At 68.9% G+C, this 57110-nt stretch carries 50 protein-coding genes (2 of these 50 only partly in view); 24 read left to right on the top strand and 26 right to left on the bottom strand.

Annotated features, from left to right (window positions below; all coding sequences use genetic code 11):
• The 8 genes from BYZ73_RS07105 to BYZ73_RS07070 form a co-directional block, all read right to left on the bottom strand.
• Positions 1–479, bottom strand: the 5' portion of a protein-coding gene (locus BYZ73_RS07105) for an urease accessory protein UreE (protein ID WP_112315415.1). Its footprint begins 280 nt before the window's first position; 479 of the gene's 759 nt are visible here — the first part of the coding sequence; it begins with the start codon at positions 477–479; the stop codon falls past the left edge of the window.
• Positions 480–504: 25 nt separating this feature from the next.
• Positions 505–714 carry a DUF1127 domain-containing protein gene (locus BYZ73_RS07100; RefSeq protein WP_075785547.1) on the bottom strand — a complete coding sequence of 70 codons (210 nt, stop codon included), beginning with the start codon at positions 712–714 and terminating at the stop codon, positions 505–507.
• Between the two features lie 164 nt (positions 715–878).
• Positions 879–2621, bottom strand: coding sequence for an urease subunit alpha (gene ureC, locus BYZ73_RS07095; protein ID WP_112315414.1), 1743 nt, complete (start codon positions 2619–2621; stop codon positions 879–881).
• Positions 2622–2746: 125 nt separating this feature from the next.
• Positions 2747–3109 (bottom strand): lysozyme inhibitor LprI family protein, encoded by a 363-nt coding sequence (locus tag BYZ73_RS07090; RefSeq protein ID WP_220086801.1) that lies wholly within the window; start codon positions 3107–3109, stop codon positions 2747–2749.
• The gene (locus BYZ73_RS07085) at positions 3106–3675 is read right to left on the bottom strand and encodes a hypothetical protein (RefSeq protein WP_146746263.1); all 570 of its coding nucleotides are present in this window, start codon (positions 3673–3675) and stop codon (positions 3106–3108) included. The genes BYZ73_RS07090 and BYZ73_RS07085 overlap by 4 nt, the downstream gene beginning before the upstream one ends.
• 99 nt (positions 3676–3774) lie before the next feature.
• Complete coding sequence (locus tag BYZ73_RS07080; RefSeq protein WP_108024870.1) at positions 3775–4080, bottom strand: urease subunit beta; 306 nt, start codon at positions 4078–4080, stop codon at positions 3775–3777.
• A 9-nt stretch (positions 4081–4089) separates the two neighbouring features.
• Positions 4090–4392 (bottom strand): urease subunit gamma, encoded by a 303-nt coding sequence (locus tag BYZ73_RS07075; protein ID WP_108024868.1) that lies wholly within the window; start codon positions 4390–4392, stop codon positions 4090–4092.
• Position 4393: 1 nt separating this feature from the next.
• Entirely contained in the window at positions 4394–5287 is an 894-nt protein-coding gene (locus BYZ73_RS07070) for an urease accessory protein UreD (RefSeq protein ID WP_112315412.1), read from the bottom strand.
• A 377-nt stretch (positions 5288–5664) separates the two neighbouring features.
• Here BYZ73_RS07070 and urtA point away from each other — a divergent pair, with 377 nt between their 5' ends.
• The 8 genes from urtA to BYZ73_RS07030 all read left to right on the top strand — a co-directional run bounded on the left by urtA (position 5665) and on the right by BYZ73_RS07030 (position 16595).
• A complete protein-coding gene (gene urtA / locus BYZ73_RS07065) occupies positions 5665–6942 on the top strand; it encodes an urea ABC transporter substrate-binding protein (RefSeq protein ID WP_112315411.1) in 1278 nt (425 codons plus the stop codon).
• A 54-nt stretch (positions 6943–6996) separates the two neighbouring features.
• Positions 6997–9006 carry an urea ABC transporter permease subunit UrtB gene (gene urtB / locus BYZ73_RS07060; protein ID WP_112315410.1) on the top strand — a complete coding sequence of 670 codons (2010 nt, stop codon included), beginning with the start codon at positions 6997–6999 and terminating at the stop codon, positions 9004–9006.
• Between the two features lie 4 nt (positions 9007–9010).
• Positions 9011–9493, top strand: a complete 483-nt coding sequence (locus BYZ73_RS07055; protein ID WP_112315409.1) for a GNAT family N-acetyltransferase — start codon at positions 9011–9013, stop codon at positions 9491–9493.
• Positions 9490–10722 (top strand): urea ABC transporter permease subunit UrtC, encoded by a 1233-nt coding sequence (gene urtC, locus BYZ73_RS07050; RefSeq protein WP_112315461.1) that lies wholly within the window; start codon positions 9490–9492, stop codon positions 10720–10722. Before BYZ73_RS07055 ends, urtC begins: the two co-directional genes overlap by 4 nt.
• A complete protein-coding gene (gene urtD, locus BYZ73_RS07045) occupies positions 10719–11459 on the top strand; it encodes an urea ABC transporter ATP-binding protein UrtD (RefSeq protein ID WP_112315408.1) in 741 nt (246 codons plus the stop codon). Before urtC ends, urtD begins: the two co-directional genes overlap by 4 nt.
• 3 nt (positions 11460–11462) lie before the next feature.
• The gene (gene urtE, locus BYZ73_RS07040; protein ID WP_108024856.1) at positions 11463–12158 is read left to right on the top strand and encodes an urea ABC transporter ATP-binding subunit UrtE; all 696 of its coding nucleotides are present in this window, start codon (positions 11463–11465) and stop codon (positions 12156–12158) included.
• 100 nt (positions 12159–12258) lie between these two features.
• Complete coding sequence (locus BYZ73_RS07035; protein ID WP_112315407.1) at positions 12259–12441, top strand: hypothetical protein; 183 nt, start codon at positions 12259–12261, stop codon at positions 12439–12441.
• 395 nt (positions 12442–12836) lie between these two features.
• The gene (locus tag BYZ73_RS07030) at positions 12837–16595 is read left to right on the top strand and encodes a sensor domain-containing protein (protein ID WP_181497984.1); all 3759 of its coding nucleotides are present in this window, start codon (positions 12837–12839) and stop codon (positions 16593–16595) included.
• Between the two features lie 193 nt (positions 16596–16788).
• Here BYZ73_RS07030 and BYZ73_RS07025 read toward each other — a convergent pair whose 3' ends face one another.
• The 3 genes from BYZ73_RS07025 to BYZ73_RS07015 all read right to left on the bottom strand — a co-directional run bounded on the left by BYZ73_RS07025 (position 16789) and on the right by BYZ73_RS07015 (position 20100).
• Positions 16789–17916, bottom strand: a complete 1128-nt coding sequence (locus tag BYZ73_RS07025; RefSeq protein WP_112315405.1) for an iron-containing alcohol dehydrogenase — start codon at positions 17914–17916, stop codon at positions 16789–16791.
• 2 nt (positions 17917–17918) lie between these two features.
• The gene (gene glpK / locus BYZ73_RS07020) at positions 17919–19403 is read right to left on the bottom strand and encodes a glycerol kinase GlpK (protein ID WP_112315404.1); all 1485 of its coding nucleotides are present in this window, start codon (positions 19401–19403) and stop codon (positions 17919–17921) included.
• A gap of 94 nt (positions 19404–19497) precedes the next feature.
• Positions 19498–20100 (bottom strand): TetR family transcriptional regulator, encoded by a 603-nt coding sequence (locus BYZ73_RS07015; RefSeq protein WP_108024847.1) that lies wholly within the window; start codon positions 20098–20100, stop codon positions 19498–19500.
• Positions 20101–20286: 186 nt separating this feature from the next.
• Here BYZ73_RS07015 and BYZ73_RS07010 point away from each other — a divergent pair, with 186 nt between their 5' ends.
• A complete protein-coding gene (locus tag BYZ73_RS07010; RefSeq protein WP_112315403.1) occupies positions 20287–21513 on the top strand; it encodes an efflux RND transporter periplasmic adaptor subunit in 1227 nt (408 codons plus the stop codon).
• Between the two features lie 19 nt (positions 21514–21532).
• Positions 21533–24637 (top strand): efflux RND transporter permease subunit, encoded by a 3105-nt coding sequence (locus BYZ73_RS07005; RefSeq protein WP_108024843.1) that lies wholly within the window; start codon positions 21533–21535, stop codon positions 24635–24637.
• A gap of 86 nt (positions 24638–24723) precedes the next feature.
• On the opposite strand, the gene BYZ73_RS07000 is transcribed toward BYZ73_RS07005, so the two are convergent.
• The 5 genes from BYZ73_RS07000 to BYZ73_RS06980 all read right to left on the bottom strand — a co-directional run bounded on the left by BYZ73_RS07000 (position 24724) and on the right by BYZ73_RS06980 (position 29374).
• A complete protein-coding gene (locus BYZ73_RS07000) occupies positions 24724–25761 on the bottom strand; it encodes a GGDEF domain-containing protein (protein ID WP_112315402.1) in 1038 nt (345 codons plus the stop codon).
• A complete protein-coding gene (locus BYZ73_RS06995; protein ID WP_075785528.1) occupies positions 25758–26345 on the bottom strand; it encodes a heme NO-binding domain-containing protein in 588 nt (195 codons plus the stop codon). Before BYZ73_RS06995 ends, BYZ73_RS07000 begins: the two co-directional genes overlap by 4 nt.
• Before the next feature lie 99 nt (positions 26346–26444).
• A complete protein-coding gene (locus tag BYZ73_RS06990) occupies positions 26445–28214 on the bottom strand; it encodes a DUF4153 domain-containing protein (protein ID WP_112315401.1) in 1770 nt (589 codons plus the stop codon).
• 82 nt (positions 28215–28296) lie between these two features.
• Positions 28297–29007, bottom strand: a complete 711-nt coding sequence (locus BYZ73_RS06985) for an HAD family hydrolase (RefSeq protein ID WP_112315400.1) — start codon at positions 29005–29007, stop codon at positions 28297–28299.
• A 91-nt stretch (positions 29008–29098) separates the two neighbouring features.
• On the bottom strand, positions 29099–29374 hold the full coding sequence (locus BYZ73_RS06980) for a DUF3572 domain-containing protein (protein ID WP_112315399.1): 276 nt from the start codon (positions 29372–29374) through the stop codon (positions 29099–29101).
• Between the two features lie 145 nt (positions 29375–29519).
• On the opposite strand from BYZ73_RS06980, the gene BYZ73_RS06975 reads away from it, so the two are divergent.
• Positions 29520–30902, top strand: coding sequence for a diguanylate cyclase (locus tag BYZ73_RS06975; RefSeq protein ID WP_245943072.1), 1383 nt, complete (start codon positions 29520–29522; stop codon positions 30900–30902).
• A gap of 203 nt (positions 30903–31105) precedes the next feature.
• On the opposite strand, the gene BYZ73_RS06970 is transcribed toward BYZ73_RS06975, so the two are convergent.
• The 6 genes from BYZ73_RS06970 to BYZ73_RS06935 form a co-directional block, all read right to left on the bottom strand.
• Entirely contained in the window at positions 31106–31630 is a 525-nt protein-coding gene (locus BYZ73_RS06970; protein ID WP_158272307.1) for a periplasmic heavy metal sensor, read from the bottom strand.
• 2 nt (positions 31631–31632) lie between these two features.
• Positions 31633–32001 (bottom strand): dihydroorotate dehydrogenase, encoded by a 369-nt coding sequence (locus BYZ73_RS06965; protein WP_146746262.1) that lies wholly within the window; start codon positions 31999–32001, stop codon positions 31633–31635.
• Positions 31994–32578 (bottom strand): RNA polymerase sigma factor, encoded by a 585-nt coding sequence (locus tag BYZ73_RS06960; protein WP_108024827.1) that lies wholly within the window; start codon positions 32576–32578, stop codon positions 31994–31996. The genes BYZ73_RS06965 and BYZ73_RS06960 overlap by 8 nt, the downstream gene beginning before the upstream one ends.
• A 75-nt stretch (positions 32579–32653) precedes the next feature.
• On the bottom strand, positions 32654–33547 hold the full coding sequence (locus BYZ73_RS22360) for an EF-hand domain-containing protein (protein WP_181497983.1): 894 nt from the start codon (positions 33545–33547) through the stop codon (positions 32654–32656).
• A gap of 951 nt (positions 33548–34498) precedes the next feature.
• A complete protein-coding gene (locus tag BYZ73_RS06940; RefSeq protein WP_112315396.1) occupies positions 34499–35896 on the bottom strand; it encodes an NAD-dependent succinate-semialdehyde dehydrogenase in 1398 nt (465 codons plus the stop codon).
• Positions 35897–36186: 290 nt separating this feature from the next.
• On the bottom strand, positions 36187–36519 hold the full coding sequence (locus BYZ73_RS06935) for a hypothetical protein (RefSeq protein ID WP_342768196.1): 333 nt from the start codon (positions 36517–36519) through the stop codon (positions 36187–36189).
• Between the two features lie 945 nt (positions 36520–37464).
• Between BYZ73_RS06935 and BYZ73_RS06925 the strand changes: the two genes are divergently transcribed.
• The gene (locus tag BYZ73_RS06925) at positions 37465–37842 is read left to right on the top strand and encodes a DUF983 domain-containing protein (protein WP_245943071.1); all 378 of its coding nucleotides are present in this window, start codon (positions 37465–37467) and stop codon (positions 37840–37842) included.
• Positions 37800–38510: an NUDIX hydrolase gene (locus BYZ73_RS06920; protein ID WP_112315393.1), complete on the top strand. Its 711-nt coding sequence runs from the start codon at positions 37800–37802 to the stop codon at positions 38508–38510. The genes BYZ73_RS06925 and BYZ73_RS06920 overlap by 43 nt, the downstream gene beginning before the upstream one ends.
• A gap of 13 nt (positions 38511–38523) precedes the next feature.
• On the opposite strand, the gene BYZ73_RS06915 is transcribed toward BYZ73_RS06920, so the two are convergent.
• A complete protein-coding gene (locus BYZ73_RS06915; protein ID WP_245943070.1) occupies positions 38524–40038 on the bottom strand; it encodes a carnitine 3-dehydrogenase in 1515 nt (504 codons plus the stop codon).
• 123 nt (positions 40039–40161) lie between these two features.
• Complete coding sequence (locus BYZ73_RS06910) at positions 40162–41205, bottom strand: aldo/keto reductase (RefSeq protein WP_112315391.1); 1044 nt, start codon at positions 41203–41205, stop codon at positions 40162–40164.
• Between the two features lie 315 nt (positions 41206–41520).
• On the opposite strand from BYZ73_RS06910, the gene BYZ73_RS06905 reads away from it, so the two are divergent.
• The 10 genes from BYZ73_RS06905 (at position 41521) to BYZ73_RS06855 (ending at position 53673) form a co-directional block, all read left to right on the top strand.
• Positions 41521–42162, top strand: a complete 642-nt coding sequence (locus tag BYZ73_RS06905) for an ImuA family protein (RefSeq protein WP_245943069.1) — start codon at positions 41521–41523, stop codon at positions 42160–42162.
• Between the two features lie 163 nt (positions 42163–42325).
• Positions 42326–43081, top strand: a complete 756-nt coding sequence (locus tag BYZ73_RS06895; RefSeq protein WP_112315390.1) for an SDR family NAD(P)-dependent oxidoreductase — start codon at positions 42326–42328, stop codon at positions 43079–43081.
• Between the two features lie 96 nt (positions 43082–43177).
• Positions 43178–44896 (top strand): methionine--tRNA ligase, encoded by a 1719-nt coding sequence (gene metG, locus BYZ73_RS06890; protein ID WP_112315389.1) that lies wholly within the window; start codon positions 43178–43180, stop codon positions 44894–44896.
• Positions 44897–45079: 183 nt separating this feature from the next.
• On the top strand, positions 45080–46399 hold the full coding sequence (locus tag BYZ73_RS06885; RefSeq protein ID WP_112315388.1) for an aspartate aminotransferase family protein: 1320 nt from the start codon (positions 45080–45082) through the stop codon (positions 46397–46399).
• A gap of 145 nt (positions 46400–46544) precedes the next feature.
• Positions 46545–47909: a glutamine synthetase family protein gene (locus BYZ73_RS06880; protein WP_112315387.1), complete on the top strand. Its 1365-nt coding sequence runs from the start codon at positions 46545–46547 to the stop codon at positions 47907–47909.
• Positions 47910–47997: 88 nt separating this feature from the next.
• The gene (locus BYZ73_RS06875; RefSeq protein ID WP_112315386.1) at positions 47998–49374 is read left to right on the top strand and encodes an aldehyde dehydrogenase family protein; all 1377 of its coding nucleotides are present in this window, start codon (positions 47998–48000) and stop codon (positions 49372–49374) included.
• Positions 49375–50520: an iron-containing alcohol dehydrogenase gene (locus BYZ73_RS06870; RefSeq protein WP_112315385.1), complete on the top strand. Its 1146-nt coding sequence runs from the start codon at positions 49375–49377 to the stop codon at positions 50518–50520.
• 178 nt (positions 50521–50698) lie between these two features.
• On the top strand, positions 50699–51205 hold the full coding sequence (locus BYZ73_RS06865; RefSeq protein WP_075785508.1) for a TRAP transporter small permease subunit: 507 nt from the start codon (positions 50699–50701) through the stop codon (positions 51203–51205).
• A 3-nt stretch (positions 51206–51208) separates the two neighbouring features.
• Positions 51209–52534 carry a TRAP transporter large permease gene (locus tag BYZ73_RS06860; protein ID WP_112315384.1) on the top strand — a complete coding sequence of 442 codons (1326 nt, stop codon included), beginning with the start codon at positions 51209–51211 and terminating at the stop codon, positions 52532–52534.
• A gap of 98 nt (positions 52535–52632) precedes the next feature.
• Positions 52633–53673, top strand: coding sequence for a TRAP transporter substrate-binding protein (locus BYZ73_RS06855; protein ID WP_112315383.1), 1041 nt, complete (start codon positions 52633–52635; stop codon positions 53671–53673).
• 710 nt (positions 53674–54383) lie between these two features.
• Here the strand turns inward: BYZ73_RS06855 and BYZ73_RS06850 are convergent.
• Positions 54384–55979, bottom strand: a complete 1596-nt coding sequence (locus BYZ73_RS06850; RefSeq protein ID WP_112315382.1) for a peroxidase family protein — start codon at positions 55977–55979, stop codon at positions 54384–54386.
• Positions 55980–56257: 278 nt separating this feature from the next.
• On the opposite strand from BYZ73_RS06850, the gene BYZ73_RS06845 reads away from it, so the two are divergent.
• Complete coding sequence (locus tag BYZ73_RS06845; RefSeq protein WP_112315381.1) at positions 56258–56887, top strand: LysE family translocator; 630 nt, start codon at positions 56258–56260, stop codon at positions 56885–56887.
• A 49-nt stretch (positions 56888–56936) separates the two neighbouring features.
• On the opposite strand, the gene BYZ73_RS06840 is transcribed toward BYZ73_RS06845, so the two are convergent.
• Positions 56937–57110, bottom strand: the final stretch of a protein-coding gene (locus tag BYZ73_RS06840) for a phasin family protein (protein WP_108024797.1). The gene runs 174 nt beyond the window's last position; the window shows 174 of its 348 coding nt (coding positions 175–348); its start codon lies off the right edge, out of view; the stop codon is at positions 56937–56939.

Here is a 57110-nt window from a genome sequence, read left to right as displayed (position 1 = left end):
TGGGCATGGTCATGCGTGTGGCCATGGGCGTCGCCATGGGAATGGCCATGGGTGCGGCCATGACCATAAGCGCCGCCTTCGGGGGTGAAGGGCTCGACCACCTCGCGCACGGTCGCGCCGATCCGGTCGAGCATGTCCAGAAGCACGTGATCGCGCTGGATCAACAGCCGACTCTCCTCGACCTGGCAGGGCGTATGGCGGTTGCCGATATGCCAGGCAAGCCGGGCCAGATCGGTGCCCGTGACCTCCAGCAAGGGTTCGGCCGCTGCCCTGACGACAATGCCGCGCCCGTCTTCCAGCACGATCAGATCGCCCTCGGCCAGCGAGGTCGTATGGGCCAGATCCAGAAGGAAGGCGAGCCCGCCATCGCTGACCAGCCGCTTGCGCCGCAGGAACCGCGCATCGTAGTCAAGCGTCACACTGTCCGCCCCCGCGCCTGCGCCGGGCCGGATCTCAAGCGCCACCGGAAGCCCGCTCATGCCGCCGCCTCCGGTGCGCAAACCCCTAGTTGAAGAGATCGCGGAAGACATAGCGCGGGATCTCGTCCCGGGTGATGCCAAGTTTGGCCAGCTGCGCGTCGGAACAGGCGTTCAGGTTCTGGATCTCCCGCATCCGCGCGCGCCGGAGCCCATAGGGGTTCACCCCCAGACCGAGGCCCGCAAAGAACAGGTCCAGCCGTTCCGCCATGCCGCCGGGCACGGACTTGACCGTCATGAATGGAGTCGCCATCGGAAACCTCCGTCTGTGTCCACAGGCATGGTTTCCCCCCTTTTCCCTTAAAATAGGGCTTACATACGGCCCGCCCCAGAGCATTCAATGCCCGGGCGCCGTTATTTTGCTGCATTGCAGCGCAAACCGGCAACGTGATCATTCTCGCCTCAGAACATGAAATAGCGTTGTGCCATCGGCAGCACCTCGGCGGGCGCGCAGGTCAGCAGCTCGCCATCGGCGCGGACCTCGTAGGTCTCGGGGTTCACCTCGACCTTGGGCATCGCGTCGTTGAGCTTGAGGTCGCGCTTGCCGATGCCGCGGGTGTTGCGGACCGCGACGGTCTGCTTGGCCAGGCCCAGCTTGCCGCGGATGCCGTCGGCAAGGGCCGCCTCCGACACGAAGGTCACGGCCGAATTCTCGACCGAGCGGCCATAGGCGCCCCACATCGGCCGCGTATAGACCGGCTGCGGCGTCGGGATCGAGGCGTTCGGGTCGCCCATCTGCGCGCAGACGATGGTGCCGCCCATCAGCACCATTTCCGGCTTCACCCCGAAGAAGGCGGGGGTCCACAGCACCAGATCGGCGCGCTTGCCCTCTTCGATCGACCCGATCTCGTGGCTGATCCCATGGGCGATCGCGGGGTTGATGGTGTATTTCGCGACATAGCGGCGGACGCGCAGGTTGTCGTTGTCGCCCTGTTCGTCGGCCAGGCGGCCGCGCTGGACCTTCATCTTGTGGGCGGTCTGCCAGGTGCGGATGATCACCTCGCCGACCCGGCCCATGGCCTGGCTGTCCGAGGCGATGATCGAGAAGGCCCCCATGTCATGCAGGATGTCCTCGGCGGCGATGGTCTCGCGCCGGATCCGGCTTTCGGCGAAGGCCACATCCTCGGGGATCGACTTGTCGAGATGGTGGCAGACCATCAGCATGTCGAGATGTTCTTCCAGCGTGTTCACCGTGAAGGGCCGCGTCGGGTTGGTGGACGAGGGCAGCACGAATTCCTCGCCGCAGACCTTGATGATGTCGGGCGCATGGCCGCCCCCCGCGCCCTCGGTATGGAAGGCGTGGATCGTGCGGCCCTTCATGGCGGCGACGGTATGTTCGACGAAGCCCGATTCGTTCAGCGTGTCGGTATGGATCATCACCTGCACGTCCATCGCATCGGCGACCGACAGGCAGCAGTCGATGGCGGCGGGCGTGGTGCCCCAGTCCTCATGCAGCTTCAGCGCGCAGGCGCCCGCCCTGACCTGTTCCTCCAGCGCGCCGGGCAGCGAGGCGTTGCCCTTGCCCGCGAAGGCGAGGTTCATCGGGAAGGCGTCGGCCGCCTGCAGCATCCGGCCCAGATGCCAGGCCCCCGGCGTGCAGGTGGTGGCGAGCGTGCCATGCGCAGGCCCGGTGCCGCCGCCCAGCATGGTCGTCAGGCCCGAATGCAGCGCATCCTCGATCTGCTGCGGGCAGATGTAATGGATATGGCTGTCGAAGCCGCCCGCGGTCAGGATCTTGCCCTCGCCGGCGATGACCTCGGTGCCGGGGCCGACGATGATGTCGACGCCGGGCTGGGTGTCGGGGTTCCCGGCCTTGCCGATCTTGAAGATGCGCCCGTCCCTCAGGCCCACATCGGCCTTGTAGATGCCGGTCCAGTCGAGGATCAGCGCATTGGTGATGACGGTATCGACCGCGCCCTCGGCGCGGGTCGCCTGGGACTGGCCCATGCCGTCGCGAATGACCTTGCCGCCGCCGAACTTGACCTCCTCGCCATAGACCGGCCCGTTGCCGCCCGCGCCCGCCCGCTCGGCGATCAGATCGCGTTCGACCTCGATGATCAGGTCAGTATCGGCCAGACGCAGCTTGTCGCCGGTGGTCGGACCGAACATCGCGGCATAGTCCGCGCGGGAAATCGTGGCAGGCATCTAGAACCTCTTGCGGATGGAAAGGGGGGCGGCGCCGGGGGTGCCGCCGGGAACTGGGAAAGACACAGAGACCCGATCCCCGGCGCGGGCGCCGCATCGCGTCGCGCGCCGGAGAGGGGCTTCGGTCATAGCGGCAACAACCCGCGCAGGTCGGCCGTCCGCTGTTCGGTCAGGCGACGAAGACACTCGGCATGAACCAGCGGCTGGATGCTGCCGCCCTGATACTGCCCCGCTTCAACAGCGCAGGCGGCATCGCGAAAGGCGATCCACTTGCGTTGCGCATCAAGCAGCATCCCGTCGCCGCCCCAGTTGGCGGCCGCCGCCCGGGCCGCAGGCCAAATCGCGTTCAGCTGGGCGTCCGCGTTGCGATAGGCCGAGGCAGCACAGTCGTTCATCTCGATCTGGGTATTGCCCGGACAGGCGGCGCGCGCCAGACCGGGCAGCGCCGCGGCGATCAGCAGGACCGCCGCCGCAGCACGGGCCGTCACGCCCCGCCCTCGGGCGCCTTGCCACCCGACGGTGGCGCGGGCGGCGCCGACGGCTTGCGGCGGGCCCGCCCGGAGGCCGCCGGACGCGCGGATCGCGCCGACGGGGCCTTGCGGGCCGCGGCCGATGCGGGCTTCGGGTCAGGCTGGCCGGCCGGTGCCGCGGCTTTCGGCGCGGATGCGGCGGCAGCCGGGGCGGGCGCGGACGGCTCCGGCACGGCCTCGGGCTGGACGCGGGCGAAGGCCGTCACGGTGGCGCGTTCGGCAGGCTGCGGCGCCGGTTCGGGTGCAGGCTTGGCCGCAGCCGCCTCTGCCGGTGCGACCTCTGCCGATGCGGCCTTTGCCGGTGCGGCCTTTGCCGGTGCCGTCGCGGCCGACACGGCCGCGGGGGCGGTTTCGGAGGCCACCCCGGCATCGAGCGGCATTTCCTCGAGGCTGTCGGCCTCGCTCAGGCCCGAATCCGCGGTCAGCGGGTCGAACCCGCCCGCCCGCATCATCAACACCCACGGATTGGCCCGCAGCATCATGTCGGTGGCGGCCTGAACAAGGCGCATCTGCTGATCGAACATCACAGTCGCCGCCAGGAACGGATTGGCGGCGGAAAAGGCCGGGGATGTGAACGTCATCGCGTCTCTTCCTTCTGATGGGGCGGTCGATGCGGGCGCGTCTCAGAGGGCGCCCATCACCTTCTGATTGAAGCCGAAGATGCGCCGCTGTCCCGAGATCGGGATCAGCCGCACCTCCCGGCGCTGGCCGGGCTCGAACCGGACCGCGGTGCCCGCGGCGATGTCGAGCCGCATGCCCCGCGCGGCGTCCCGGTCGAAGTCGAGCGCGGGGTTCGTTTCGGCGAAATGATAGTGACTGCCGACCTGAACCGGCCGGTCGCCGGTATTCGCCACCATCAGGGTGAGCGACTCGCGCCCGTCATTCAAGGTCAGGCTGCCTTCGGCGGGAAAAAGCTCTCCGGGGATCATGGGCGCACCTCAGCGGATCGGGTTGTGGACGGTGACAAGCTTGGTGCCATCGGGGAAGGTCGCCTCGACCTGCACCTCGTGGATCATCTCGGCCACGCCCTCCATGCATTGATCCCGGGTCACGACCTGGGCCCCCGCCTCCATCATGTCGGCGACCGACCGGCCGTCGCGCGCACCTTCGACCACGGCATCGGTGATCAGGGCGATCGCCTCGGGATGGTTCAGCCTGACGCCGCGCGCCAGGCGCTTGCGCGCGACCTCGGCGGCCATGGCGATCAGAAGCTTGTCTTTTTCGCGGGGGGTCAGTTGCATGTCAGGTCATCCATGATCTTGGCAGGGCTTCGGTCAGGCGCGTCAGCACCGGGATCAGCACCTTGCGCAAGTGGTAACTGTCGGGCGCCAGCAGACGCAATGCCAATACGTCCCCGGCCAGCAGGCTGGCGCCGCCGGTTGCGGGCAGAAGGGTGCGGATCGGCGCCAGATGCGCCGCCGCCTCGGGCGCGACCAGAACGAGGCTGGCCAGCGCCCCGGCCCCGGCCGCAACCGCCGGGCGGGCCAGCTGCGCGGCCACGTCGCCCTCGAAACGCAGCGCGTCGAGATAAAGCGGCACGCCCCCTCGCCGGATCTCGATCCGGTCGCGGAAGCGCGCGGCCCGCAGGGTCTCGCCCATCGCGGCGCGGCCGAAGACCAGCGGCTCGACCAGCAGAAGCCGGGCTCCGGGGGCAAGATCGACGACAAGGCTCCGGTCCAGACGGCAGCCCTCGAACAGGATCGTTTCCTGCGGCAGCCAGTCGAGCCGCGCGCCCGGCGCCACCCTCAGCCGGTTCGCGACCTGCCCGGTCTCGCCCGGCTGGGCGCGATAGGCGCGCTCGGCCGCCTGGGTGGTGACGCGCAGATGGCTGCCCGCCCCGGCCTCGAGCGTGCAGCAAAACCGGTCGCCGCCGGTGATCCCGCCCGCCGTGTTGACCAGCACCGCGTCAAGCGGCGTGCCGCCCGGCAAGGGCGCCGCGCGGGGAAACACCGCCTTGAAGGCGCCGCTTTGCCGGAGCCCGGCCAGGACCGATCCGCGCGGGCCGGGCTTGGACGACAGCCGCACCTCGCCCTGGGCGCGCGGCTGGGACGGCGCGCAAGGCGACGAGGCCGGCGCGAAGCCCGCGGCCGATGAGGCGTGAAAAGCGATGTCCCTGCCCCTTCCCGAAGCCTGCATCCTGTCCGCCCTGTTTTTCCTGCATCCCCGCCCGCTCTGCACGGATTTTCGGCGCGGTCCAGGGAGTCGGACATTGTTAAGCCTATAATTTAACCGCCTTCCCCCATAGAGCCCGTTTCTTGGGCTGTTCCCCGCGTCCGCCGGGGAATTCTCCGCCCGGTCACGGGCTCGCGATTGCGAGTCTGCCTGCCCACGGAAAACCTTCGCTCGCCCACACCGGCGACCGGGGTCGATCGAGGCGGGTGTGCGGCGGCCTGGGGGACGGACAGACCGAAGGCGCCGCGCGGGACGCAACAACAGAGGTGGCGATCAGGCCAGAGCCGCCCGCGCGTCAGGCGCAGGGCCGGGCGCGGGCCGGGTACGCCCGGAGGTAGACCATGACATCCATGAAGAAAATCCTGCTTGGCGCGGTCGCGGCCAGCGCGATCTCGCTGCCCGCCTGGGCCCAGGACACGATCAAGGTGGGCGTGCTGCATTCGCTGTCGGGGACGATGGCGATCTCGGAAACGACGCTGAAGGACACCGTCCTGATGATGATCGACGAACAGAACGCCAAGGGCGGGCTGCTCGGCAAACAGCTTGAGGCGGTCGTGGTCGACCCGGCCTCGGACTGGCCGCTTTTCGCCGAAAAGGCGCGCGAGCTGCTGACCGTGCAGGATGTCGACGTGATCTTCGGCTGCTGGACCTCGGTCAGCCGCAAATCGGTGCTGCCGGTGATCGAAGAACTGAACGGGCTGCTGTTCTATCCGGTGCAGTACGAGGGCGAGGAAAGCTCGAAGAACGTCTTCTATACCGGCGCCGCGCCGAACCAGCAGGCGATCCCGGCGACCGACTATTTCCTCGACGAGTTGGGGGTCGAGAAATTCGCGCTTCTGGGCACCGACTATGTCTATCCGCGCACCACGAACAACATCCTGCAGGCCTATCTGAAATCGAAGGGCATCGCGGAAAGCGACATCTTCATCAACTACACCCCCTTCGGCCATTCCGACTGGTCGAAGATCGTGTCGGACGTCAAGGCGCTGGGCGCGGACGGCAAGAAGGTGGGCGTGATCTCGACCATCAATGGCGACGCCAATATCGGCTTCTACAAGGAACTGGCGGCCCAGGGCATCTCGGCCGAGGACATTCCGGTGGTGGCCTTCTCGGTCGGCGAGGAGGAACTGTCGGGCCTCGACACCTCGAACCTGGTCGGCCACCTCGCCGCCTGGAACTATTTCGAATCCGCCGAGTCGCCTGAAAACGAGGCCTTCGTGGCCAAGTGGAAGGAACGCATGGGTCAGGACCGGGTGACCAACGACCCGATGGAAGCGACCTATATCGGCTTCAACATGTGGGCCGACGCCGTCGAGGCGGCCGGCACCACCGATGTCGACGCGGTGTCGGACGCGATGATCGGGCAGACCTATCCCAACCTCACCGGCTCGACCGCCGAGATGCTGCCGAACCACCACCTGACCAAACCGGTGCTGATCGGCGAGATCCGCGCCGACGGCCAGTTCGACATCATCAGCGAAACCGATCCGGTGCCGGGCGACGCCTGGACCGATTACCTGCCGGAATCCGCCGTCCTGACCTCGGACTGGAAGGACCTCGACTGCGGCATGTACAACACCGAAACCAAGACCTGCGTGCAGATCAAGTCGAACTACTGATCCGCACCGGGGGCGGGCCTCTCCGCCCCCCTTCCTTTCCGAGCAGGGTCCCCCATGCGCCTATTCTCCGTCCTTTACGCCTGCCTTGTGGTGGTCACGGTGGTTTTCGCGGGTCTGGCCGCGGGGCCCGCGCTGGCGCAGTCGGGCCCGGTCGATGCCGCCCAGGACCAGACCAGCCAGATCCAGAGCATTCTTCAGGAAAACCGAGAGCTTATCGAGAAAAGCTCGCGCAAGACCATAGGACCCGCCATCGCGGCGCTGCGCGACAGCGGCCTGCCCGCCGCCCAGAGCGTGCTGGAGAAATGGCAGGACAAGGCGCTTTACCAGCGCAAGTCCGACGGGCTGTTCTTTTTCGCCGACCCTGCGGGCGGCGGCACTCTTCGACTGATCGACATCGCGACCGGCGAGGCGGCGGGCGAGGTAGCGCGGGACGAGGTCGACCAGCTCAAGCCCAATAGCGGCGTCCGCGGGCTGATCGGCGCGGCGCTGGTGCAGTTCCAGCTGTCCGACCCCGACCCGGCCCGGCGCGCGGCGGCGCTCGATGCCATCGCGCGCGATGCCGAACCCGACCATCTGGAGGCGCTGCGCGGCGCCATCGCGACCGAGACCGACCCGGGGCTCAAGGCCCGCAAACAGCGGCTCGAACGGCTGCTGACCATCGCCTACGCCCCCGACGCGGCCGACCGGATCGCCGCCATCGACAGCTTCGCGGGCGATCTGGGCGTCGACGTGCGCGCCGCGCTGAACCCGCTGGTCGCCACCACCCGCGCGGTCGCCCCCGGCGCGCCGCCCGAGGGCGGGAACATCGCCCGCCGCCTGACCCCCGGCAGCGACGCCCTGCCCGAGGCCGAGGCCTACCGCCTGCTGGTCGAGGCCGGTCTGGCCCGCCCCCGCATCAGCCCCGCCGACAAGCGCAACGCACTGGCGGCCCATATCGAGGCCGGCACCGTCGCGGGCACGCCCCTGGCCGAGTTGAACAGCGACGAGGCCCGCGATAGCGCCTATGCGGCCCTTGCCGCGCAGGGCCTCGTGCCGCCCACCGCCACCGCCGAAGAGGTGCAGGCGGCCCTTGACGCCCACAGCTTCTACGACCGCTATGCCGAGCCCGACCCGTCTGTCACCGCGGCCGCCGAGGACGCGCTGGACGCCATCGCCTTCAAGGTGGGGCTGAACCAGGCGGCGGATCTGTCGCTCGACGCGCTGTCGCTGGCCTCGATCTACTTCCTTGCCGCCATCGGGCTGGCCATCACCTTCGGGGTGATGGGGGTCATCAACATGGCCCATGGCGAGTTCATCATGATGGGCGCCTATACCGGCTATGTGGTCCAGCAGATCGTGCCGAACTACACGGTCTCGATCCTGATCGCGCTGCCGCTGGCCTTCGCCGTCACCTTCGCGGCCGGGGTCGCGATGGAACGGCTGGTGATCCGCTGGCTTTACAACCGGCCGCTGGAAACCCTGCTGGCGACCTTCGGCATCTCGATCGCGCTGCAGCAGCTGGCCAAGAACATCTTCGGCACCCAGGCCCGGCCGCTGACCTCGCCCTCCTGGCTCGACGGCGCGCTGCAACTCAACGACGTGGTCTCGATCAGCTATATCCGGATCGCGATCTTCGTGCTGGCGCTTCTGTTCCTCGCGCTCTTCGTCTTCATCATGCGCAGGACCCGGCTGGGGCTCGAGGTCCGCGCGGTGACCCAGAACCCGCGCATGGCGGCCTCGATGGGGATCAATCCCGACCGCATCAACATGCTGACCTTCGGGCTTGGCTCCGGCATCGCGGGCGTCGCGGGCGTGGCGATCGGCCTTTATGCCAAGGTCACCTCGGAACTGGGGCAGGACTACATCGTGCAAAGCTTCATGACCGTCGTGGTGGGCGGCGTCGGTAATATCTGGGGCACCCTGCTGGGCGCCACGCTGATCGGCTTCCTGCAAAAGGGCATCGAGTGGCTGAACCCCAGCAACACGCTCGCGGCCCAGACCTACATGATCCTCTTCATCATCCTCTTCATCCAGGTCCGGCCGCGGGGCATCATCGCGCTGCGGGGCCGCGCCGCGGGGGATTGAGACCATGGCATTGTGCATCACCCTCGCCGACCTGTCCGACCCCGCAATCCGCAACCTTCTGGCCACCCATGCCGCGTTCTGCGAAGCGACGACCCCGCCTGAAAGCTGTCATTTCCTGCCCCTCGAGGGGCTCGACGTCCCCGAGGTCACGGTCTGGGCCGCCTGGGACGGCCCCGAGCTCGCGGGCATCGGCGCGCTGAAGGCGCTGTCGCCCGAGGCGGGCGAGATCAAGTCGATGCACACCGCCGCCGCCCACCGTGGGCAAGGGGTCGGCGCGGCGCTGCTGGCCGCGATCCAGACCGAGGCCAGCCGCCGGGGCTATCGCGCGCTCTGGCTGGAAACCGGCGCGACCGAGCCCTTCGCGGCGGCCCGCGCGCTTTACGAACGGCAGGGTTTCGAGCCCTGCGAGCCGTTCGGCGCCTACCGGATCGACCCGCACAGCGCCTATTACACCAAGATCCTCGCGCCGCAGGAGGCATGCCCGTGAAAGACAGCCTGTTTGCCCGAAACCCTTCGGTGCTGATCTTCCTCGGTGTGCTTGCGCTTTTCGTGGCCGCCGTCACGGTCCTTGGCGAGGGTGTCGGCCTGGGCCTGATCTCGACCAGCTTCGTCAAGACGCTGGGCAAGACGCTGTGCCTGTGCCTCATCGCCATCGCGATGGATCTGGTCTGGGGCTATACCGGCATCCTGTCGCTGGGCCATTTCGCCTTCTTCGGGCTTGGCGGCTACATGATCGGCATGTGGCTGATGTATGCCCGGACCGAGACCATCGTCGCGGCCTCGCTGGCCCAGGCCGAGATCCCGCCGACGCCGCAGGAAATCCGCGACGCCATCGGCACCCAGATCTTCGGCGTCGTCGGCGCGTCCGACTTCCCGGCGATCTGGGCTTTCGCCCATTCGCTGCCGCTGCAACTGGCCCTTGTGGTGCTGGTGCCGGGCCTTCTGGCGCTGGTCTTCGGCTGGCTCGCCTTCCGAAGCCGCGTGACCGGCGTCTATCTGTCGATCCTGACCCAGGCGATGACACTGGCCCTGTCGCTGTATCTGTTACAGAACGACAGCGGGCTGCGGGGCAATAACGGCCTCTCGGGGCTGCAGAACATCCCCGGCGCCGCGGACGTGCCGCAATCGCTGCTGTCGATCTGGTTCTTCTGGGGCTCGGCCGCAGCACTCGCGCTGGGCTACGTGATCGCGGCCTTCGTGGTGTCGGGCAAGTTCGGCTCGGTGATCCGGGGCATCCGCGACGACGAGGCCCGGGTCCGCTTCCTCGGCTATTCGGTCGAGGCCTACAAGCTCTTCGTCTTCACCCTGACGGCGGTGATCGCGGGCATCGCGGGCGCGCTTTACTATCCGCAGGCGGGCATCATCAACCCCGCCGAAATGGCGCCCATCGCCTCGATCTATCTGGCGGTCTGGGTCGCCATCGGCGGGCGCGGGCGGCTTTATGGCGCCGTGATCGGCGCGGGCGTCGTGTCGCTTCTGTCGACCTGGTTCACCGGCGGACAGGTGCCCGACCTGCCGCTGGGGATCTACACGATCAAATGGGTCGACTGGTGGCAGGTGCTGCTGGGGCTCGGCTTCGTGCTGGTCACGCTGTTCGCGCCCAAGGGCATAGGTGGGCTTTTCGACCTGATCTCGGGCCGCCGCGCGCCCCCGCGCCATGGCGCCGATCTCGGCCCCGATACCGGGTCGTTCCGCGAGAAGGAGGCCGAGCAATGACAGCCCTTCTCGAGGTCTCGGGCGTCTCGGTCACCTTCGACGGGTTCCGCGCCATCAACAACCTCTCGTTCGAGATCGGGTCGGCCGAGCTGCGCGCCATCATCGGGCCGAACGGTGCCGGCAAGACCACCTTCATGGACATCGTCACCGGCAAGACCCGCCCCGACAGCGGCCGGGTGCTCTGGGGCGAACGCTCGGTCTCGCTTTTGAAGATGAGCGAAAGCCAGATCGCGCGCGAGGGCGTGGGCCGCAAGTTCCAGCGCCCGACCGTGTTCGAGGACCAGTCGGTTTTCGACAACCTGCTGATGGCGCTGAAGAAGGACCGCGCGCCCTGGAAGGTGCTGGCCTATCGCCAGAGCGCCGAGGACCGCGCCCGGGTGGCCGAACTGGCCGACGAGATCGGCCTTGGCGACCAGCTTTACCGCAAGTCGGGCGAGCTGAGCCACGGCCAGAAGCAATGGCTGGAAATCGGCATGCTGCTGGCGCAGGAGCCGCGCCTGCTGCTGGTCGACGAACCCGCCGCCGGCATGACCCTGGCCGAGCGCGAGCATACCACCGACCTTCTGAAAGAGGCCGCGAAGACCCGTGCCGTGGTGGTCGTCGAACATGACATGGAATTCGTGCGGCGGCTCGACTGCAAGGTGACGGTGCTGCACGAGGGATCGGTGCTAGCCGAGGGCAGTCTCGACCATGTCACGAAGAACCGGCAGGTGATCGATGTCTATCTGGGGCGCTGAGCGATGCTGAAAACAACCGGCCTGACCCTGCATTACGGCGGCTCGCAGATCCTGCACGGCGTCGATATCGAGGCCCGCGCGGGCGAGGTGACCTGCGTCATGGGCACCAATGGCGTGGGCAAGACCAGCCTCCTGAAGGCCATTTCGGGGACCCACCCCCGCTCGGGCGGCGAGATCGAGCTGGACGGCGCCGCCGTCGGCCGGGTTCCGGCCCAGGGCATGGCCCATCGCGGCGTGGGCTACGTGCCGCAGGGGCGGATGATCTTTCCGCTGCTGACCGTGCGCGAGAATCTGGAAACCGGGTTCGCCTGCCTGCCCCGCCCCGACCGCGTCGTGCCGGACGAGATCTATGAACTCTTCCCCGTGCTCAGGGACATGGCGCACCGGCGCGGCGGCGATCTGTCGGGCGGCCAGCAACAGCAACTGGCCATCGCCCGGGCGATGATCACCAAGCCCAAGCTTCTGTTGCTGGACGAACCGACCGAGGGCATCCAGCCCAACATCATCCAGCAGATCGGCCGGGTGATCGACTATTTGCGCGACCAGGGCCGGATGGCCATCGTGCTGGTCGAACAGTATTTCGAATTCGCCTATGCCCTCGCCGACCGGTTCTACGTGATGGAACGCGGCGCGGTCACGCTGTCGGGCTCCAAGGCCGAGCTGGCAAAGGACCGCCTGATCCGCGCCGTCTCGGTCTGATCGGGCCAGGACCGCACCGAAAACGCCGCGCCCCTGCCCTAATTTCGCCCCGAGTCCCGCCTTCCCTGAGCCCATTGCGGCAGGTGAAAGGGAAACGGGAATGCTGGGTCTGGTCTTGGTCGGAATCGCCGTCGGGTATTTCTGCGCGGGTCTGGCCCTTGTGCTGACGCAGTCCTGGCTGATGGCGCTGGCAACCCTCTCGCTGACCGGAACGATCGCGGTGCTGACCGTGGCAGCCCGTCTGTGGATCTCTGCCGAGAGCCCGGCCGCGATCGCAGGCTGACGTTTTTTCTGGCGCGGGCCGACCGGATCGGGACCACACGGGCGTCCTGTCGCCGCCGTGCCGATATCGACGGTCCCGGACCTGTTCAGGGCCGCAACGGCTGGCTTTCCGCCCCTCCAGCGCCCTGGATATCCCCCATATCGAGGACGCCCCGGGTTGCGGAGCGCCCCCCCCCGAAGCCGACCGAAAAACGTTTCGAATGCGACCGAAGCGGGACCGTTAAGGGTCTTGTTAGGGGTTCGCTTCGTAGACCGTATCCGAGGCCACCCGAGGCCCGGATTCCGGAACGGCGTATGGATTCGACCAGTAACTCGTTTCACCGGTTGTTTGGAAATGCCGCAACCCCTGCGCTCCTGCTCGTTCCGGACGGGCGTGTTCTGGCGGGGAACCCGGCGATGGCGCGGGCGCTTGGCCTGCCGCACCGGCCGCTCGACGCGGTCCCGGATGACGGGCTGCTGGACGGGCTGCTCAGCGCGAAGGATGCGGCACGCTTCTCCGAAGCCTGCAGGGCGCTGCAGCGGCCCGGCACCGAACGGCTGCGGGCGCGCTTCGGGTTCCGGACAACCGACGGCACCGAACGGGTCTTCGACTGTTGCCTGCGCCCGGTGCCGAACGCCACCGGCGGGATCGAGGCCATCCTGCTTGAGACCGACGGCCCGGCCCTGCCCACGCTGACGGACGCGCGGCCGCCGCGCCCGGCGACCGGCGAGGGCATCTCCTCCGAGCGGCACGCCCGCATCCTTCAGATCGCCGCCGAAACCGCCGGGGTCGGCCAGTTCTATTTCGATCTCGAACGGCGGCAGATGTGGGCCAGCGACCCCTATTACCGGATGCTCGGCTTCGAGCCCGGGGCCTTCGCGCTCGACTCGGCCTGGGTGCGCGCCCGCATCCACCCCGCCGATCTCGATGCGGCAATCGCCGCCTTCGACGACCTCGTCAGCGGGACCGTACCTCAGATCCGCCTGCGCTACCGGCTGCGCTGCCGCGACACGTCGTGGAAATGGGTCGAGGTGACCGCCAAGACCTACCGGGCCGAGGATCCGGGCGTGCCCGCCATGGTCTGCGGCAGCCTGATCGACATCACCGCGCACAAGGCCGCGGCGGCCGATCTGGCCGAGGCGCTGGCCGAAACCGAATCCGCGCGCGGGATGCTGCAGCGCACCGTGGCGCTGCACCGGGCCGCGACCGAAAGCGGCGGCATCGGCCCCTGGATGCTGGACCCCGAGACCCGGCTGGAAACCCGCAGCGACCACTTCTACCGCATCCTCGGTCTCGAGCGCAGCGACCTCGCCGACGCGCAGGACAGCTTTCTGAGCCTCGTGCATCCCGAGGACCGCGCCGCCGCCACCGCCGGGATCGACGACCTGATCGCCGGGCGACGCCAGAGCTATCAGGCCGATTTCCGGGTCCGCCACCGCGACGGCTCGTGGATCTGGTGCGAATCGAGCGCGCGCCCGGTGCGCACCGCGGGTCCGGGCCGCCCGCCGGTGATCTGCGGCAGCCTCAAGGACATCACCGCGCGCAAACGCAACGAACAGCGTCTGGCCGAGGCGCTGGCCGAGGCCGAGGCCTCGCGCAATGCCGCCTGGGAACGTGAGGAAATGCTGCGCACCTCGGCCCGGTCGGGCGGGATCGGCCATTGGGCGGTCTGCCCGGCCGAACAGACCGGCTGGGCCCCGGCCGAAACCTACCGGCTTCTGAACTACGCGCCCTGGGCCTTTGCCTCGACCGTCGAGAACTGGCATGCGCTGGTCCATCCCGAGGACCGCCCGGGCGCCGTGGCGGCGTTCGACGACATGCTGGCGGGGCGGACCGACACGCTGGTTCACGATCACCGCAAGCGCCATGGCGACGGCAGCTATCACTGGTACCGGTCGGTGGCGCGCAAGATCGACCGCTCGGCCCGCGGGCTGGCCGATCTGATCGCGGGCGCGATGATCCTGATCGACGAGACCAAGGAGCGCGAGCGCATGCTGGCCGAGGCCGCCGCCAGCGCGCGTCAGGCCGGAGCGCTGCTGCAGACATTGGCCGACAACCTGCCGGGCGCGCTTTACGAACGGCGGCAGGGGCCGGACGGGCAGATCTGGTTTCCCTATTTCAGCGCCCGCCTGCCCGATCTGATGGGCGTGACCCGGGCCGAAATCTCCGCCGATGGCGAATGCATCTATGCCCGCATCCATCCCGAGGACCGCGACCGCATCCGAAACCGGCGCCGCTCGCAGGATGCCGACAGGGACGAAAGCCGGTTCGAAGACCGGTTCCGGCTGCTCCATCCCCAGCGCGGCATGCGCTGGATCCTGGTTTCGGCGGTGCGCTTCCGGGCACCCGAGGGCACCGAAAGCTGGTTCGGCAACCTGATGGACGTCACCGACAACATGGAGGCCGAAAACCGCGCTGCCGATGCCGCCCGCGCGGTGCGCGACGCCCATGAGCGGCTGCGTTCCATCGCCGACAACACCCCCGGCGGGATCTTCGAATACCGCTTGCTGCCCGACGGGCGCAGCGAGTTCCTGTATACCAGCGGCCAGTTCGACGAGCTGGTCGATACGCCGGTGACCCGGGCCGGCCACGCCAGGACGATGGCCTTCGAGCAGATCGACCCCGAGGACCGCCCCGCCTTCATCGCCAGCATCCATGAAAGCGCCCGGCGGCTGACCGCCTGGCGCCGCCGGTTCCGGATCCGGACGGCCCGGAACGGCCAGCGCTGGCTGTCGGGCTCGGCCACGCCGCGGCGCGAACCCGACGGGTCGGTCTGCTTCACCGGCCTTCTGCTCGACGTGACCCGCGACGTGCAGCGCGAGAACGAACTGAAATCGGCGCATCTGCTGGCCGACAGGATGCGCCGCGAGAACGAGCATCAGGCGATGCATGACGGGCTGACCGGCCTGCCCAACCGCCGCGCCTACGACCAGCGGCTCGCCGCCCGCCTGCGCGCCGCCGCCGAAGGCCGGGGCCCGTGCGACGGGGTGCTGATCCGCATGGATCTGGACCATTTCAAGTATGTCAACGACACCCTGGGCCACGAGGCGGGCGACGAGGTGCTGATCCGGGTGGCCGAGGTACTGCACTCGGCGCTGCGACCCATGGATTTCGCCGCGCGGATCGGCGGCGACGAATTCTCGATCCTACTCGGGGCCGGGGTCACGCCCGCCCAGGCGCGCAACGCCGTCGAACGCATCCAGGCGCGGCTGGCCGCACCCCTGATGTATGGCGGGCGGCATTGCCGCTTCGGCGCGAGCTTCGGCATCGCCCATACCGAGGATCTGCGCGAGACCGGGGCCGAGCTGTCGCTGTTCGCCGATGCCGCGCTGTACCGCGCCAAGGAGGCGGGCCGGAACCGGATGGAATTCTTCACCTCCGACCTGCACCAGTCGATCCTGAACGACCGGCGCCTTGCGGCCGAGATCCAGGAGGGGCTCGAGCACGACGAGTTCGTGCCCTTCTTCCAGCCCCAGGTGTCGGCCGAGGACGGGCGGCTGGTGGGCGTCGAGACGCTGCTGCGCTGGCGCCATCCGGAAAAGGGACTGCTGGCCCCCGACGACTTCATGCATGTGGCCGAACAGCTCAGGATCGTGCCCGAGATCGACCGCATCATGATGCAGAAGGCGCGCGGCGCGCTCGATCGCTGGCAGGCGCAGGGGCTCCGGGTGCCCAAGATCAGCTTCAACGTCAGTTCCGGGCGGATGCATGACCCCGATCTGGTCTCGGGCGCGCTCGACATCGCCGCCACCGACACGCGGGTGACCTTCGAGCTGCTGGAATCGATCCTCGTCGAAGAGGAAAGCGATGCCTTCCGCTTCCATCTCGACAAGATCCGCGAGGCCGGGATCGACATCGAGATCGACGATTTCGGCTCGGGCCATGCCTCGATCATCGGGGTGATGCAGATCCGCCCCTCGGCGCTGAAGATCGACCGGCGGATCGTCTCGCCCGCCGCGCGCGACCCGCAGGCCCGCAACCTGGTGCGCGCCATCGTCGAGATCGCCGAGACGCTGGGCATCGGCACCGTCGCCGAAGGGGTAGAGACCCAGGCCCATGCCGACATCCTGCGCGGCATCGGCTGCAACGTGCTGCAGGGCTACCTGTTCGCCCGCCCGCTGAGCGAGGCCGATCTGGTGGCCTACGCGCTCGATCAGACGCGCCAGACCGCCTGATCAGTCGACCGCCTGATCACCGGACGTGTCGTTCGCCGGACGTCCTGTTCGCAAGACTGCCCGGGTGACAGATTGGCGGACCGGCCAGACCCGACCGCCCCGCACCAGTCGCCCCGGACCAATCGGCCAGACGCAACCGGACCGAACAGACCGGACCGAACAGACCGGCTTGCCCCGGCCGCCCCGGACCCGCTCAGGCCTCGGCCAGCACCGCGGCCAGCGTCGCCGCCGAAAGTGGCACCGGATTGCCCTTCATCGAGGACGAGCCCAGCGCCTCGGCCGCCACCGCCGCGCGGTCCATCTCTGGCAAGGGCGGCAGGCCCGAGGCCGCGATCCAGTCCGCGAACCGGTCCAGCGCCTCCGCGCCCTGCCCGCCGAAGGCCGCGCCGATCCAGTCCAGAACCCGCTCGATCCGGGCGGGATCGCCCCCGGCCCCGTCCAGCGCGGCACGGTTGGCGCGCAGGACCGGCACCAGCAAGCGGCCGCAGATCGCGCCATGGGCCGCCCCGGTCCGCCCGCCGATCACGCCCGCAAGCCCGTGCACCGCACCGAGCCCGGCATTGGCCAGCGCCAGCCCACCGGTGAGGCTGACCCGCGCCATCGCCTCCCGCGCCGCCGGGTCCTCGGCCGCCATCAGCCGCGGCAGCGCCGCCAGCCCCTCGGGGATCGCCGCGGCGCACAGCGCATCGGTCAGGGGCGTCGCGCGGCAGGAAAGATAGGGCTCGATCACCTGCACGATGGCATCGAGCCCCGAGGCCAGCGTCACCTCAGGCGGGCAGCCGTCGGTCAGGGCCGGGTCGACCAGCGCCAGACGGGGCAGCATGCGGATGTCGCGCAGGCTGACCTTGCGGCCCGCCCCGGGCACCCCGATGACCGCGTTGCGCGTGGCCTCGGCCCCGGTTCCGGCGGTGCTGGGCAAAGCGGCAAAGGGCAAGGGCGCGCGCGGCAGCGGCAGACCGGCGCCCACCACCTCTAGATGGTCGAGCACCGGCCGGTCCGAGGGCACCAGTGCCGCCAGCGCCTTGCCCAGATCGATGACCGCACCGCCGCCGATGGCCACCACCGCCTCGGGCGCGAAGGCCCGCGCCTCGGCCAGCGCCGCCTCGAGCCCTGGCAGATCGGGCTCACCCCGGCCGCGGATCTGGCAGACCCTGGCGCCCGCCCCGGCCAGATCGGCCGCGAGCCGGTCGGCAAAGGCCACCGACCCGCCCCGCACCAGCAGGATGCGCCGGCCCCAGCCCAGAAGCGCGGGCACCGCCTCGGCCGCCCGGTCCCGGCCGAAGACGATGCGACCCGGCCCGGCGAAGTCGAAGGCTGTCACGCTCAGACTGCCTGAACCGCCGCGACCGCGCGTTTCCAGCGGCCATAGCGCGCCTCGCGCTCATCTGACTCCATCGCGGGAGTGAAGCTCCGGTCCAGCGCCCAGGTCTCGCCGAACTCGGCCATCGCCGGGTAAAGCCCCGCGCGCTGGCCCGCGAGCCAGGCCGCGCCCATCGCCGTCGTCTCCAGCACCTTCGGCCGGTCGACCGGGGCGCCCAGAATGTCGGCCAGGAACTGCATCGCCCAGTCCGACGCGCTCATGCCGCCATCGACACGCAGCGCGGTATCGCCCTCGGCCGACCAGTCGGCCCGCATCGCCTCCAGCAGGTCGCGGGTCTGGTAGCCGACCGATTCCAGCGCGGCCCGGGCGAATTCGGCAGGCCCCGAATTGCGGGTCAGCCCGAAGACCCCGCCCCGGCAGTCGGCGTTCCAGTAGGGCGCGCCAAGCCCCGTGAAGGCGGGCACCAGCACCAGATCCTGACCGGGATCGGCCCGTTCCGCGAGCCCCTGCGTCTCGGCCGCAGAGCGGATCACCTGCAGCCCGTCGCGCAGCCATTGCACGACCGCGCCCGCGATGAAGATCGAGCCCTCCAGCGCATAGGTGCGCTTGCCGTCCATCTGATAGGCGATGGTGGTCAGCAGGCGGTTCTTCGAGGCGACCGGGGCGTCGCCTGTGTTCAGCAGCGCGAAACAGCCCGTGCCATAGGTCGATTTCAGCATGCCGGGCCGGAAGCAGGCCTGACCGATGGTCGCCGCCTGCTGGTCGCCCGCGATCCCCAGGATCGGGATCTCGCGGCCGAAAAGATCGGGCCGGGTCATGCCGAAATCGCTGGCGCAGTCCCGCACCTCGGGCAGCATCGCCATCGGGATGTCGAGCATCCGGCACATGTCCTCGGACCAGACGCCCTTGCGGATGTCGAACAGCATCGTCCGCGCGGCATTGGTGGCGTCGGTGACATGCACCTTGCCCCCGGTCAGCCGCCACACCAGCCAGCTGTCGACGGTGCCGAAGGCCAGTTCGCCCGCCTCGGCCCGCGCCCGCGCGCCCTCGACAGTGTCGAGGATCCACTTGAGCTTTGTGGCCGAAAAGTAAGGGTCGAGCAGCAGCCCGGTGATCTCGGTCACCTGCGCTTCGCAGCCCTGCTCACGCAGGTCCCGGCACAGATCGGCGGTGCGCCGGTCCTGCCAGACGATGGCATTGTGCACCGGGCGGCCGGTCGCCCGGTCCCACACCAGCGTCGTCTCGCGCTGGTTGGTGATGCCGATGGCGGCGATATCCTCCGGACCCAGTCCGGCACGCTCGATCACCTCGCGGCTGGTCCCCGCGGTCGAGGTCCAGAGGTCGTCGGCATCGTGCTCGACCCAGCCGCTGGCCGGGTAATGCTGCTCGAATTCCTCCTGAGCGGTGGCGGTGACCGAAAGATCCGTGTCGAACAGGATCGCGCGGCTCGAGGTCGTGCCCTGATCGATGGCCAGGATATGCTTCATCGCGTTTGCCTCCTTGGGTCCTGCAATCGTTAACCAATTGCTATCGCCAAACCGGCAGGACAGGAAGAGACAGGAGAACCCCGGCGCCGCGCGCTCAGACGCGACCGTCCGCGCCCGAGAGGAAGACATCGACCGCAAGATCGATCCGCCCGCGAATGCTGTCGACATCGTCGGTCACGCCGCAGCCCTTGCACAGCAGGTCTTCCAGCGTGCAGGGCAGCGCCATGTCCAGCAGCAGTTCGGCCGCCTTCCCGGTATCGCTCAGCCGGATCTCGCCGCGCTCGACGGCGCGGTCGAGTTCCTTGCGGATCTCGCGGCGGAAGGTGCGCGGCCCTTCCTCCAGCAGCAATTCGACCAGATCGGAGTCACTGGTTGCCTCGGCAAGGGTCGCGCGCAAAAGCTCCAGCGGTGCCGCACAGATGCCGGGCGCCAGATCCGGTCCCAGCAGCCGACGCAGGCGATCCGGCAGCGGCAGCGCCAGATCCGGCGGATCGAGCGGCCGGACCACCCGGACCCGGAGCCGCCGCAGCACCCCCGCGAACAGCGCGGTCCGCCCGTCGAAGACCGCATAAAGCGTGCGCTTCGACATGCCGGCGGCGCCCGCCACCGCGGCCATCGTGGTGCCGGTCAGCCCCTGCTCCAGCAGCACCCGCTCGGCCGCATCCAGAATCACCGTCTCGCGTTCGAGAGCGGTCATCTGCAGCGGGCGGCCTCGCTTTGGTGCATCTTCGCATCGGTTCAAGACCACTGTCCCCGGATTAAGGTTCCTGTCATATCCGCATTGCAGTTTGATGTTGCAGAAATGCGCGGAAGCAAATACCGAAACTCGAAGGTTTTGTAAATCCGTCCGACCGAATTCCCCAGCCCCGAGAGGAGCTCCGCCATGCCGCGATCCTGTCCGCGACCCGTCCGGGCCGTCTTTCCCCTTCTTGCCGTGGTCCTGGCGCTCGGCGCCGCCGCGGCACAGGCGCAGGCACCCGGAGGCGGCGGCGACCGCCCGCCGCCGGCCGTGACCGTGGTGACGCTGCATTCGGGCGACGTCACGCTCCGGACCCGGCTTCCCGGACGCGTGGTGGCCTCGGGCGTGGCAGAGGTTCGCCCGCAGGTGGCGGGCATCATCATCGACCGATTGTTCGAGGAAGGCGCCGAGGTCGAGCTGGGCGACGCGCTTTATTCCATCGACCCGGCTTCCTACGAGGCGCAGGTCGCTGCGGCCAAGGCCTCGGTGGCCCAGGCCCAGGCCAATCTGAAGGCCGCCGAGAAGGACGCCAAGCGGGTCGAGGCGCTGCTCAATCGCAGTGTCGCCAGCGAACAGACCGTGGACGACGCGGTCGCCCAGCGCGACTCGGCGGCGGCCGCGCTGCAGGTGGCCGAGGCCCAGCTTCTGACCGCGCAGATCGATCTGGAACGGACCACGATCAAGGCGCCGCTGTCGGGCACGGTCGGCCGGTCGCTGACCACCCGGGGCTCGCTTGTGACCGCCGGTCAGTCCACCCCGCTGGCGGTGATCCGCACGCTCGACCCGGTCTATGTAGACGTGACGATGTCTGCGGCCGAACTGGTGCGCTGGCGCCGCGGCCATACCGAGGAGGCACTGGCCGATGCCGATGTCTCGGTCCAGCTCAGCCTGCCCGATGGCAGCACCTATGAACATGAGGGCACGCTGACCGCGGCCGAACCCCATGTCGACGAACAGACCGGCGTGATCCTGCTCAGGATGAACTTCTCGAACCCCGAGGGGCTGCTGCTGCCCGGCATGTACGTGCAGGCCGAAATGCCCCAGGGCGTCGTGCCGAACGCGATCCTGGTGCCGCAGGAAGCCGTCGGCCGCGACACGCGCGGCCGTCCGACCGCGATGGTCGTCACCGCCGACAACGTGGTCGAATCCCGTGTGCTGACCGTGCTGCGCGACAGCGGCACCGACTGGATCGTCACCGACGGCGTGGCCGATGGCGACCGGGTGATCGTCGCGGGGCTGCAGAAGGTCCAGCCCGGCGCGGCCGTGACCCCGCAGGAGCGCGGCGCCCAGACGAACGGCGATGACGGCACCGGCGGCGGCGACAGCACCGGCGGCAACGGCCAGGGTGGCCAGCCGGCCCAAGGCAACTGATCGGCAGGGAACCCAAGTCATGGCCCGTTTCTTCATCGACCGCCCGGTCTTCGCCTGGGTCATCGCAATCCTGATCATGGGGATCGGCCTGCTGTCGATCTCGTCGCTGCCGATCGCGCAATATCCGCAGATCGCGCCGCCGAACGTGACGGTGTCGGCCACCTATCCCGGCGCCTCGGCCGAGACGGTGGCCAACACCGTGACCCAGGTGATCGAACAGCAGATGACCGGCCTCGACGGGCTGCGCTACATCTCGTCCTCCTCGACCTCGGCCGGGACCTCCTCGATCGAGCTGACCTTCGAGACCGGAACCGACCCCGACATCGCCCAGGTGCAGGTCCAGAACAAGCTGTCCCAGGCGACCGCGCTGCTGCCCGATACGGTGCAGCGCCAGGGCGTGACCGTGCGCAAGTCCTCGGCCAGCTTCCTGATGGTGGTCGCGCTGATCTCGAAGGACAGCTCGCTCGAACAGGTCGACCTGTCGGACTACATGGAATCGAACCTCGTCGACGAATTCGCCCGGATCCAGGGCGTGGGCGAGGTCCAGGTCTTCGGCGCGCAATACGCGATGCGGATCTGGCTCGACCCGTCCAAGCTGGCCGCCTATGACATGACGCCCGCGGACGTGGTCTCGGCGGTCTCGGCGGAAAACGCGCAGATCTCGGCCGGGGCCTTCGGCGAACTGCCCGCGCCCGAGGGCCAGCAGCTGAACGCCACGATCACCGCGCAGTCGCTCCTGTCGACGCCCGAGGATTTCGAGCAGATCGTGCTGCGCGCCGAAACCGACGGGGGACTTGTTTTACTGAAGGATGTCGCCCGGGTCGAGATCGGCGCCGAGGACTACTCGACCATCGCCAACCGCAACGGCCAACCGGCGGCGGGCATGGCGATCCGGCTGGCCTCGGGCGCCAACGCGCTCGACACCGCCGAACGGGTCAAGGCGAAGATCGAGGAATTCTCCGAGTTCTTTCCCGAAAACGTCGAATATGTGATCCCCTTCGACACCACCCCCTTCGTGAAGATCTCGATCGAAGAGGTGGTCAAGACGCTGTTCGAGGCGATCATCCTCGTGTTCCTGGTGATGCTGCTGTTCCTGCAGAACATCCGGGCCACGCTGATCCCCACGCTTGCGGTGCCGGTGGTGCTGCTGGGCACGTTCGGCATCCTGTCGATCTTCGGCTATTCGATCAACACGCTGACCATGCTGGCCATGGTGCTGGCCATCGGGCTTCTGGTCGATGACGCCATCGTCGTGGTCGAGAACGTGGAACGGATCATCGAGGAAGAGGGCCTGACGCCGCGCGAGGCCACGCGCAAGTCGATGGGCCAGATCACCGGGGCGCTGGTCGGGATCGCGCTGGTGCTGTCGGCGGTGTTCATTCCGATGGCTTTCTTCGGCGGCTCGACCGGGGTCATCTACCAGCAGTTCTCGGTGACCATCGTCTCGGCGATGGGTCTGTCGGTGCTGGTCGCGCTGACCCTGACGCCCGCGCTTTGCGCCTCGATCCTGCGCTCGAAGGATGCGGTCCACACCCATCGCGGGCCCTTCGGCTGGTTCAACATCTTCTTCGAGAAGCTCGCCGGAGGCTACGGGTCCACCGTGGGCTGGATCGTGCGGCGGCCGCTGCGGGTGGGGGTGGTCTATCTCGCGCTGGCCGCGGTGATGGCGCTGCTCTTCCTCCGGACGCCGACCGGCTTTCTGCCCGACGAGGATCAGGGCATCCTCTTCACGCTGGTTCAGGGGCCGACCGGCGCCAGCGCCCAGCGCACCGAGGAGGTTGCCAAGCAGATCCAGAACTACTTCCTGACCGCCGAAACCGACAACGTCGACTCGGTCTTCACGGTGGTGGGCTTCTCCTTCGCCGGGCGGGGGCAGAACATGGGGATCGGCTTCGTCCAGCTCAAGGACTGGGACGACCGGCAGGACCCGTCGCAAAGCGTGCAGGCCATCGCCGGGCGTGCCTTCGGCGCCTTCAGCCAGATCCAGGACGCGATGGTGTTCCCGATCGTGCCGCCCTCGGTGATCGAGCTTGGCAACGTCTCGGGCTTCGACTTCTACCTGCAGGCCCGCAGCGGCCAGAGCCACGAGGAATTGCTGGCCGCGCGCAACCAGCTTCTGGGCATGGCCTCGCAAAGCCCGCTGATCGGATCGATCCGGCCCAACGGGCTGGAGGATGCGGCCCAGTTCAATCTGGATATAGATTGGCGCGCAGCCGGTGCGATGGGGCTGTCGGCGACCGATGTGGGCAATCTGCTCTCGGTCGCCTGGGCGGGGCAATACGTCAACGATTTCGTCGACCGCGGGCGGATCAAGCGGGTCTATGTGCAGGGCGAGCCCGATGCCCGGGCAACCCCCGAGGACATCGAGCTCTGGCGGGTGCGCAACGACTCGGGCGGGCTCGTGCCCTTCTCGAACATCTCGACCGCCAGCTGGGACTTCGGCCCCCAGGGCCTGAACCGCTATAACGGCATGCCCTCGATGCAGCTGCAGGGCTCGCCCGCCGCGGGCGTGACCACCGGCGAGGCCATGGCCGAGATGGAGCGGCTGGCCAGCCAGTTGCCGCCGGGCTTCGCCATCGCCTGGACCGGGCTCTCGCTCGAGGAACGCGAATCCGGCAGTCAGGCGCCCTTGCTCTACACGCTGTCGCTGGCGGCGGTGTTCCTGTGCCTCGCCGCGCTTTACGAAAGCTGGGCGATCCCCTTCGCGGTGATGCTGGCCATGCCGATCGGGGTTCTGGGGGCGCTGCTGGGGGCCTGGCTCGGGCATTTCGAGAACGGGGTGTTCTTCCAGGTGGCGCTGCTGACGGTGATCGGCCTGACCGGCAAGAACGCCATCCTGATCGTGGAATTCGCGCGCGACCGGCAGGAGGCGGGCGACAGCCTGTTCGAGGCCATCGTTCAGGCCGCGCAACAGCGGTTCCGCCCGATCATCATGACCTCGATGGCCTTCAGCCTCGGCGTGCTGCCGCTGGTGCTGAGTTCGGGCGCGGGCTCGGGCGGGCGCAACGCCATCGGCTCGGGGGTTCTGGGCGGGACGCTCAGCGCGACGATCCTCGGGGTGCTCTTCGTGCCGCTCTTCTATACCGCGATCCGCAAGATCGCCGGGGGCAAGATGGCCAAGTAGCGGCTCGCCCGCCCCCAGGACAACGAAACGCCCGGCCGCAGGACCGGGCGTTTTTCATGCGCCGCGAACCGGTCCGCCCGGTCCGGTCAGCCGGTGTCGCCGTTGGCCGACCGGCGCCGTTCCAGCCAGTCGTCGTAGAAGGTCACCCGGCCCCGGCCCCGGCGCTTGGATTCGTAAAGCGCGATATCGGCTTCCTGCAGCAGCACCTCGGGCGAGGGATGGCGTTGCCGGGTCGCCAGCGCGATTCCGATGCTGGCCGAGATCCGGCATTCGGTCTCCTGCACCTGCATCGGCTGTTCGAGCCGCGCGATCAGCCGCGCGGCATTGTCCGACAGCTTCGCCCTGTCGGTGAAATCGACCATCAGGATCACGAATTCGTCGCCGCCGACCCGCGCCACCACATCGCGGCCGCGGCAATGGCCGCGCAGCACCGCGGCCACCGCCCGCAGCACGGCATCGCCCGCGGCATGGCCATGGCTGTCATTGACCGCCTTGAACAGATCGAGGTCCAGCTGCAGCAGCGCAAAGGGCAGCCCGCTGGCCGAAAGCCGCATCAGCGCCTCGTCGAAGGCGCGCCGGTTGGCCAGCCCGGTCAGCGTGTCGGTCGCGGCCTCCACCTCGGCGGTGACGCGGGCCCCGTTCAGCCGCAGCGCCAGCCGCCGCAATTCGCCCGCGACGGCGGTCTTGGCCTCGTTCAGATACAAGAGCTCGACCGCCAGGTCGGTCGGTGCGAAATCGGACAGGGTCAGGTCGAACCGCCCGACCGCCTCGATCAGCGAGATCCCGAGCGACAGGTTCAACAGCGCCGCCCCGCCGGGCAAGGGCACCACCAGCCCCTTCAGCGCGATCTCGGGCGCCGCGTTCAAGGTGAATTTCAGCGCCACCCCCTGCATCCGCAACAGCTCTTCCAGCCGCATCGTCGGGCGCGGCCGGCGCAGGGTCACGACCTCGGTCCAGGGCCGCAGGGTCACCGGCCCTCCGGCCAGCCGCGGCAGGGTCGGTCCGGTGCGGACCACATCGCCGGTGGCACTGATCCAGACATGCATCGGCATCAGCCGGTCGAGCGAGGCCCCGGGCAAGCCCAGCACACGGTCGCGCGGCCGGGGATCGAGCGGCAGGTTCATGCCATCGGCCCTTTCAGCGAGAAACTGCGCCCGGCCGAGAAGGAGGTATCCAGCAGGCGCACCCCGAGAAGCCCGCCATCGGGCCGCTCTTCCAGCGGGTCGAGCAGGACCAGCGCGCCGTAATCGTCCGCCATCGCCCGCAACAGGCCCTGCAGGATATAGAACGCCTCGGGCCAGCCGCCGCGACAGTCGAGCTTGAACCCGTCCGAGACGTCTTCGGCCAGGCGCAGCTCGGGCAGGTCGAGATCGGGCACCGCCAGCCGGGCGCGGTCGGGAAGATCCTCGAGCGAGAACAGGAACTCGAGAAATGTCTCGCCGCCGAAGCGCAGCAGGCGGCGGACCGGTTCCAGCGCGCGATGCGACACGAGATAGGTGCCCAGGTCTTCCAGCAGCATGGCGCGCGGCAGGCAAAGCCGGGCGCTGGCCGCGATCAGAAGCGCATCGGTGGTCTTGTCGTCATAGCTCAGCATCGACTCGAAGGCATGGCGTTCCAGCCCGGCATCGCGCACAATCTCGCCCCACACCTGACGGCCGTAGGTGTCGGCAAGAAAGAAATGAATAGCGCGATTGATCAGCCCGTGCATACGAACTGGCCCACTCCTGGATGATTGGCCTGGGCGATCCTCAGCGCGCCGCCTTAAGAAATGGCAAACGGACCCGAAGTGCCGCTGCGGCACCGGGACTTAACGACCGAAAAACAGGGTCCGGCCCTCGACCTCGACCGCGTTCAGCCGCATCGGCCGCAGGTCGTAGCGCCCCGCCAGCAGGGCGTCGATGGCAGCGGCCGCGTCGCGGTAAAGATCGTCGCCGCCGACGTAATCGGGACTGCGCATCGAGAAGCTGTCGCCATCGGCGAAATAGGCGCGCAGCAAGGGCCCCTCGCCCGGGCTTTGCGCCAGAATGAGGATCTCGTCGCCGGGCCGGTCCTGGGAAAGATCGGCCAGCAGCGCGACGCAGGCCGGATTGCCCTGGGGCGTGCGCGCCTTGCAGGCCTCGGCGATCTGCTGCAGCTCCCAGGGCCGCAGGCTCGACAGGAACCCTTGGGGCAGCGCCGCCCCGGCCGGGCGCACCGGCAGAGTCCGGGCCAGACCGGCCCGGACGGCCGCAATGTCCGAGCCGCTCCGCGCCACCTCGAAATCGGCGCGGGTCTCGGCGGTGTCCAGCGCCGCAAGCTGTTCGGCCAGCTTCGGGTCCCCCCCGGCCCGCTCTGCCAGCCGGTCGAGCGCCGCACGCCCGGCCCGGCCCCAGTCATGGCCCAGCGTCCACAGATCCAGCCGGTCGGCGGCCACCCGGCCGCTGTCATAGCGCGCGAGCTGATTGGCGGCCGAAATCCGCTGCGGATCGAACACGGGCGTCAGAAGTGCCGCCGCCAGCGCCGCCGCCGCCAGTGCCATGGCCACGTTGACCCGCCGCACCCGTGCGGCCCAGCCCCGCGCCCCGAGCACGGCCCCTGCATAGCCAAGCCCATAGCCCATCGCCAGCACCGCCAGCGCGGCCGCCAGCAGCCGGTCCGGCGTCGCGCCGTACTGGCGCAGCCGCAGCGCGACCGCAACGCCCGCAAGCCCCGCAAGAAACGGCAGCAGCAGCGCCAGAAGCCGCGCGCTCCAGCCGGTCACCGCGCCAAGGCGCAGCCGTCCGTCCTCGGCATCGGCGGCCGACGAGATCAGCGTGACCGCGCCGAACACCATCGCCATCAGGATCGAGGCCGCCGAAAGCCCTCCGAAAAGCTGCCCGATCCCCCGCGCCGGAAGTGCTGCCAGAAACACCGCGACCACCGCCAGAACCACCGGCAGCAGCAGCCGGAAGAGCCCGAGCACCAGATCGGGCGAGACGTAATCGGACCGCTCGCCCACCACCGCCAGCGCAACCCCCAGCGTCAGTCCGGTCACCAGATAGGGCACCGCCTCGACATCGAGCAGCCAGTCGATGACCCCGATGCCGACCAGTCCGAACAGCGCGTTCGACAGAAACAGGATGCCCCAGACCAGCCCGACGAAAAGCCAGGCCGCGGCCATCCGCACCACGATCTGCCAGGCCCGGGTGAACAGCGCCGCATAGTCGAACCAGCGCGCCCCGGGCGACAGCCCCGTGATCGCGAAGGGCGTCGCCAGCACCAGCAGCGCCGCGAAAGCGGGCACCGCGACATCGTCGCCCAAAAGGGCCGCGACCGTATCGAAGCGGAGGCTCGCCCAGGTCAGCAGCCCCGCCAGCGGCAACCCCAGACCGGCGGCCGCGCCCAGCGCCCGCCCCGGCCGCAGCACTCCGGCCATGGCCAGCCCCGCCCCGAAAAAGGCCGTCGCGAAGGCCGCCAGAAACAGATGCAGCCGCGCGAGGCCCATCGCCGCCATGGGCTGAGGCAGGACGCCGAAAAGGACCCAGGCCGCCAGCCCGGCCAGGGCGCCCAGACCGCCCAGCATCCACCGCCCCGGCCGGACCTCTGCCGCTTCTGCCATCGCTGCCTCCGTTCAGACTGTCGGGCGACCATAGCGCCGCCCCCTGCCCCCGGCCAGACCGCCGGACACCCTTCCCGCCGGCTCAGGCGGCTCCGGCCCCAAGCCGGTCCAGATAGGCGGGCAAGGCGCCGATATCGGGCAGCACGACGCCCGCGAGATCGCAAAGCTCCTCGGCGCAGGCGGTGCCGGTCAGCACCGCGGCGGTCGACGCGCCCGCGGCGCGCCCGGCGGCCAGATCGAAGCGGCTGTCGCCCACCATCAGCACCTCGGCCGGGCGGCGGCCCGTCGCCTCGGCGAAGGCCAGCACCTGCCCCGGCCCGGGCTTGGCGCCGTGCCCGCTGTCGAAGCCCGCGACGAAATCGAAGGCCCGGCGCACGCCCGCCGCCTCGAGCTGGACCAGCGCCGGGGCCTCGGCATCGTTGGTCGCGACCCCAAGCGCCAGGCCGCGCGCCGCCAGTCCCGCCAGCAGCGGCCCCAGATCGACCGCGGGCACCATCGGCGCCTGGGCCGAAGCCTCGGTCAGATAGGCGCCCAGCGCCGGCCCCGTCCAGCCCGGCAGATAGGGCAGCATCAGCCGCACCACATCGTCCGTCGTGCCCGCGACCACGGGGCTTTCGGGCCGGAACCGCGCCGCACAGAGATCGAAGCCCAGCGCATCGGCCAGCGCCGCGCGGCGCGCCGGACTGCCGTCCGAAAGCTCGGTCAGAAGATCCAGAGCCCAGCCCGCCCAGCTGCGCTGGAAATCGAAAAGCGTCCCGTCCTTGTCGAAAAGGACTGCCGAAATCTTGCCCATGCCGGTTCCTGTCTGCCCCGGCCCGTTCTGCGGGCCCAAAAGCCCGGCCGCAAGCATTTCCGGACGCAAAAGCAATGAAAAAACCCTGCCGTCAGGTCCAGTGCGGATCGGCCCCGCCCGGGAGCCCGGCGCGCGCCCTCAGCACCGCCTCGCCCGGCAGGCCGGCCGACTCGCAGAATCGCATCACCCAGGCATCGTCCAGCAAGATAAAGTCCAGAACCGACGCCAGAAAGTCGGTTTCCGACGCCCGGCTGCGCAGATCCTCCGCGCTGGCGCCGGTTGCCCCAAGGAAAACCGGCAGCAGATCGTCGTCGCCGACCAGCCAGGCCAGCGCCTCAAGCGCCACAGTCTCGGCAAAATCTTGCATGGGATCACACTCTGCAGAAGGTTAAAGGGTTTGTTAACGAATACGTCTCAAAGATGAACCCCGAAAACAGAGTAAATGGTTCCCAAACGCGAGTCCTGCGGAGAGCCTTTGCTGTGGAGAGCCAATGTCTCGCCGAATACTGATCGTGGATGACGTTGCGACCAACCGGATCGTGATGAAGGTTCGTCTTCGCAACGCTCATTACCAGGTCCTTCAGGCCAGCGACGGCCGGACGGCCCTCGAGGTGGCGCGCGCCGAACGTCCGGACCTGATCCTTCTGGACATGGGGCTGCCCGACATCGACGGAACCGATCTCTGCCGGATGCTGAAATCCGGCCGGGAGACCGCCTCGATCCCGCTGATCGTGGTGACCGCGGGCCGGGCGCCCGAAACCAAGATGCGCGCGCTGGAGGCCGGGGCCGACGAGTTCCTGTCGAAACCGCTGGACGAGATGATCCTGCTGGCCCGGGTGCGCAGCCTGTTGCGGGCCCGGGAGACCGCCGAGGAACTGGCGCTCCGGAACGGGACCGATCAGGTTCTGGGCTTCGGCGAGGCCGCGCCGGGGTTCATCCCGCCCGGGCTGGTGGCGCTGATCGCCAGCGACCCGCGCCGGGCGCGGGCCTGGCGCGCGGCGCTGGTGCCGCAGATCTCGGACAGCCTGACGGTGCTCAGCCGGGCCGAGGCGCTGAACCCGGTGCCCGGGGCGCCCAGACCCGATGTCTACGTGGTCGATGCCGATCTGTCGCCCGAGGGCGCCGGGCTGCGGCTGGTCAGCGAATTGCGCGCCCATCCCGGATCGCGCGATGCCGCGATCCTGATCGTGGTGCCGGAATCGGCGCGCGAAACCGCGGCGATGGCGCTCGATCTGGGCGCCAACGACCTGATCGCCGACCCGATGGACGCGCAGGAACTGGCGCTTCGGATCAAGATGCAGATCCGTCGCAAGACCCAGTCGGACCGGCTGCGGGCGACGCTCGAAGATGGCCTCCGGCTGGCCGTGACCGACCCGCTGACCGGGCTTTTCAACCGCCGCTACGCGCTGCCCCATCTGGCGCGGATCGCCGAACGCGCGGCCGAGACCGGGCGCAGCTTTGCGCTGATGATCCTCGACATCGACCGCTTCAAGCTGGTCAACGACCGCTATGGCCACGGCTCGGGCGACGCGGTGCTGGTCGAGGTGGCGCGGCGGCTGAAAGAGAACCTGCGCGCGATCGATCTGGTGGCCCGGATCGGCGGCGAGGAATTCCTGGTGGCCTTGCCCGAGACCGATACCGACCGCGCCTGCACCGCCGCCGAGCGGCTGCGCCAGGCGATCGAGTGCCGTCCCGTGGCGCTGCCGGGCGGGGCGGGCGAGATCCGGGTGACGATCAGCGTGGGCGTCGCGCTGGGCGATGGCCGCAGGCTGATGTCCGGCGCGCCCGATATCGACGCGCAGGTGCGCGGGCTGATGGATCAGGCCGACCGGGCGCTTTACGGCGCCAAGGCCGCCGGGCGCAACACGGTCGAGATGTCGCGAAGCGCCGCCTGAGAAAGTCCGCGCAGCACCCTCGAGTGCATCCGGGACAAGGCGATCGGGGCCGGCTGCGCGCGCAGCCGGCCCCGGGACGCATACCGACGACGCATACCGACAGGGCGGGCCCGGCCAATGCCTGGCCCCTAGACTGCGCGATCACGCTTGCTGCCGGAAGATGCCGAAACGCCCAGGCGGGCTCGGGCTTCAGGGCTCGGGGTTCACGGATCGGAGGGCGGACCGCCCCGGTCCCTGTGGTCATGGCGCGGGGGGCCGCGCCGCAGCACGGCTTCCAGCCGGTCGGCGAAGGCCGCGCGCTCGGCCTGGCTCATCGTGGCAAGCCGGTCGATCATCAGTTGCCGCACCAGATCGACATGGGACTGCACCCCCCGCTCCTGCCGGTCGAGCAGGCTCGACACCTGCGCCGCATCGAACGGCTCGGCCCGCAGCGCCGCCAGCAGGTCGCGGAAGCTTTGCCGGACCTCGCGCCGTTCCTGCCGGAAGCGCGGCGCCTCGGTGCGCAGCGCCTCGCGAATCGCCGCGCGGTCGGCCTCGTCCAGAGCCCGCCCGTAGGGACCAAGCGCCATCATCGCCCCGGGATCGTCGGGACCGCCGCCCGGCCGGTGCCCCAGCAGGGCGCCGCAGATCAGCCCCAGAAGCAGCACGTTCAGCGCCAGGCTCAGGCCCAGCGCCGGACGCAACCAGCTCCGGCGCCGCGGCGCTGCGGATGCGGCAGGATCGGACATGCTCATCCCTCCGTCAGATAGGTGTCGAGGCTTGGGACCAGGTCGTTCGGCCCATAGGCCGAGCCGAGGATCGTGGCGGTCAGCGTACCGACATCGCCCGGCCCGGCATAGCCGATCCAGAGCCCGAAGACCCCCGCGGTCGCGACCCCGGCCAGCGCAGGCCAGCCGCCGATCGCCGCGACCAGAACCGCCAGCAGCCCGCGCCGCCCCGTCTGCGCCGCAACCGGCCGCGGGGCGGCAGCCTCCGCCGCCGCGATCATCGCGTCGTCCATGATCCGCGCCATCAGCGCCGCCGAGGGCTCGGCCCGCTCGGCGCGGGCGGCCGCGAACAGCGCCTCGATCTCGTGGTCGTTCATCCTCGGGTCAGTCATCGTCGAACCCCAATTCCTCGCGCCGCCCGGCCAGAGCCTGGGCCAGCGCCCGCTTGCCCCGCGCGGTCAGGCTTTCGACCGCCTCGGTGCCGATCTCGAGAATGGCGGCGATCTCGGGATTCGAAAGCCCCTCGATATGCCTCAGGATCACCGCCTGCCGCTGCCGGTCCGGCAGCCCTGCCAGTGCTGCGTCCAGCGCCGCCACCCGCGCCGCCTGCTGCAGCCGGGTCTCGGCCCCCGGGCTGTCATCGACCGGCTCGGGCACCGCGTCGAGCGCCGCGCCCCGCCGCCGCCGCAGCCGGTCCGTGCACAGGTTGGTGACGACGCGATAGAGCCAGGTCGTCACCTTGGCCTCGCCGCTCCGCCAGTCGGGCGCGATCCGCCAGAGCCGCAGCATCGCCTCCTGCGCCACGTCCTCGGCCTCGGCGGCGTCGCGCAGAAGCCTGCGCGCATAGGCCAGAACCCAGGGCGTCAACCGCAACGTCAGCACGCGCGCGGCCCGGGCGTCGCCCCGGCCATAGGCCAGAAGCAGCGCCTCGTCCGTGTCCTGATCTGCGGCGTCGAAGGGCATGTGCATCCTGCCTCTGGCCTACTCCGTGGCACGGGGCGCGGCAAGCGGGCGGGTTCTCCCCGCCCGCACCGCGTCAGCGCCTTACTGCGCGGGGACCTGACGCTGGTCGCGCATGAAGGCGCGGAACTTTTCGAGAGCGGTCTCGAATTCCTCCTGCGTCAGCACGCCGTCGCCATCGGCGTCGATCCGGTTGAACATCATCGCCGGACCCGGCCGCTGGGCCAGTTCCTCGGGGCTGAGCAGGCCATCGCCATCGGCATCCATCATGTCGACCAGCCGCTGGGCGCGCTCGGCGCGGTCCTCGGGGCTGAGCGTCGGATCGCCGAAGCCGCCATAGCCCATCGGCCCGGTGCCCTCGAGCCCGCCGAACATGCCGTAGCCGCCGCCCATCGGCCCCGGCCCCTGCATCCCGGCACCGCGCCCGCCACAGGCCCCGGGCATGCCCATGCCTTGGCCGCCCATGCCCATGCCCGGCCCCATTCCGTGCCCCATGCCCATGCCTTGACCCATGCCGCAGCCGCCCTGCATCCCGGCGCCGCGATGCATGCCGTGATGACCGCCCTGCATGCCGTGCATGCCCGGACCGCCGCAGCCCGGACCGCCCTTGCCGCCCTGACCGCCACCCTGACCGGCTGCCCGCGCCTGGCGTCCGGCCGGGCCGAGCTTCTGCGCCTCCTCGGCCGAGATCTTGCCGTCGCCATCGGTATCCAGATCGGCAAAGCGGGCCCGTGCGCGGGCGGTGAATTCCTCAAGCGTGATCGCGCCGTCGCCGTCCGCATCCATGCGGTCGAACATCCTGCCCTGACGGCCCGCACCTGCTCCGGCTCCGGCACCAACTCCTGCTCCGGCGCCCATACCGGCGCCCGCTCCGGCCCCGGGCCCCTGTTGCGCCATCACCGGCTCGGCCAGGCCCAGAATCGCCGCCGCCCCGATCGCCAGCGCCGCGGTCGACATCTTCGTCACAGTCCATGCCATCTCGGTCTCCTTCGGTCGTTGCTTCCGGACGACCCCGTGCCGCCCGCCTTCCTCATCTCTTACGGAGCGCGCGCCGGTTTCCGTCTGCCCCGACAGGCAATTATTGTCCAAACGGGGTGAGGTGTTGTCCAGTTGCCGGGCCATTCCTGTCCCCCCCCTGACTAACCGGTTGAAATATATCAAGACGAGGACCGATCCCCTGAGGGACGGCAGCCCTCGTCTCCCGGATGCGCCGTCTGATCGCCGTCTCGTCGCGGACGGCGCCGCACGCCGTCCCTGCCCCCGCAGGCTCCCAGGGGGCAGGTCGTCCCGATCCAGCGTTCCGTCCGGAGCGGCGAGCACGTCCGGAAGAGCCTGCGGACAACTGAACGGCACAAGATGCCCGCTTGACCTTCTTTCCATGCGCCTCCGGGAAAAGAGATCCCTTGGGCACATGGTCCGCATCCCTTGTCGGCGACGGGTCGTGCGGTCGGCACCGTGCCGCCACCAATCAGATATTCGGTGCCGGTGAAGGCCGTCGCGCGGTCGGAGGCGAGGACGGCGATGAGGCTGGCGATCTCCCGGCGCTTCGTGGGCCGCCCCAAGGCTCTGTGCCAGCCTCGGCGGCCAAGCGCCCGGCCAGCCGGATCGCGGCCCTGGTCTCGATCCGGCCGGGGGCGGCCATGCGCAGCACCCGGACGCCCTTGGGCGGGACCTCCCTCCAGAGGCTCTTGCTGCAGACCCGCAGCGCGGCCTTGGCAGCGGCAGCAGGCGCTGGATCGAGAAGACATGGATCACCAAGCCCTCGCCCGGACCACGGTCCGTCCATCAGCCTCGGAGACATCCATCAGGTCTGCATGGTGGCGATACCGGGCCTTCCGGAGATCGCACAGGCCAGTATCGGCGCGGCCTGACCGACGTCGGGCGCGGGCTGCCCCCGCCACGGAGGGACGGAGGCCCCCGTCGTCTCGATCAGCCAGGCAGGGTGATCGCCTTGGCGTTGATGAACTCGGTCATGCCGAAACCGCCATGCTCGCGCCCATAGCCGCTGTCCTTCACGCCCCCGAAGGGCATTTCCGGCGTGGCGAGGTTGAAGTGGTTGATGAACACCATGCCGGTGTCGAAATGTTCTTTCGCCAGCTTCCGCGCGCGCGCCTCGTCTCGGCTGAAGATGCCGCCGCCAAGGCCGAAGCGGCTGTCATTGGCAATGCGCATGGCGTCCTCGTCGTCCCTGGCCCGGATCACCGAGGCCACGGGGCCGAAAAGTTCCTCGTCATAGGCCGGCTGGCCGGGGGCCACGTCCGTCAGGACGGTCGCCGGGTAGAAATAGCCGGTGCGCGCGGGCATCTCGCCGCCCACGGCGATCTTCGCGCCCTTCGCCACGGACTTTTCGACCTGCTCGTGCAAGGTGTCCCGCAGGTCCTTGCGGGCCATGGGGCCGAGGTCGGTCTCCTCCTCGGTGGGATCGCCCAGGGTCACATCGCCCATCGCCTTCACATAGCCCTCGACGAAGGCGTCATAGACCTTGTCAGTGACGATGAAGCGCTTGGCATTCACGCAGGTCTGGCCATTGTTGTAGATCCGGCCCGCGACGCAGGTCTTGACCGCGAGGTCGATGTCGGCGTCTTCCAGCACCAGATAGGCGTCGTTGGACCCCAGTTCCATCACCGTCTTCTTGAGGTGCTCGCCGGCCTTGGCCGCGATCTTGCGGCCGGACGCCGCGCTGCCGGTCATGGTGACGCCGCGCACGAGCCTGTGCCCGATCAGCGCGTCGGACTGGTCGTGGTCGATCAGCATGACGGTAAAGAGGTTCTTCGGCAGGCCCGCATCCTCGAAGATGTCGCGCAGCAGGAGGCCGGAGCCGGTGCAATTGCCGGCATGCTTCAGCAGGACGCCGTTGCCCGCCATCAGGTTCGCGATGGCATAGCGTACCGCCTGATAGGCCGGAAAGTTCCACGGTTGAATGCCGTAGACAACGCCGATCGGCGATTTGGCGATGACGCCCTTGCGCCCATCCTGCAGGCTGCGCTCTTCGTCTGCCAGAACCTCGGGACCGGTCTCGGCGGTCCAGTCGCAGATCGCGGCGCAAAGATCGACCTCGTCGCGGCTGTCCTGAAGCCGTTTGCCCATCTCGCGCGTCATCAGCAGGGCAAGGTCTTCCTTGCGCTCGCGCAGCTCCCGCCCGATGGCCCTGAGAACCTTGCCGCGCTCCGCGTGCGTTTCCAGCCGCCACCGATCGAAGGCGGCATGACAGGCTTCGAGCGCGGCCACCATCTCTGCGTCGGTCATCAGGGGATAGGTTTCCAGCGCCTCCTCCGTGGCCGGGTTCGTGGTGGTCAGGGCGCGGTCGGGACTGAGACCATCCTTCATGTCGTCTCCTTTCATTGTCGCTTCTGTTCCCCAACGTCCGCCTGTCGCCCCCGTTCCTTGGCAGGGGCTGACCTATGGCCCCTGTCAGGCGATCTCTCGCGATGGTGAGGACATGAGAGGCCGCGTTCGCGCTCCACAGGCGCGAGGGCGCCAAGGCGCGCGCTCCCGGACATCGGCAGCAAGCGCGCCCGGCGAGATCGGGGCCAAGCCGGGCAAGGACGAGACGGCCTGCCATGGCGGTGCCAGGCGGCCGCAGGAAACCGACCCGAAATCTGCGCAGACCGAAACGCCTAGCCCCGGCTGTCCTCGGGCGCGTCGGCGGTGTCGGGGTCGTTGTAGGCGTCGGGATTGAACTCTTCCGGATCGAACCCCTCCTGGTCCTCGCCGATTCCGGTCACGTAAGAGGTTCCCGTCTCTTCGTCGAAGACCAGGCCATAGCTCGCCCGGCCCTCCGATCTGAACCGGAGGTATTCGTGGATGCCGGCGTAGAGGAACGCCACCACGAAGGGCGACAGGATCAGGACGGCAAGCAGATGAGCGTCGATGGGAAACTCCTTGGTGGTTGATCGGCAGGATGGGCATTCGAGTCCGCGCGGCGCGGCGTTCGTGACGGCATATAGCATCAACCGGGCACGGATTCGAACACCCTGACGACGCAACGGGACCGGATCTCTGGCCGGTGCGCCCCAGTTGATGGCCGAGGCGGCCTGCCAATGTCACTCGCGCGGGCCGAGAAGATCGGGATGTTGCCCATGGGGTGCCCTGCCCCCCTGACCGAAACGGGTTTCGGCCGTGTCAGGGCGCTGGCGCCGGGGGCATGTGCGGCCCGGTCGTCCAGACCCAGCGCGCGGGCGGCCTCCAGCGCGGCGCGCAGTTCCGCGACCGTCATCGTCTCTTGCAGGGCGCTGACGCCCCGGCTTGTCCGGAGAGCCCGTTGCGCGACCGCGAGGATGAAGACCCGTATCTCCGAACGTTCCGTGACGAACGCCAAGGGCGCACAGACGAGGTTCATCGAGGTTCATCGTGGGGGCAGACATCAACAGGTGTCTGCGTGATCATGTCAGCCTCGCAGACCTTGCGGCGTCCCGGTTCGTCGCGGTCAAGGCGATGAGGGCAGTACTCGATGCCCGGGGCATTGCGCCAATCGCTTCAGATCGCGGGGGAAAACGGCTCTATTGCCGGAAGGCCGATCCCCCCGGGCCCAAGCCGCAAACTCTTGCTCGACCGGTCATCCGGGCCACCCATTCGGGCGGTTTTCTCTTCGCGCCCGGACGTTCGCTGGTCAAATACGGGTGTGTGAGGGGAACAAATCGCTGGCCGAAGATCTTCCGGAAACCCAATAAAACAAGGCCTTTCGGTGATACATCGGACGATAAGCGGGGGTCTCGACACCCGCGCCGCGCCGCGACTCGCGCCGCCCGGCCGGCATCGGACCCCGCCAGGCGCCGTTTTGCGACATCCCGCCGCAAGGACAGACGGCCATCTTTTTAACCGTTCCACGCTTGACTAGGTTCAGACCAGCACGCCCGGGGACGGCGTGCAGTTGGGACAGACGGAAACAGGACATGATGGGATCTCATGCCAGGCCCCTTGGCGCGGCCGTTCTGCGCGGCTGGTGCAAGCGCTGCCCGAATTGCGGCGCAGGCCCGATGCTGTCGGGCTATCTGACGGTGCGCGAACACTGCCCGGTCTGCATGGAGGAATTGCACCACCACCATTCCGATGACGGCCCGGCCTACCTGACGGTGCTGATCGTCGGCCTGCTGAGCGCGCCGCTGGTGGCCGGGGCGGTGACGGCGTTCCGTCCCGACCCGCTGGTGCTGACCTCGGTCTTTTCCGTTGGCTGCGTCGCGCTTGCCCTATACCTTCTGCCCCGGTTGACAGGGATAATGGTGGCGCTGCAATGGGCCAAACGGATGCACGGCTTCGGCCATCCGGCGGAATAGACGACCAACCGATCCGCGACGCGGCCACGGTGATCGTGGTGCGCGATGCCGCGACCGGGCCGCGCGTGCTGATGGGCCAGCGCGGCGAAAGCGCGGCCTTCATGCCCAACAAGGTGGTGTTTCCCGGCGGCGCGGTCGACGCGGCCGACGGGGACGTGCCGCTGGCCTGCCCGCTGTCGCCCGCCTGTGCCCGGCGGCTGACGGCCGAGGCCGATCCGGCGCTGGCCGGGGCGCTGGCGGCGGCCGCGATCCGCGAGCTCTGGGAAGAGACCGGGCTGATCCTCGGGCGCCCGGGGGCCTGGCCGGGCCCGGCGCCGAAGGGCTGGCGCGGCTTTGCCGCCTCGGGCCACCTGCCCTCGCCCGAAGGCTTTCACTTCATCTTCCGCGCGATCACCCCGCCCGGGCGGCCGCGCCGGTTCGACGCGCGGTTCTTCCTGGTCGAGGCCGAGGCGCTGGCCAGCGACCCCGACGATTTCTCGCGTGCCGAGGACGAGCTCAGCCAGTTGCAATGGATCCCGCTGGCCGAGGTGCGCCGCTTCAACCTGCCCTTCATCACCGAGGTGGTGCTGGCCGAGGTCAGCCAATTGATCCAGGGCGGCCTGCCCCCGGCCAGCGTGCCGTTCTTCGACAATCGCGACAGGGTCTCGCGGTTCCAGCGGCTGGCCTGAGCCGGCCCTTGCGTCAGACCGGTTTCTGCCCGACTGCGCGGCCGATGCCCTCGGGGCGGGGCAGGGTTGCATGGGCGCTGGCGATCTCGGACATCCGGCGCGCCACGTCCGGCCCGGGCTCCGAGGCCTGCCGGGTCTCGAGGCTGACATGCACCAGCAGCGCCTCGCCGGTGGCGATCTCGCGGCCGTCCGAGAACAGCCGGTGGAACAGATGCATCTTGCGCCCGCCCGCCGCCAGGCACAGGCTTTCGACCCGAAGCGCGTCGCCGACCCTGGCCTCGGCCAGATGGCGGATATGGGATTCGGCGGTGAAAAAGCTCGACCCGCCCGCGACATAGGCCGCGTCGCAGCCGACAAGCTCCATCATCCGGTCGGTCGCGTCGGAAAACACCTGCATGTAGCGCGGCTCGGTCATGTGGCCGTTATAGTCGGTCCAGTCCAGCGGCACGGTCCGCGCCACGGTACGGATCGGCCCGGCCACGTCGATCTCGCCGCCATCCAGCCGGGCGTCGAAGCCGCGCAGATGCGCGCCCGCGCCCCAGCCCGCCCATTTCAGCGCACGCAACACCGCGACCAGGTTCTTGTCGCGCACCTGTTCCAGCTCTTCCAGCGGCCGGTCGCCCGCCTGCGCCCCGGTCTGTTCGGCCACGGTTCGGGCCAGCGCCTCGGTCGCCTCGGGCATCTCGGTCAGATGGGTGCGCGGCAGATCGAGCCCCGGCCCGATCCGTGACACCACCTCGTCGACCCCGGCCGCGCCCCCCGCCAGCAGCGCGGATTCGAAGGGCCCCATCTGCGCCCAGTTGAGCCCGAAGCCCATCCGCACCGCATCGTCGATCTCGGCCGTGGTGGCGACCCCGTCATGCACGAGCCACAGCGCCTCGCGCCAGACCGCCTCCATCAGCCGGTCGGCGATATGGCCGTCGATCTCGCGCCGGACCGGCAGGGGCATCATGCCGATGCCGCGCAGCACCTCATGCGCGCGGTCGAGCGCCCAACCGGGCGTGTCCTCGGCCACGACCAGCTCGACCAGCGGCAGCAGGTAGACCGGGTTGAACGGATGCGCGACCAGGATCTGGCAGCGCCGGGCGCTTTGCCCGTAAAGCGCGGTCGGCGTGAAGCCCGCGGTCGAGGAGGCGATGATCGCCTCGTCGGCCGCGTGTTCCTGCACCTTCTGGTAAAGCGTGCGCTTGAGATCAAGCCGCTCGGGCACGCTTTCCTGGATCCAGTCCGCGCCCGACACCGCCTGCGAGATGGTGGCGGCATGGATCACCGCGCCCTCGGCGGGCAAGGGGCGGTCCGACAGGCCCGGCAGCGCGCGGCGGGCATTGTCCAGCACCGCAGCCACGCGCCAGGCCGCCTCGGGGTCGGGGTCGAAGACGCGCACGGTCCAGCCCATCAGCGCAAAGCGCGCGGCCCAGCCCGCGCCCGCAACCCCGGCGCCCAGTATGGCCACGGCGCCGGTCACGGTCTTCCGCCCGTCCTGGCAAGGCCCCGCCCCGGCCCGCGATCCGTCTGAACGTTCATGCATTTCCCCCATCCGCAGCGCCCATAATGTCCCCCCCGTCCGCGGGGGCAAGGGCCGAAGGGGAAGACACGCGCGATGGATGCCGGCCGTGCCAGAGATGCAACGGACCAGCGAGAGGCGACCGCGTCAGAAGGGCAGCGGATAGGCCTTGTGCATCGCCGCGATCTCGGCCTCGACCTCGGGCGACAGGGTCAGGTCGGCCGCGCCCAGCGCGATTTCCAGCTGCGCGGTCGAGGTGGCGCCGATAATCGGGATCACCGGGAAGGGACGGCTGGCCACGAAGGCGATGGCCATCTGCACCGGGTCGAGCCCATGCGCCTTGGCAATCGCCAGATAGCCCGACACCGCCTCCCAGACCCGGGGCGTGATCCGGCCGCCAAGATCGGGGCTGCGCGACCGGCGCGACCCCTCGGGCGTGACATCGCCCGCATATTTGCCGCTGAGAAGGCCCGCGGCCAGCGGGCTGTAGGCCAGCAACGTGACGTCCTCGTTGACGCCGAGTTCGGCCAGATCGGTATCATACAGCCGACAGAGCAGCGAATATTCGTTCTGAAGCGTCTCGGCCCGCGGCAGCCCCTTGTCCTCGGCCAGGCGCAGCCATTGCGCCATGCCCCAGGCGCTTTCGTTCGACAGGCCGAAATGGCGGATCTTGCCCGCCTTGACCAGCCCGCCCAGCGTCTCGAGCACCTCGTGCATATGCGCAAGCGTCGCGGCACGGTCCTGATGCGAGGGGTCGTAGCGCCAGTTTTTGCGGAAATGGTAGGACCCGCGGTTCGGCCAGTGCAGCTGGTAAAGGTCGATATAGTCGGTGCGCAGCCGCCGAAGCGACCCCTCGACCGCGGTGATCAGGGACTTGCGGCAGATCGGCTCGCCCTCGCGCACCGCCTTCAGGCCCTCGCCGGTCATCTTGGTGGCGACGATCCAGTCCTTGCGGCGGCCGGTATCCCGGAACCAGTTGCCGATGATCCTTTCGGTGCGCCCGACGGTTTCGGCCAGGACCGGCGCCACCGGATACATCTCGGCGGTGTCCATGAAATGCACGCCCGTCTCATAGGCGAGGTCGATCTGGGCATGGGCCTCGTCCTGGTCGTTCTGGCTGCCCCAGGTCATCGTCCCCAGGCACAGGCAGGACACATCCAGGCCGGTCCGGCCCAGCTTCACTTTTCGCATGGTCTTCTGTTCCTCGTTTCGGTCTGGGAGGGAGGGTATCCTGCCACCCGCCGGGTGCAAGGCGGATTTGGCGATGGACAGGCATTCCGTAGCAGTGGCGCGACGGCCCGGACGCCGGCCCGAAACCCGGCATGGGCGCAGCCGCAAGGGCATGGCCGGCACGAAAACCCCGTGCCGTCCCGGCTGAACGGACTGTCCGATGGCGTGCCTCAGGCCCGGTCCTCCCTGTTCGCGCCGTCACTCTAGCAGATCGGCCCGCTGTCATGCTGGAGAAAACGCGTTGAGAACATATAAAGAACATCATAGAGTTTCGCCATGTCAGGTTCGTCGCTTTCGCTTGCCTCCGAGCTGTTCCGCACGGGCCACTCCCGTCCGGCGCTGACCGCGCTTGGCGCGCTGTCGCTGCCGCTGGCGCGCGCCCATGAACTGACGGGATCGTCCCGCCATGCGCTGGCCTTGCTGCTGGCCGCCGCGACCGAGGGGCCGGTGCTCTGGATCGTGCCCGCCTGGGCGCCCGGACGGCTTTATCCCGACAGCGTGGCCGAATGGATCGAGCCGGGGCGGCTGATCCTGGCCACGCCCAAGCGGACCGAGGACCTGTTGTGGTGCATGGAAGAGGCGCTGCGCGCGGGCGTCGTGCCGGTGGTGGTGGCCGAACTGCCCGCGCCGCCGCCGCTGACCCCGGTCCGGCGGCTGCATCTGGCCGCCGAGACCGGCGCGGGGCTTGGCCACTGCGCGCCGCTGGGGCTGATCCTCTCGACCGGGTCGGGCGGCGCCGCCGGGGTCGAGACCCGCTGGCACATGGCCTCGCGCCACGGCCCCGGCGTCACCGCCTGGCATCTGGAACGCCGCCGCGCCCGGCTGGACCCGCCCCGCGCCTGGCGGCTGAGCCGGGACGCGGACGGCCGCCTGTCGCTGGACCCCGCCCTGCTGGAACCCGAAACCGCTGGCGCCTGACTCTGCGGATGCCTGACTCTGCTGGCGCCTGTGTCTGCTGATACCTGTGCCTGCGGATGCCTGTGCGCGCCTGTCCCCCTGCGACCCGAGCGCACCCCGGCTTGCGCCGCCCTGCCCCGGTCCCGATCTCGACCGGGGATCGCGCGCAACCGGAGGAAAGAAAATGGAAATCCGCTTCGACGGGAAAATCGCTCTGGTCACCGGCGGCAGCACCGGGATCGGCGCCGCCATCGCCTGCGAGCTGGCCGCCTCGGGGGCCACGGTCTGCCTGGCCGCGCGCACGGCCTCGAAGCTGACGCCGGTGGTCGACCGGATCGCCGCGGCGGGCGGCAAGGCCTATGCCATGCCCTGCGACGTGTCCGATCCGGGCGCCGTCGAGGCTCTGGTCGCGCGCACGGTCGAGACCACCGGCGGGCTGCATCTGCTGGTCAACAATGCCGGGATCTCGGGGCCTTCGGCCGATGCCGGGGCCTATCCGCTGGATGGTTGGCGCGAGGTCATCGACACCAACCTGAACGGCGTCTTCTATGGCCTGCGCTTCGGCCTGCCCGCGATCGAGGCCTCGGGCGGCGGCGCGGTGGTCAACATGAGCTCGATCCTCGGCAGCGTCGGCATGGCCACGGCACCCGCCTATGTGGCGGCCAAGCACGCGCTGCTGGGCCTGACGAAATCGGCGGCTCTGGCCTATGCGACGCGCGGCATCCGCATCAACGCGGTCGGCCCCGCCTTCGTCCGGACGCCGATGATCGATGACGGGCTCGACGCCGAGACCCAGGCGCGGGTGACGGCACTGCATCCGGTCGGGAGGATGGGCCGGTCGGACGAGATCTCGGGGCTGGTGGCCTTCCTTCTGTCGGACCGCGCAAGCTTCATCACCGGCAGCTATCACCTGGCCGATGGCGGCTATACCGCGCAATAGCGCTCCGAAGGCCCGGCCAGAGCCCCACGAGGCTCTGGCCCTCGGGCGCATGGCGCGATAAACGGGCCTCAAGATCCGGCAAGAAGGCAACGGCAGATGGCACGCATCCTGATCACCTCGGCGATCCCCTATATCAACGGGATCAAGCACCTGGGCAACCTCGTCGGCAGCCAGCTTCCGGCCGATCTTTACGCCCGCTACTGCCGCGCCCGCGGCCATGAGGTCATGTTCCTCTGCGCCACCGACGAACATGGCACCCCCGCCGAACTGGCCGCAGCCAAGGCCGGCAAGCCGGTCGCGGACTACTGCGCCGAGATGCACGAGGTGCAGGCCGAACTGGCGCGCGGCTTCCGGCTGTCCTTCGACCATTTCGGACGGTCCTCAAGCCCGCAGAACCACAGGCTGACCCAGTATTTCGCGGGCCGTCTGGCCGAGAACGGCCTGATCGAGGAAGTCAGCGAACGTCAGGTCTATTCCAATGCCGACGGCCGCTTCCTGCCCGACCGCTATATCGAGGGCACCTGCCCCAATTGCGGCTACGAGAAGGCCCGGGGCGATCAGTGCGAGAACTGCACCAAGCAGCTCGACCCGACCGACCTGATCGACCCGCGCTCGGCGATCTCGGGCTCGACCGATCTGGAGGTGCGCGAGACCAAGCACCTGTATCTCAAGCAGCGCTCGCTGAGGGGCGATCTCGAGGCCTGGATCGACAGCAAGACCGACTGGCCGGTCCTGACCACCTCGATCGCGAAGAAATGGCTGAACGACGGCGACGGGCTGCAGGACCGGGGCATCACGCGCGATCTGAACTGGGGCATTCCGGTCAAGAAGGGCGAGGCAGACTGGCCCGGCATGGAGGGCAAGGTCTTCTATGTCTGGTTCGACGCGCCCATCGAATATATCGCGGCCACCGCCGAATGGGCCGAGAAGGAAGGCCGCCCCGAGGCCGACTGGCGGCGCTGGTGGCGGCTGGACGAGGGCGCCGAGGACGTGCGCTATGTCCAGTTCATGGGCAAGGACAACGTGCCCTTCCATACGCTGAGCTTCCCGGCGACGATCATGGGCTCGCGCGATCCCTGGAAGCTGGTCGACTACATCAAGTCCTTCAACTACCTGAACTACGATGGCGGCCAGTTCTCGACCAGCCAGGGGCGCGGCGTCTTCATGGATCAGGCGCTGTCGATCCTTCCGGCCGATTACTGGCGCTGGTGGCTTCTGTCCCACGCCCCCGAAAGCTCGGACAGCGAATTCACCTGGGAGAATTTCCAGGCCTCGGTGAACAAGGACCTGGCCGACGTGCTGGGCAATTTCGTGAGCCGCGTGACCAAGTTCTGCCGGTCCAAGTTCGGCGAGGTGGTGCCCGAGGGCGGCAGCTACGGCGACCGCGAACAGGAACTGAACGACGATCTCTATATCCGCATCCGTGCCTATGACGCGCATATGGAGGCGATGGAGATCCGCAAGGCCGCGGCCGAGCTGCGCGCGATCTGGGTCGCGGGCAACGAATACCTGCAATCGGCCGCGCCCTGGACGGTCTACAAGGAAGACCCCGATCAGGCGGCGGCGATCATCCGCTTCTCGTTGAACCTGATCCGGCTTTACGCGGTGCTGTCCGCACCCTTCATCCCCGATGCCGCCAAGGCGATGATGGACGCGATGGGCTGCGAGGACGACACTTGGCCCGCGCAGATGACCCATGCGATGGAGCGGCTCGCCCCGGGTCAGGCCTTCACCACGCCCGAGATGCTGTTCCGCAAGATCTCGGACGAAGAGCGCGAGGACTGGCAGGCGCGCTTTGCCGGTCAGCGCGGCTGACCCCGGCCGCGCGACCCTGGGCCAGCCTCTGAAGATGGGTATTTGAGCCAAGAAGAAGGGACCGTCGGGTCCCTTTCCCCTATCGGGGCGGTTCGGCCCACTTGAGCGTTTTCAGGACGGGCGGGCTCTGGTTCAGTTCGGACAGAGGCGCCGCGCCGGGCGACTCGTCTGTCCGGAGGCCCCATGTCTCATCTCATTGCCCGTGCTCCGGGCGCGGTCCGGCCCATGGTCGGCCGCGGCGAGGGCGTCTATCTCATCGACCGGAGCGGCAAGCGCTATCTCGATGCCTCGGGCGGGGCTGCGGTCTCGTGCCTTGGCCATTCCGACCCGGCGGTCATCGCCGCGATCAAGGCCCAGCTCGACCGGGTCGCCTTCGCCCATACGGGCTTTTTCACCTCGGAGCCCGCCGAGCGGCTGGCCGATCTGCTGATCGCCCATGCGCCCGCGGGGATCGACCGGGTCTGTCTGGTCTCGGGCGGGTCCGAGGCGATGGAGGCGGCGCTGAAGCTCGCGCGGCAATACATGCTGGAGAGCGGCCAGCCGGGGCGCCACCGGGTGATCGCGCGCCGCCAGAGCTATCACGGCAATACGCTTGGCGCGCTGGCGACGGGCGGCAACGCTGGACGGCGCGCGCCCTTCGCGCCCCTGCTGGTCGAGACCACCCATATCGCGCCCTGTTATGCCTATCGCGGCCAAGCCGAGGGCGAAAGCGACGAGGCCTATGGGCTGCGCGTGGCGGGGGAGCTGGAGACCGAAATCGAGCGGCTCGGCCCCAAAACGGTGATGGCCTTCGTCGCCGAACCGGTTGTGGGCGCGACGCTGGGCGCGGTGCCTGCGGTTCCGGGCTATTTCCGCCGCATCCGCGAGATCTGCGACCGTTACGGGGTGCTGCTGATCCTTGACGAGGTGATGTGCGGCATGGGCCGGACAGGGACGCTTTTCGCCTGCGAACAGGACGGGATCGCCCCCGACATCGTCACCATCGCCAAGGGGCTGGGTGCGGGCTATCAGCCGGTGGGCGCGATGCTCTGTACCGGCCGCATCCATGACGCGATCGCGGCGGGCAGCGGCGCCTTTCAGCACGGCCACACCTATATGGGCCATCCGACCGCCGCCGCCGCGGCGCTGGCGGTGCTGACCCGGCTGACCGGGGACGGGCTGGTCGCGCGGGCGCGGCTGATGGGCGAACGGCTTGAGGCCAGCCTGCGCGCGGCCTTCGTCGAGCATCCCCATATCGGCGACATTCGCGGCCGCGGGCTTTTCCGCGGGCTCGAACTGGTCGCCGACCGCGCCGGCCGCCGCCCCTTTGCGCCCGAGCGCCGGGTTCATGCGCGGCTGAAGGACGCCGCATTCGAGGCCGGGCTGATCTGCTATCCGATGGGCGGCACGGTCGACGGGCGGCGGGGCGATCACGTGCTGCTGGCCCCGCCCTTCATCCTGGACGACACCCATATCGCGGAAATCACCGATAAGTTGAAATCGGCGCTGACAGCGGCGCTGTGACCCGCCGCGCCCGTCCCCCTGTCCCAAAGACGAGCTTGAAATCCGGCGCATTCTGATCTTCACCGGAAGGCAGAGAAAAGAACGGGATGGCAAAGCCGCCCGATAACGGACCCCGGTCCGACACCCAACGACAGGAGATCACCCGATGCCCGGCCAGATGAGTTTCGATGCGTTGAAGAGGGCCGTGGCCGAGGGCGGGATCGACACGGTTCTGGTCTGCCTGATCGACATGCAGGGCCGGCTGATGGGCAAGCGCTTCGTCGCGCAGCATTTCGTCGACAGCGCCTGGGAAGAAACCCATTGCTGCAACTACCTGCTGGCCACCGATCTGGAAATGGCAACGCCCGACGGCTATGCCTCGACCTCCTGGCGCGCGGGCTACGGCGATTATGTGATGAAGCCCGACCTCGAAACGATCCGCCCGGTGCCCTGGCTGGAGGGAACGGCGCTGGTGCTGTGCGACCTGCTCGACCATCACAGCCACGACCCCGTGCCCCATGCCCCCCGCCAGGTGCTGAAGGCGCAGGTCGCGCGGGCCGAGGCGATGGGCCTGACCCCGATCATGGCGACCGAGCTTGAATTCTTCCTCTTCGAGAAGAGCCTGCGCGAGATCGCCGCCTCGGGCTTTCGCGACCTGACCCCGATCAGCGCCTATAACGAGGACTACAACATCTTCCAGACCACCAAGGAAGAGGCGGTGATGCGGCCCCTGCGCAACCATCTCTGGGCCGCGGGCATTCCGGTCGAGAATTCGAAGGGCGAGGCCGAGGCCGGGCAGGAAGAGCTGAACATCAAATACGGCCCGGCCCTGCTGGCGGCCGATTACCACACCATCGCCAAGCACGCGACCAAGGAGATCGCCTGGGCCCAGGGCCATGCCGCGACCTTCCTGCCGAAATGGCACAAGGACCGGGTCGGCAGCGCCGCCCATGTGCACCAGTCGCTGTGGAAGGACGGCCGGAACGCGTTTTTCGAGAAGGGCGCCGATCACGGCATGTCCGAGTTGATGCGCCAGTACGTGGCGGGCCAGATCAAATATGCCGCCGATCTGACCGTGTTCCTCGCGCCCTACGTCAACAGTTACAAGCGCTTCGTCAAGGGCACCTTCGCGCCGACGAAGACGGTCTGGTCGGTCGACAACCGCACCGCCGGGTTCCGTCTGTGCGGCGAGAACACCCCGGGCGTGCGGATCGAATGCCGGATCGCCGGGTCCGACATCAACCCCTATCTGGCGCTGGCAGCCCTGCTGGCCGCCGGGCTCAGGGGCATCGAGGAAAAGCTGGACCTGGCCCCGCCGACCCGGGGCGACATCTACGAAAGCGCCGACGTGCCGGAAATTCCGCGCACCCTGCGCGAGGCGACGGAAACGCTCCGGTCCTCGGCCATGCTGCGCGCGGCGATGGGCGATTTCGTCGTCGATCACTACACCCGTGCCGCCGAGGTCGAACAGGAAGCCTTCGACCTAGCGGTGACCGACTGGGAACTCGCCCGCGGCTTCGAGCGCGCCTGATGCGCCCGGACCGCCTCCAACGAAGATCGGCCCTTGGCGCGGACAGGCGCCGCACGGGCCCGGACCTTTCACAACGGAAGACCCTCCGATGACCACATTGACCTGTATCTCTCCCATCGACGGCTCGGTCCTGGCCGAACGCGAGGCGCTCGCGCCCGAGGCCGCCCGCGCCGCCGTGGCGCGCGCCCGCGCGGCACAGGCCGCCTGGGCCGCACGGCCGCTGGCCGAACGGATCGAGCTGGTGCTGAAAGGCGTCGCCAATGTCGGCGCGATGAACGACGCCATCGTGCCCGAACTCGCGCGCCAGATGGGCCGCCCGGTCCGCTATGGCGGCGAATTCCGCGGCTTCGAGGAACGCGCGAAATACATGGCCCAGATCGCCGAGACGGCGCTGGCCCCGATCGAGGCCGAGGACAGCGGCAGCTTCAAGCGCTATGTCGCCCGCGATCCGCATGGCGTGGTGCTGGTGATCGCGCCCTGGAACTATCCCTACATGACCGCGATCAACACCGTCGCGCCTGCGTTGATCGCGGGCAACACGGTGATGCTGAAACACGCGACCCAGACGCTTCTGGTGGGCGAACGGATGGCGCGCGCCTTCCACGAGGCGGGCGTGCCCGACGACGTGTTCATGAACGTCTTCCTCGATCACGACATCACCTCGGCGCTGATCGCCGAACGCGCCTTCGGCTTCGTCAACTTCACCGGCTCGGTCGGCGGCGGGCGCGCCATCGAGCGCGCGGCGGCCGGCACCTTCACGCCGCTGGGGCTCGAACTCGGCGGCAAGGACCCGGGCTACGTGATGGAGGACTGCAATCTCGACATGGCGGTCGAGGTGCTGATCGACGGGGCGATGTACAATTCGGGCCAGTGCTGCTGCGGGATCGAGCGGATCTACGTGGCCGAAAGCCTTTACGACAGCTTCGTCGAGAAGGCCGTGAAACTGGTCGAGGGCTACCGGCTGGGCGACCCGCTCGACCCCGAGACCACCATCGGCCCGATGGCGCAGGCGCGCTTTGCCGATCTCGTGCGCGCCCAGACCGCCGAGGCCGTGGCCGCGGGCGCCAGGGCGATGATCGACCCCGCGCTCTTCCCGCAGGATGGCGGTACCTACCTCATGCCGCAGATCCTGACCGGCGTGACCCACGAGATGCGGGTGATGCGCGAGGAAAGCTTCGGCCCCGTCGTCGGCATCATGCCGGTGAAGGACGACGACGAGGCCATCCGGCTGATGAACGACAGCGATTACGGGCTGACCTGTTCGCTCTGGACCAATGATGTGGCGCGGGCCGAGCGGATCGGCCGGCAGATCGAGACCGGCACCGTCTTCCTGAACCGGGCCGACTATCTCGACCCGGCGCTCTGCTGGACCGGCTGCAAGGATACCGGCCGGGGTGGCGGGCTGTCGGTGATCGGTTTCCACAACCTGACCCGTCCGAAATCCTATCACCTGAGGAAACTCTGAATGACGCCGAACGCCAACTGGTCCTATCCCACCGCCATCCGCTTCGGCGCAGGCCGCATCGCGGAACTGCCCGCGGCCTGTGCCGCGGCGGGGCTGACCCGGCCGCTTCTGGTGACCGACAAGGGGCTCGCGGGGCTGCCGATCACCGCCCGCGCGCTGGACATCCTCGACGCCGCGGGGCTCGGCCGCGCGGTCTTTGCCGAGGTCGACGCGAACCCGACCGAGCTGAATCTCGCGCTCGGGCTCGAGGCCTACCGGGCCGGGGGTCATGACGGGGTGATCGCCTTCGGCGGCGGCTCGGGGCTCGATCTGGGCAAGATGGTCGCGTTCATGGCGGGCCAGACCCGCCCGGTCTGGGATTTCGAGGATATCGGCGACTGGTGGACCCGCGCCGATGCCGATGCCATCGCCCCCATCGTGGCGGTGCCGACCACCGCGGGCACCGGGTCCGAGGTCGGCCGCGCCAGCGTGCTGACCAATTCCGAAACCCATGAGAAGAAGATCATCTTCCACCCGAAGGTGCTGCCCGGCGTCGTGATCTGCGACCCGGAACTGACCGTCGGCATGCCGAAAGCGATCACCGCGGGCACCGGCATGGATGCCTTCGCCCATTGCCTCGAGGCCTATTGCTCGCCGCATTACCACCCGATGTCCCAGGGCATCGCGCTGGAAGGGCTCCGGCTCGTGACCGAGTACCTGCCCCGCGCCTATGCCGACGGCACCGATCTGGAGGCCCGCGCCCAGATGATGTCGGCGGCGATGATGGGCGCGGTCGCCTTCCAGAAGGGGCTGGGCGCGATCCATGCGATCTCGCATCCCATAGGCGCCGTGCACAACACCCATCACGGCACCACCAACGCCACCGTGATGCAGCCGGTGCTGCGGATGAACCGCCCCGCCATCGAGGACCGTCTGGGCCGCGCCGCCGCCTATCTGGGCATTGGCCACGATTTCGACGCCTTCTATGCGCTGGTCGGCCGTCTGAATGCCGAACTGGGCATCCCCGCCAGCCTGACCGCGCTGGGGGTCACCGACCCCGATCTCGACGCGCTGACGGCCTCGGCGCTCAGGGACCCCTCGACCGGCGGCAATCCGGTCGAGATGACGGCCGAGAACACGCGCCGTCTGTTGGAGGATTGCCTCTGAAACGGGCAGACGCGCCCTGAAAGAGACCGGCGGGCGGCGCGAGCCCGGCCGCCGGAGACCAGGAATGGACCCCAAAGCGCACGCGGGACAACACTCGCGGCAGGATGACGGGGCAACAGGGAAATGGTGACGGCATGACTGCCACAAGGATCGGCGCGCCCGCGCGAAAGGCGGCGCCATGACCGGGTTCATGCGCGGCTATGTGCGCACGGTCGACGGGGTCAATTATCACATCGGCCGGGTGATGATGTACGGGATCTTCGTGATGATGGGGATCCTGCTGTGGTCCTCGATCTCGAAGACCTTCTTCCTGCCCTCGCTCTGGACGCTGGAAATGGCCCAGTTCGCGATGGTCGCCTATTACATCATGGGCGGGCCCTATTCGATCCAGCTGGGGTCGAACGTGCGGATGGACCTGTTCTACGGCCGCTGGTCGGTGCAGACGCGGGCCTGGGTCGACAGCTTTACCGTGCTCTTCCTGATCTTCTTCCTGGGCGTGCTGCTTTATGGCGGCATCGACAGCCTGATCTACGCGATCCAGTACAACGAGCGCAGCCCGACCGCCTGGCGCCCGGTGCTCTGGCCGATCAAGTCGGTCATGTGCCTCGGCCTCTTCCTGATGATCCTGCAGGCCGTCTCCGAGCTCTTCAAGGACATCGCCCATATCCGCGGCGAGGAGCTTTAGCCCATGTCCTACGAGATGATCGCAATCCTGATGTTCGCCTCGATGATGCTGATGCTGATGACCGGACAACGGGTCTTCGGCGCCATCGGGGCGGTGGCGGCGGTGGCGGCGCTGGCCCTGTGGGGGACGGGCGGGTCGGTCATTCCGTTCTCGGCCTCGATGAAGCTGATGAAATGGTATCCGCTGCTGACCCTGCCGATGTTCATCTTCATGGGCTATGTGCTGTCCGAAAGCCGCATCGCCGACGATCTTTACAAGATGTTCCATGTCTGGATGGGGCCGGTGCCGGGCGGGCTGGCCATCGGCACCATCGGGCTGATGGTGCTGATCTCGGCGATGAACGGGCTGTCGGTCGCGGGCATGGCCATCGGCGCGACCATCGCGCTGCCGGAACTGCTGAGGCGCGGCTATGACAAGCGGATGGTCACCGGCGTGATCCAGGCGGGATCGTCGCTGGGCATTCTGGTGCCACCCTCGGTCGTTCTGGTGCTGTATGCCATGATCGCGCGCCAGCCGGTCGGTCAGCTCTGGCTGGCGGGTATCCTGCCAGGGCTGCTGATGGCCGGGCTCTTCATCCTCTATATCTACCTGCGCTGCCGGATCTCGCCCGGGCTGGGCCCGGTCCTGCCGCCCGAGGAACGCGCCGGGATCGCCTTCGCCGAAAAGGTCCGGCTGTTGGGCGCGGGCGTGCTGCCGCTGGTGATCTTCGCCACGATGATGGTGCCCTTCGTCAACGGCTGGACCTCGCTTGTGGAAAGCTCGGCCATCGGCGCGCTGGCGGCGCTGGTCGCGGCGGTGCTGAAGGGGCGGATGAGTCGCACGGTGTTCGAGACCTCGGTGCGCCAGACGCTGGCGGTGTCCTGCATGTTCATGTGGATCATCGTCGCCGCCATGGCCTTCGGCGCGGTCTTCGACGGGCTGGGCGCCGTCAAGGCCATCGAGAGCCTCTTCACCGAAAAGCTGGGCCTCGACCCCTGGATGATCCTGATCCTGATGCAGCTGAGCTTCATCCTGATGGGGACCTTCCTCGACGACACCGCGATGCTGGTGATCGTGGCGCCGCTTTACATTCCGCTGGTCAAGGCGCTGGGGTTCGACCTGATCTGGTACGGGGTGCTTTACACCATCACCACCCAGATCGCCTACATGACCCCGCCCTTCGGCTATAACCTCTTCCTGATGAAGGCGATGGCCCCGAAAGAGATCGGACTGAAGGACATCTACGCCTCGATCGTGCCCTTCGTTCTGGTGATGGTCCTGGCGCTGGCCATCGTCATGGCCTTTCCGCAGATCGCGCTCTGGCTGCCGCATCAGGTCTATGGCCTCTGAAGACGGCCCCAGAGAGACGGCCTTTCAAAACGGAGCCCCGGTGCGCGGGGCCCGGAAAACCGGGGGCAAAAGCCCTCTGCCAACAAGGAGAGAAGACGATGACCACAAGACGCAAGTTCCTGGCCACTGCCGGGGTCGGCGCCGCCGCAGCCGGTCTGGCCGCCCCGGCGCTCGCCCAGTCCAAGATCCGCTGGCGGATGCAGACCTATGCCGGCGTCGCGCTGGCCGATCACGTCATCCGCCCCGCCATCGAAAGCTTCAACAAGATCGCCGGCGACGAGATGGAGATCGAGCTTTACACCGCCGACCAGCTGGTGCCCACGGGCGAGCTGTTCCGCGCGATGCAGCAGGGCACCATCGACGCGGTGCAGTCCGACGACGATTCCATGGCCTCGCCGACCGAGGTCACCGTCTTCGGCGGCTATTTCCCCTTCGCCTCGCGCTATTCGCTCGATGTGCCGGTGCTCTTCAACCAGTACGGCCTGAACGAGATCTGGGGCGCCGAATATGAAAAGGTCGGCGTCAAGCACATCTCGGCCGGGTCCTGGGATCCCTGCAACTTCGCCACGATCAGCCCGATCAAGTCGCTCGACGATCTGAAGGGCAAGCGGGTCTTCACCTTCCCGACGGCGGGCCGGTTCCTCGCGCAGTTCGGCGTGGTGCCGGTGACGCTGCCCTATGAGGATGTCGAGGTCGCGATGCAGACCGGCGAGCTGGACGGCGTCGCCTGGTCGGGCATCACCGAGGATTACACCGTGGGCTGGGCGGGGCCTGCCAAGTACTTCCTGACCAACAACATCTCGGGCGCCTGGATCGGCCATTTCTTTGCCAACATGGACCGCTGGAACGAGGTACCGGAACGGCTGCAGGAACTGCTGCGGGTGTGCATGGACCAGTCGCACTACTACCGGCAATGGTGGTACTGGGGCGGCGAGGCGCGGCTGCGCGTCGAGGGCACCAAGATGGAGCTGACCTCGATCCCCGACGAGGACTGGGACAAGGTCGAGACCGCCGCCCGGACCTTCTGGGACGAGATCGCGCAGGAATCCGAGACCAAGGCGAAGATCGTCAGCATCTTCAGGAAATACAACGAGGACATGCAGAAGGCGGGACGGCCCTATCGCTACAGCAAGGCCTGATCGCAAAGGGGCCGCCGTTGCCGGACGCCCCGCCGCCTGCGGGCGGTCCCGGACCTACGAGGCGCCATATGAAAAGGCGTGCTCCGGCCACGCCGCGCAGGGCAACCAGACCCTGCGGCACGGCGTGCCGGTTGCTACAGCAAGGCCAGATCGCAAAAGGGGCGCCCGTTGCCGGGCGCCCCGCCGCCTGCGGGCGGTCCCCACCCTGCGCGACCGCCGCCCATGGCGAACCGGCATCGCGCAAGACCGCCTGCGGGCGGTGCCCCCTGCCCCCAGATCCGTTTTACAGCCCCATTTTCCGGCGCCGTTTCCCGGCCCTGCCCCCCGCGGAGCTTGCGCGCCGGTCCCCGGCGGGACCGGCGTGAAAAGGCGTGCTCCGACCGCGCCGCAACGGGCGACCAAACCCGGCCGCGGCGCCCGGGCGGCCCCGCTCCGCCCGCCCGGCCGGTGCCGGTCTGGCAATGCGGGGACGCCAGGGCCGCCGGTGGCCGGAGGCGGGATGCGCAAGTCGTGCCGTCGGACGAAAAACCTGACATTGGACCTCGTCACCAACCCCCAGGCACTGCGCATCCGCCCCCGCCTCCGGCCTCCGGCGACAGGACGCCGCCGGAGCACGCGAGCCACCTTTCGCCCGCTCCCCCCTTTGGAGCGTCCGAAAGGCTGGCCTGTGCCGAGGGTGCGAGGGAGGATCTCGGCACAGGCATCCGGCGTCAGGCGCGCATGCCCGCCGCCCGGATCAAGGCTGCCACCGTCGTGACCGGTTCGCCGGCCGGCCGGACCCCGTCGCGGGGATGCCAGCGGCCGTGATCCGACCCCAGATGGTGCCAGTAACTGTCGGGATCGCAGACACAAAGCCCCACCAGGGTCTCGGCCACGATCCGGCTGCCCAGCGGGCCCAGACGACGCCCGCCGGTCCGCGCTTCGGCCTCGCGCAGGATGTAGTACCAAAGCGGCGTCGCCTCGAGCATCCCGGCCCGCGCCAGGACCCCGCCGCCGGGGCCCTCGGCCAGCTCGGCCGCGCTCAGCGGCGCGATCCGCACTCCAAGCCGCGCCATCCCGCGCAGGCAGTCCTGCCCCGAGGCCAGGTTCAGCCGCAGCCCCCGGCGCAGCGTGCGCTCGGCCAGCTGGCGCATCCGCCCGTGCAGCCCCGGCGGCTCGTCATGCAGGCACAGCAGATCCGGCGTGATCCGGGTGTTGATGCCGCGCGCATGGCGGTCGGGACGGGTGCCGCTTTCATCGGTCAGGCGCGAGAAATCCATCCGCCCCGACGCCCGCCGCCATCCCGGCGGCCCGGCGACGGATGCCGCTCCGCAGCCAAAGCCTTGGCGCGCCGACCAGTCATAGCTCGGCCGGGCCATGGTCTCGCCCAGACGGATGGCGGCGGCCTGGAACTCGAAGGGCAGCGGCAGCCGCCCCTCGGGCAGGCCGGGACAGCGCTGCAGCAGATCGCGATAGACCGGCGCCTCTTCGGCCATGACCGCGTCCAGAACCTCGGGCAAACAGATCCGGCGCAGGTAGTCGTTGACCACAAGCCACTGGAAGTGCTTGCGCACCTCGTCCCGGGCGAAGTCGAAGGCGGCATCGCCCGCCTCGGCCCGGGGGCCGCCGATCCCCGGCGCCCGGGCGACAACCGCATTGTGAAACCGCGCCAGAACCAGATGGACCTCGGCCGTCGCCAGGCCCGCATCGGTCTGCGGAGCGCCGATATAGGCCTTGTCCTGCTCGGCCAGGGCCGGTTGCGGCCAGCGGTTCCGCCGCGCCGGATCGACCTGGACCCCCTCCCCCATGCTCCCGGACGGACCGGTCACGCCCGACCAGAGCCGGGCCGGGGCTGCAGGATCGCGCCGCCACCCGCGCGCCTCGGCGCCATAGAGGCTCTCGAGGTTCAACCGGCCGCTTCTGTCATTGCTGAGATCGGCCATCGCCCGGCGGCGCGGCAGCGGATCGACGCAGTCGAGGTCAAGCCCCGACAGCCCGCCCTCGGGGTCGGTCCCGGCGGCCAGTTCCCGGGCGATGACCTGACCCAGATAGGTATAGATCGCGGGCATGCCGGAATCGTCCCCGCCGCCCGGCCCCCGGCCCGCCATCGCCGAGGCCAGATCGCGCAGCGCGGCAGTCGCCGCCACCCCGCCCCGCGCCTCGGCCGCGTCGGGAAAAAGATAGCCGAACGGGCCATGCGGGGCCTCGGGCCAGACCGGATAGGAAAACGCATCGATGGTGGCGCTCGGCGGACAGGCGGTTCCTGTCTCCTCGGGCGCGGGGTGCGCGGCGAACGCGGGGCATTCGTGGCTTTGAAGCGGCAACATCTTCCCTCGACTCCCTGACCGTTTTCCCTCAACGACTCGAGGATCGCGGACCGCCGTCAACGCAGCGTCAAAGGTAAACAAAACCTTTACGACACGGGAAAAGGAGCGGTCGTGCAACGGCTTGACGCAACAAGGCCTGACACCCGCCGGGACAGTCCGCAGGCCCGCCCTGTCGAAAGACCGGCGCCGGAGCGGCAAATGGTCCGCGCAAAACCGCTTCGTCCAACCAGGGGCCTCGGCCTAGGCTCCTGTAACCCTATCGCAGCGGAGCGCAGGAAATGGACCTGACCTATTGGGCCCTCTTTGCCGGCACGGTCATCGCCGTCTCGATGATCCCGGGACCGAGCACCCTGATCGCCTTTTCGCATGGGGCAAGCCATGGCTGGCTGCGCAGCACGATCACGGCCAGCGGAAATGCCGCGGCCTCCGCCTGTCAGGCCATCGCGGCCTCGGCCGGACTGGGGCTGGTCCTCACCGGGTCGGCAACGCTGTTCCTGACGCTGAAATATGCCGGGGCGGCCTATCTGGTCTATGTCGGCATCCAGCTCTGGCGCAGCGCCGCCCGGCGCGTCAGCCTCTCCGATAGAACCCACAACCTCCCCGAGCCCGCGCGCAAGCTGTTCGCCGGGGGCTTCACCGTGGCCGCGAGCAACCCCAAGGCCATCGCCTTCTTCACGGCGCTCTTCCCGCAATTCCTGTCGCCGGAGGGCACGGGCGTCGGGCAACTGGCGGGCATGGTCGCGGTGGTCTGCCTCAGCGCCTTTGCCGTTGCCACCGTCTACGGCGGTCTCGGCGCCTGGCTGCGGCGGCTGGAGCTGTCGCGCCGCGCGGTGACGCGGATCCACAAGACGACGGGCGGGATCTTCGTGGCCAGCGGGATCGGCCTTGCGGCATCGCGAAGCGGCTGAGCGCGGCCCCGCCGGTCGCCCGCCCGGCTCTCGTCTGGACGCGCCTGCCTCAGTCGCGCCAGGAGGTCATCCGGGTCAGGGTCTGGTCGCAGACCTCGGCGTTCATCCGCGCCAGCCGCTCGGCCTCGTCGCGGCAGACTGCGACCGTCTCGCCCAGATAGTCGCCCTGCCAGTCGGTCAGGCTTTCGGGCGTGCGGCAGGCGGCCAGGCGTTGCATCGCGTC

Source organism: Rhodovulum viride (assembly GCF_003265965.1).
Taxonomy (GTDB): Bacteria; Pseudomonadota; Alphaproteobacteria; order Rhodobacterales; family Rhodobacteraceae; genus Rhodovulum; species Rhodovulum kholense.
This window is presented reverse-complemented; position numbering and strand designations above follow the sequence as displayed.

What these genes read in the sequence shown, in the direction of transcription:
- BYZ73_RS06905 (WP_245943069.1), top strand. Translation starts at nt 41,521, where the DNA reads ATGTCAGGTTCGTCGCTTTCGCTTGCCTCCGAGCTGTTCCGCACGGGC.
- BYZ73_RS06845 (WP_112315381.1), top strand. Translation starts at nt 56,258, where the DNA reads ATGGACCTGACCTATTGGGCCCTCTTTGCCGGCACGGTCATCGCCGTC.
- BYZ73_RS06920 (WP_112315393.1), top strand. Translation starts at nt 37,800, where the DNA reads ATGGGCCAAACGGATGCACGGCTTCGGCCATCCGGCGGAATAGACGAC.
- BYZ73_RS07035 (WP_112315407.1), top strand. Translation starts at nt 12,259, where the DNA reads ATGCTGGGTCTGGTCTTGGTCGGAATCGCCGTCGGGTATTTCTGCGCG.
- glpK (WP_112315404.1), bottom strand. Translation starts at nt 19,403, where the DNA reads ATGAAGCATATCCTGGCCATCGATCAGGGCACGACCTCGAGCCGCGCG.
- BYZ73_RS06995 (WP_075785528.1), bottom strand. Translation starts at nt 26,345, where the DNA reads ATGCACGGGCTGATCAATCGCGCTATTCATTTCTTTCTTGCCGACACC.
- BYZ73_RS07005 (WP_108024843.1), top strand. Translation starts at nt 21,533, where the DNA reads ATGGCCCGTTTCTTCATCGACCGCCCGGTCTTCGCCTGGGTCATCGCA.
- urtA (WP_112315411.1), top strand. Translation starts at nt 5,665, where the DNA reads ATGACATCCATGAAGAAAATCCTGCTTGGCGCGGTCGCGGCCAGCGCG.
- BYZ73_RS06880 (WP_112315387.1), top strand. Translation starts at nt 46,545, where the DNA reads ATGCCCGGCCAGATGAGTTTCGATGCGTTGAAGAGGGCCGTGGCCGAG.
- BYZ73_RS06895 (WP_112315390.1), top strand. Translation starts at nt 42,326, where the DNA reads ATGGAAATCCGCTTCGACGGGAAAATCGCTCTGGTCACCGGCGGCAGC.
- BYZ73_RS07085 (WP_146746263.1), bottom strand. Translation starts at nt 3,675, where the DNA reads ATGTTCGATCAGCAGATGCGCCTTGTTCAGGCCGCCACCGACATGATG.
- BYZ73_RS07075 (WP_108024868.1), bottom strand. Translation starts at nt 4,392, where the DNA reads ATGCAACTGACCCCCCGCGAAAAAGACAAGCTTCTGATCGCCATGGCC.
- BYZ73_RS06935 (WP_342768196.1), bottom strand. Translation starts at nt 36,519, where the DNA reads ATGCTATATGCCGTCACGAACGCCGCGCCGCGCGGACTCGAATGCCCA.
- BYZ73_RS07015 (WP_108024847.1), bottom strand. Translation starts at nt 20,100, where the DNA reads ATGACCGCTCTCGAACGCGAGACGGTGATTCTGGATGCGGCCGAGCGG.
- BYZ73_RS06970 (WP_158272307.1), bottom strand. Translation starts at nt 31,630, where the DNA reads ATGTCCGATCCTGCCGCATCCGCAGCGCCGCGGCGCCGGAGCTGGTTG.
- BYZ73_RS06850 (WP_112315382.1), bottom strand. Translation starts at nt 55,979, where the DNA reads ATGTTGCCGCTTCAAAGCCACGAATGCCCCGCGTTCGCCGCGCACCCC.
- urtB (WP_112315410.1), top strand. Translation starts at nt 6,997, where the DNA reads ATGCGCCTATTCTCCGTCCTTTACGCCTGCCTTGTGGTGGTCACGGTG.
- BYZ73_RS07070 (WP_112315412.1), bottom strand. Translation starts at nt 5,287, where the DNA reads ATGCAGGCTTCGGGAAGGGGCAGGGACATCGCTTTTCACGCCTCATCG.
- ureC (WP_112315414.1), bottom strand. Translation starts at nt 2,621, where the DNA reads ATGCCTGCCACGATTTCCCGCGCGGACTATGCCGCGATGTTCGGTCCG.
- BYZ73_RS06875 (WP_112315386.1), top strand. Translation starts at nt 47,998, where the DNA reads ATGACCACATTGACCTGTATCTCTCCCATCGACGGCTCGGTCCTGGCC.
- BYZ73_RS07100 (WP_075785547.1), bottom strand. Translation starts at nt 714, where the DNA reads ATGACGGTCAAGTCCGTGCCCGGCGGCATGGCGGAACGGCTGGACCTG.
- BYZ73_RS06960 (WP_108024827.1), bottom strand. Translation starts at nt 32,578, where the DNA reads ATGCACATGCCCTTCGACGCCGCAGATCAGGACACGGACGAGGCGCTG.
- urtE (WP_108024856.1), top strand. Translation starts at nt 11,463, where the DNA reads ATGCTGAAAACAACCGGCCTGACCCTGCATTACGGCGGCTCGCAGATC.
- urtD (WP_112315408.1), top strand. Translation starts at nt 10,719, where the DNA reads ATGACAGCCCTTCTCGAGGTCTCGGGCGTCTCGGTCACCTTCGACGGG.
- metG (WP_112315389.1), top strand. Translation starts at nt 43,178, where the DNA reads ATGGCACGCATCCTGATCACCTCGGCGATCCCCTATATCAACGGGATC.
- BYZ73_RS06865 (WP_075785508.1), top strand. Translation starts at nt 50,699, where the DNA reads ATGACCGGGTTCATGCGCGGCTATGTGCGCACGGTCGACGGGGTCAAT.
- BYZ73_RS07080 (WP_108024870.1), bottom strand. Translation starts at nt 4,080, where the DNA reads ATGATCCCCGGAGAGCTTTTTCCCGCCGAAGGCAGCCTGACCTTGAAT.
- BYZ73_RS07010 (WP_112315403.1), top strand. Translation starts at nt 20,287, where the DNA reads ATGCCGCGATCCTGTCCGCGACCCGTCCGGGCCGTCTTTCCCCTTCTT.
- BYZ73_RS06965 (WP_146746262.1), bottom strand. Translation starts at nt 32,001, where the DNA reads ATGACTGACCCGAGGATGAACGACCACGAGATCGAGGCGCTGTTCGCG.
- BYZ73_RS07000 (WP_112315402.1), bottom strand. Translation starts at nt 25,761, where the DNA reads ATGAACCTGCCGCTCGATCCCCGGCCGCGCGACCGTGTGCTGGGCTTG.
- BYZ73_RS06860 (WP_112315384.1), top strand. Translation starts at nt 51,209, where the DNA reads ATGTCCTACGAGATGATCGCAATCCTGATGTTCGCCTCGATGATGCTG.
- BYZ73_RS06870 (WP_112315385.1), top strand. Translation starts at nt 49,375, where the DNA reads ATGACGCCGAACGCCAACTGGTCCTATCCCACCGCCATCCGCTTCGGC.
- BYZ73_RS06915 (WP_245943070.1), bottom strand. Translation starts at nt 40,038, where the DNA reads ATGCATGAACGTTCAGACGGATCGCGGGCCGGGGCGGGGCCTTGCCAG.
- BYZ73_RS06980 (WP_112315399.1), bottom strand. Translation starts at nt 29,374, where the DNA reads ATGCAAGATTTTGCCGAGACTGTGGCGCTTGAGGCGCTGGCCTGGCTG.
- BYZ73_RS07055 (WP_112315409.1), top strand. Translation starts at nt 9,011, where the DNA reads ATGGCATTGTGCATCACCCTCGCCGACCTGTCCGACCCCGCAATCCGC.
- BYZ73_RS06925 (WP_245943071.1), top strand. Translation starts at nt 37,465, where the DNA reads ATGGGATCTCATGCCAGGCCCCTTGGCGCGGCCGTTCTGCGCGGCTGG.
- BYZ73_RS06990 (WP_112315401.1), bottom strand. Translation starts at nt 28,214, where the DNA reads ATGGCAGAAGCGGCAGAGGTCCGGCCGGGGCGGTGGATGCTGGGCGGT.
- BYZ73_RS06855 (WP_112315383.1), top strand. Translation starts at nt 52,633, where the DNA reads ATGACCACAAGACGCAAGTTCCTGGCCACTGCCGGGGTCGGCGCCGCC.
- BYZ73_RS06940 (WP_112315396.1), bottom strand. Translation starts at nt 35,896, where the DNA reads ATGAAGGATGGTCTCAGTCCCGACCGCGCCCTGACCACCACGAACCCG.
- BYZ73_RS07030 (WP_181497984.1), top strand. Translation starts at nt 12,837, where the DNA reads ATGGCGCGGGCGCTTGGCCTGCCGCACCGGCCGCTCGACGCGGTCCCG.
- BYZ73_RS06985 (WP_112315400.1), bottom strand. Translation starts at nt 29,007, where the DNA reads ATGGGCAAGATTTCGGCAGTCCTTTTCGACAAGGACGGGACGCTTTTC.
- BYZ73_RS06885 (WP_112315388.1), top strand. Translation starts at nt 45,080, where the DNA reads ATGTCTCATCTCATTGCCCGTGCTCCGGGCGCGGTCCGGCCCATGGTC.
- BYZ73_RS06910 (WP_112315391.1), bottom strand. Translation starts at nt 41,205, where the DNA reads ATGCGAAAAGTGAAGCTGGGCCGGACCGGCCTGGATGTGTCCTGCCTG.
- BYZ73_RS22360 (WP_181497983.1), bottom strand. Translation starts at nt 33,547, where the DNA reads ATGGCATGGACTGTGACGAAGATGTCGACCGCGGCGCTGGCGATCGGG.